Source organism: Acidaminococcus fermentans, assembly GCF_009696675.1.
Lineage (GTDB): Bacteria > Bacillota > Negativicutes > Acidaminococcales > Acidaminococcaceae > Acidaminococcus.
The window spans coordinates 1-50,645 of record NZ_VULN01000016.1; the positions used below are offsets into that span (position 1 = coordinate 1).

The 50,645-nt window shown below is 56.7% G+C and carries 41 protein-coding genes, 2 tRNA genes, 1 pseudogene and 2 riboswitches; of the genes and pseudogenes, 5 read left to right on the forward strand and 39 right to left on the reverse strand.

The features are described 5' to 3' along the window. Positions 1-102: 102 nt before the first annotated feature. The 5 genes from FX155_RS09975 to FX155_RS09995 form a co-directional block, all read right to left on the reverse strand. Positions 103-1,479: an MATE family efflux transporter gene (locus FX155_RS09975; RefSeq protein ID WP_154488574.1), complete on the reverse strand. Its 1,377-nt coding sequence runs from the start codon at positions 1,477-1,479 to the stop codon at positions 103-105. A 27-nt stretch (positions 1,480-1,506) separates the two neighbouring features. Next, positions 1,507-3,756 carry a DEAD/DEAH box helicase gene (locus FX155_RS09980; protein WP_022486952.1) on the reverse strand — a complete coding sequence of 750 codons (2,250 nt, stop codon included), beginning with the start codon at positions 3,754-3,756 and terminating at the stop codon, positions 1,507-1,509. Between the two features lie 12 nt (positions 3,757-3,768). Then, complete coding sequence (locus FX155_RS09985) at positions 3,769-5,088, reverse strand: ATP-binding protein (protein ID WP_154488575.1); 1,320 nt, start codon at positions 5,086-5,088, stop codon at positions 3,769-3,771. Further along, positions 5,085-6,677 (reverse strand): TerB N-terminal domain-containing protein, encoded by a 1,593-nt coding sequence (locus FX155_RS09990; protein ID WP_154488576.1) that lies wholly within the window; start codon positions 6,675-6,677, stop codon positions 5,085-5,087. The genes FX155_RS09985 and FX155_RS09990 overlap by 4 nt, the downstream gene beginning before the upstream one ends. Positions 6,678-6,804: 127 nt before the next feature. Further along, entirely contained in the window at positions 6,805-7,668 is an 864-nt protein-coding gene (locus FX155_RS09995; protein ID WP_022486956.1) for a pyridoxamine kinase, read from the reverse strand. Between the two features lie 199 nt (positions 7,669-7,867). Here FX155_RS09995 and FX155_RS10000 point away from each other — a divergent pair, with 199 nt between their 5' ends. Next, positions 7,868-9,061, forward strand: a complete 1,194-nt coding sequence (locus FX155_RS10000; RefSeq protein ID WP_154488577.1) for an anaerobic nitric oxide reductase flavorubredoxin — start codon at positions 7,868-7,870, stop codon at positions 9,059-9,061. Between the two features lie 279 nt (positions 9,062-9,340). On the opposite strand, the gene FX155_RS10005 is transcribed toward FX155_RS10000, so the two are convergent. The 19 genes and pseudogenes from FX155_RS10005 to FX155_RS10095 form a co-directional block, all read right to left on the reverse strand. Further along, a complete protein-coding gene (locus FX155_RS10005) occupies positions 9,341-9,994 on the reverse strand; it encodes a hypothetical protein (protein ID WP_154488578.1) in 654 nt (217 codons plus the stop codon). Between the two features lie 33 nt (positions 9,995-10,027). Then, positions 10,028-10,933: an RluA family pseudouridine synthase gene (locus tag FX155_RS10010; RefSeq protein WP_154488579.1), complete on the reverse strand. Its 906-nt coding sequence runs from the start codon at positions 10,931-10,933 to the stop codon at positions 10,028-10,030. 1 nt (position 10,934) lies between these two features. Next, complete coding sequence (locus tag FX155_RS10015) at positions 10,935-12,266, reverse strand: M20/M25/M40 family metallo-hydrolase (RefSeq protein ID WP_154488580.1); 1,332 nt, start codon at positions 12,264-12,266, stop codon at positions 10,935-10,937. Positions 12,267-12,287: 21 nt separating this feature from the next. Further along, entirely contained in the window at positions 12,288-13,109 is an 822-nt protein-coding gene (locus FX155_RS10020) for a MetQ/NlpA family ABC transporter substrate-binding protein (protein WP_154488581.1), read from the reverse strand. A gap of 88 nt (positions 13,110-13,197) precedes the next feature. After that, positions 13,198-13,297: riboswitch (SAM riboswitch) on the reverse strand. A gap of 331 nt (positions 13,298-13,628) precedes the next feature. Further along, entirely contained in the window at positions 13,629-15,908 is a 2,280-nt protein-coding gene (gene pflB, locus FX155_RS10025) for a formate C-acetyltransferase (RefSeq protein WP_154488582.1), read from the reverse strand. A 111-nt stretch (positions 15,909-16,019) separates the two neighbouring features. Next, entirely contained in the window at positions 16,020-16,751 is a 732-nt protein-coding gene (gene pflA / locus FX155_RS10030) for a pyruvate formate-lyase-activating protein (protein WP_154488583.1), read from the reverse strand. 255 nt (positions 16,752-17,006) lie between these two features. Further along, the gene (locus FX155_RS10035; RefSeq protein WP_154488584.1) at positions 17,007-17,699 is read right to left on the reverse strand and encodes a Crp/Fnr family transcriptional regulator; all 693 of its coding nucleotides are present in this window, start codon (positions 17,697-17,699) and stop codon (positions 17,007-17,009) included. Next, positions 17,696-19,084, reverse strand: a complete 1,389-nt coding sequence (locus tag FX155_RS11580) for a 3-hydroxyacyl-CoA dehydrogenase NAD-binding domain-containing protein (RefSeq protein WP_154488585.1) — start codon at positions 19,082-19,084, stop codon at positions 17,696-17,698. The genes FX155_RS10035 and FX155_RS11580 overlap by 4 nt, the downstream gene beginning before the upstream one ends. Before the next feature lie 249 nt (positions 19,085-19,333). After that, positions 19,334-20,260 carry an N-acetyl-gamma-glutamyl-phosphate reductase gene (gene argC, locus FX155_RS10045; protein ID WP_195839652.1) on the reverse strand — a complete coding sequence of 309 codons (927 nt, stop codon included), beginning with the start codon at positions 20,258-20,260 and terminating at the stop codon, positions 19,334-19,336. Positions 20,261-20,375: 115 nt separating this feature from the next. Further along, positions 20,376-20,579 carry a hypothetical protein gene (locus FX155_RS10050; RefSeq protein ID WP_154488586.1) on the reverse strand — a complete coding sequence of 68 codons (204 nt, stop codon included), beginning with the start codon at positions 20,577-20,579 and terminating at the stop codon, positions 20,376-20,378. Further along, positions 20,576-22,056 (reverse strand): annotated as a pseudogene (locus FX155_RS10055) (DNA methylase). The gene FX155_RS10050 and the pseudogene FX155_RS10055 overlap by 4 nt, the downstream one beginning before the upstream one ends. Positions 22,057-22,573: 517 nt before the next feature. Next, positions 22,574-22,963, reverse strand: coding sequence for an endonuclease domain-containing protein (locus FX155_RS10060; protein ID WP_326831137.1), 390 nt, complete (start codon positions 22,961-22,963; stop codon positions 22,574-22,576). A 436-nt stretch (positions 22,964-23,399) separates the two neighbouring features. After that, the gene (locus FX155_RS10065; RefSeq protein WP_154488587.1) at positions 23,400-23,831 is read right to left on the reverse strand and encodes an Asp23/Gls24 family envelope stress response protein; all 432 of its coding nucleotides are present in this window, start codon (positions 23,829-23,831) and stop codon (positions 23,400-23,402) included. A 16-nt stretch (positions 23,832-23,847) separates the two neighbouring features. After that, positions 23,848-24,669 (reverse strand): nitroreductase family protein, encoded by an 822-nt coding sequence (locus FX155_RS10070; protein ID WP_279128400.1) that lies wholly within the window; start codon positions 24,667-24,669, stop codon positions 23,848-23,850. Positions 24,670-24,762: 93 nt separating this feature from the next. Then, positions 24,763-24,837, reverse strand: a tRNA-Asn gene (locus FX155_RS10075). A 58-nt stretch (positions 24,838-24,895) separates the two neighbouring features. Next, entirely contained in the window at positions 24,896-25,687 is a 792-nt protein-coding gene (locus FX155_RS10080) for an amino acid ABC transporter permease (RefSeq protein ID WP_154488589.1), read from the reverse strand. 13 nt (positions 25,688-25,700) lie between these two features. Beyond that, positions 25,701-26,396: an amino acid ABC transporter permease gene (locus FX155_RS10085; RefSeq protein ID WP_022486639.1), complete on the reverse strand. Its 696-nt coding sequence runs from the start codon at positions 26,394-26,396 to the stop codon at positions 25,701-25,703. A gap of 84 nt (positions 26,397-26,480) precedes the next feature. Then, a complete protein-coding gene (locus FX155_RS10090) occupies positions 26,481-27,359 on the reverse strand; it encodes a transporter substrate-binding domain-containing protein (protein ID WP_154488590.1) in 879 nt (292 codons plus the stop codon). 56 nt (positions 27,360-27,415) lie between these two features. Then, positions 27,416-28,141, reverse strand: coding sequence for an amino acid ABC transporter ATP-binding protein (locus FX155_RS10095; RefSeq protein ID WP_154488606.1), 726 nt, complete (start codon positions 28,139-28,141; stop codon positions 27,416-27,418). 905 nt (positions 28,142-29,046) lie between these two features. Between FX155_RS10095 and panC the strand changes: the two genes are divergently transcribed. Together panC and FX155_RS10105 are read left to right on the forward strand one after the other, a co-directional pair. Next, positions 29,047-29,898: a pantoate--beta-alanine ligase gene (panC, locus tag FX155_RS10100; protein WP_154488591.1), complete on the forward strand. Its 852-nt coding sequence runs from the start codon at positions 29,047-29,049 to the stop codon at positions 29,896-29,898. Positions 29,899-29,902: 4 nt separating this feature from the next. Further along, on the forward strand, positions 29,903-30,877 hold the full coding sequence (locus FX155_RS10105) for a bile acid:sodium symporter family protein (RefSeq protein WP_154488592.1): 975 nt from the start codon (positions 29,903-29,905) through the stop codon (positions 30,875-30,877). 93 nt (positions 30,878-30,970) lie between these two features. Here the strand turns inward: FX155_RS10105 and FX155_RS10110 are convergent, their stop codons facing one another. The 11 genes from FX155_RS10110 to FX155_RS10155 all read right to left on the reverse strand — a co-directional run bounded on the left by FX155_RS10110 (position 30,971) and on the right by FX155_RS10155 (position 44,669). Then, a complete protein-coding gene (locus FX155_RS10110) occupies positions 30,971-32,215 on the reverse strand; it encodes an aromatic amino acid transport family protein (RefSeq protein WP_154488593.1) in 1,245 nt (414 codons plus the stop codon). 908 nt (positions 32,216-33,123) lie between these two features. Then, positions 33,124-34,560: a Na+/H+ antiporter NhaC gene (nhaC, locus tag FX155_RS10115; protein WP_154488594.1), complete on the reverse strand. Its 1,437-nt coding sequence runs from the start codon at positions 34,558-34,560 to the stop codon at positions 33,124-33,126. Position 34,561: 1 nt separating this feature from the next. Continuing rightward, a complete protein-coding gene (locus FX155_RS10120; protein WP_154488595.1) occupies positions 34,562-35,116 on the reverse strand; it encodes an L-2-amino-thiazoline-4-carboxylic acid hydrolase in 555 nt (184 codons plus the stop codon). A gap of 208 nt (positions 35,117-35,324) precedes the next feature. Then, positions 35,325-35,447: a hypothetical protein gene (locus FX155_RS11650; RefSeq protein ID WP_022486633.1), complete on the reverse strand. Its 123-nt coding sequence runs from the start codon at positions 35,445-35,447 to the stop codon at positions 35,325-35,327. A gap of 381 nt (positions 35,448-35,828) precedes the next feature. Next, on the reverse strand, positions 35,829-38,588 hold the full coding sequence (gene mgtA / locus FX155_RS10125) for a magnesium-translocating P-type ATPase (protein ID WP_154488596.1): 2,760 nt from the start codon (positions 38,586-38,588) through the stop codon (positions 35,829-35,831). A gap of 263 nt (positions 38,589-38,851) precedes the next feature. Then, positions 38,852-39,013, reverse strand: a riboswitch (M-box (ykoK) riboswitch). Between the two features lie 107 nt (positions 39,014-39,120). Beyond that, entirely contained in the window at positions 39,121-40,407 is a 1,287-nt protein-coding gene (locus FX155_RS10130) for a glycosyltransferase family 2 protein (protein WP_154488597.1), read from the reverse strand. 21 nt (positions 40,408-40,428) lie between these two features. After that, positions 40,429-41,118, reverse strand: coding sequence for a CDP-diacylglycerol--serine O-phosphatidyltransferase (gene pssA, locus FX155_RS10135; RefSeq protein ID WP_022487745.1), 690 nt, complete (start codon positions 41,116-41,118; stop codon positions 40,429-40,431). Further along, positions 41,115-41,762: a phosphatidylserine decarboxylase gene (locus FX155_RS10140; RefSeq protein WP_022487746.1), complete on the reverse strand. Its 648-nt coding sequence runs from the start codon at positions 41,760-41,762 to the stop codon at positions 41,115-41,117. The genes pssA and FX155_RS10140 overlap by 4 nt, the downstream gene beginning before the upstream one ends. Before the next feature lie 90 nt (positions 41,763-41,852). Beyond that, the gene (locus tag FX155_RS10145; RefSeq protein WP_154488599.1) at positions 41,853-42,596 is read right to left on the reverse strand and encodes a WecB/TagA/CpsF family glycosyltransferase; all 744 of its coding nucleotides are present in this window, start codon (positions 42,594-42,596) and stop codon (positions 41,853-41,855) included. Positions 42,597-42,825: 229 nt separating this feature from the next. Continuing rightward, on the reverse strand, positions 42,826-44,436 hold the full coding sequence (locus FX155_RS10150; RefSeq protein ID WP_154488600.1) for a peptide chain release factor 3: 1,611 nt from the start codon (positions 44,434-44,436) through the stop codon (positions 42,826-42,828). Between the two features lie 156 nt (positions 44,437-44,592). Beyond that, positions 44,593-44,669 (reverse strand) — tRNA-Pro (locus FX155_RS10155). A gap of 186 nt (positions 44,670-44,855) precedes the next feature. On the opposite strand from FX155_RS10155, the gene FX155_RS10160 reads away from it, so the two are divergent. Beyond that, a complete protein-coding gene (locus FX155_RS10160; RefSeq protein WP_154488601.1) occupies positions 44,856-45,731 on the forward strand; it encodes a DMT family transporter in 876 nt (291 codons plus the stop codon). Positions 45,732-46,133: 402 nt separating this feature from the next. Here FX155_RS10160 and FX155_RS10165 read toward each other — a convergent pair whose 3' ends face one another. The 4 genes from FX155_RS10165 to FX155_RS10180 form a co-directional block, all read right to left on the reverse strand. After that, positions 46,134-46,715, reverse strand: coding sequence for a flavodoxin family protein (locus FX155_RS10165; RefSeq protein ID WP_022487106.1), 582 nt, complete (start codon positions 46,713-46,715; stop codon positions 46,134-46,136). A 93-nt stretch (positions 46,716-46,808) separates the two neighbouring features. Next, a complete protein-coding gene (locus FX155_RS10170; RefSeq protein WP_022487107.1) occupies positions 46,809-46,979 on the reverse strand; it encodes a hypothetical protein in 171 nt (56 codons plus the stop codon). Then, entirely contained in the window at positions 46,936-48,096 is a 1,161-nt protein-coding gene (locus tag FX155_RS10175; protein ID WP_154488602.1) for a M20/M25/M40 family metallo-hydrolase, read from the reverse strand. Before FX155_RS10175 ends, FX155_RS10170 begins: the two co-directional genes overlap by 44 nt. 15 nt (positions 48,097-48,111) lie before the next feature. Then, entirely contained in the window at positions 48,112-49,281 is a 1,170-nt protein-coding gene (locus FX155_RS10180) for a hypothetical protein (RefSeq protein WP_154488603.1), read from the reverse strand. A 625-nt stretch (positions 49,282-49,906) separates the two neighbouring features. On the opposite strand from FX155_RS10180, the gene FX155_RS10185 reads away from it, so the two are divergent. After that, a complete protein-coding gene (locus FX155_RS10185; protein WP_195839653.1) occupies positions 49,907-50,146 on the forward strand; it encodes a hypothetical protein in 240 nt (79 codons plus the stop codon). Positions 50,147-50,645: the final 499 nt, after the last annotated feature.

Below are 50,645 nucleotides of genomic sequence, written 5' to 3' on the forward strand. Positions count from 1 at the left end.
TACATGTACGAAGCCAAGAACCGAGGACGGAACACCATTGTGCATGATAGGGTGGAATGAAAGGGGGGTGTGAAAAAAATTCACACCCCCGGTGTCTGCCTTTTATCTCCCCGCCAGGGCCGACTTTACAATGTACTTCCTGCACTGCCAGTACACCACAGCCAGCACCGCGGTGGCTATGATCCAGCTCACCGGATAGGCCTGGATCAGGGTCAGGTAGTCCGGATGGTTGGCAAATACCGTATAGATCCACACCAGCCGCACTCCGCAGATGCCCACCAGGGCCACAAGGGCCGGAGGCAGGGAATAGCCGTAGCCCCGGAGAGCTCCGGAGAGGATATCCATGGCCCCGTTAAGGTAAAGGGTATCCCCCACCCACCACAGCCGCAGCACCCCCAGCCGGATCACCTGGGGATCCGGGTTGAAGAAACCGATCACATGCTCTCCGAAGAACAGGATGGGTACCGTAATGCACAGAAGGAACAGCCCTTCCACCCAGAAGGCCGCCTTGGTGGTGGCAAAGCACCGGCTCAGCTTCCGTGCCCCGTAGTTCTGGCCTACAAAGGTGGTGGTGGCCTGGCTGAACCCGTTTACGAAGCAGTAGATGTTGAATTCGATGATTACGGAAGCGGCAGCCGCCGCCATGGCCGCGGTGCCCAGGCTGTTGATGGAAGACTGAATCACCACATTGCTCATGGCAAAGACCATGCCCTGGATCCCGGCAGGGAGCCCGATATGGAGGATTTTCCCCATTTCATGGCCGTTCAGCCGCATCTTGTGCCGCTGGAGCTGGATGGGCTGAGGGGTCCGGCACAGCAGCACGAACAGGATCCCGGAATTCACCGCAAAGGACAGTACCGTGGCGCTGACCACCCCGGTAATCCCCCAGTCGAACACGGTTACAGACAAAAGGTCCAGGGTGATGTTCAGGAGATTGGCCGCCACCAGGCTGTAGAGCGGGGTCTTCCCGTCTCCGCAGCTGCGGAAAATGGCCGCTTCGAAGTTGTACAAAGTCAAAAAAGGCATCCCCAAAAGGAAAATCCGCAGATAGGTGGCCGCCAGATCGTGGACCTCTTCCGGCACCGCCAGGATCTTCAGGGCCGGATGGGCGATCAGTTCCCCCACCGCCGTCAGCAGCACCCCCAGGCCCAGGGCCATGACAATGGCGGTCTGGACAGTCTCTTCCACTTTTTCCTGCTTCCCGGCTCCCAGATACTGGGCAATGGTTACATTGGCCCCCAGGGAGATCCCGATCAACAGGGTCACCAGGAGGCCGATCACCGGCATGTTGTTCCCTACGGCTGCCATGGCGTCCTTCCCTACAAAATGCCCCAGCAGGAACACATCTGCGCTGTTGAACAGCTGCTCAAAGAGCCCCATGAGCCCGATGGGCATGGCAAAATAGAACAGTTTGTCTGCAATGGAGCCATGGAGCATGTCCAGGCCCGGTTTATGGGCCGACTTCTTGGTTTCTGTCATGATTTCTTCCCTTTCCCCACAAATTCATCATTCTGTCATTCCATGCCCTGTGTGGCTCCACTCCCGGACCCGTTTCCGCACGTCTTCCAGGTTCAGGACCCCCAGGGCAAAGCCTTTTTTCACCAGTTCTTCCGGCAGATATTCATCATACTTGTCAAAAAGCGGCACCTCATGGGGGTAGACCAGTTCCAGGGGATCGATTTCCTTCTGGATTTCTTCCTCCACCACCTGGAAAAAAGTCTCCTCGTCCGCTTCCATGGTAAACTGCATAAAGAAGGGACGGAAGGGATCCAGCTTCTTCAGCCCCAGTTTTTGGGCGCATTTCAGGTTCAGGAACCGTTCCAGGGCCAAAAAGCCATAGCTCCCCAGCCAGGGCAGAAGGCACCACATCTTTCCTCCCAACTGGATCAGAGGCTTTTCCGCCGCGCCCGAGGCTTTGGCGGTGAACCGGGCCTGCTGGAGCCGGGCCACGGCGTTTTTCATCAGATAAGGATAGGACCGGTCCTCCCGGAGCACCTGGCGCATCCTCTCCAGCACTTTGGTATGGATATCCCCGGGACATTCTCCAAAATAAGCGGGCACTTTTCCCTTAACCAGTTCGCAGTAGATCACATGGCGTTTCCGGTCCACTTCCAATACCCGCCACACATGACCGGCCAGGGCAATCTTTTCTCCCGGAGGAGGGGGCGCCACCACGGTGCCCAGTTCCTGGGAATCGCACCGGACGGTGAACTCCTCGTTTTCCTGGAACACCCCGTAAAATTTGAAGGAGCTGATCACCCGTTCCCCGGCCAGGCCCACGATCAGGCCCCCCTGTTCGGTCCTTGCAATATGGTCTTCGGCGATCAGATACCGGAGGAGCACCTTGTAATCTTCCTGGGTGATCCGGTGGAAATAGCTGAGCCGGAGCACCCGGTCCGCCAGAGCCGCCGGAGACATTTCCCCATTGCTGGCCAGGACGCTCATGGTCTGGTGGTACAAAAGGCTGTAGGGCAGCCGGTCCAGCCGGGGCGGTTCCACCCATTTTTCCTCCAGGTACAGCTGGATCAGGGCGATTCCCTGAAGCAGCTTCCAGGGGATGGTGGCCGGCAGCATAGCCCGGATCTCCGGCTCGTCCTCCCGGATCACGAACCACATTTCCGGAGGCAGGTCCCTCCGGCCCGTCCGTCCCATCCGCTGGAGGAAGGAAGACACCGTCCAGGGCGCATCGATCTGAAAGGCCCGCTCCAGCCGGCCGATGTCGATGCCCAGTTCCAGGGTGGACGTGGTGACGGTGGTCAGGTTCCGGCTCTCGTCCTTCATCAGTTCTTCCGCTGTTTCCCGGTAGGAGGCGGACAGATTCCCGTGGTGGATCAAAAACCGGTCCGGCTCATGGTTCAGCTCGCAGTACTGCCGGAGGCTGGTGGTGACCCCTTCACATTCTTCCCGGGAATTCACGAACACCAGGCACTTTTTCCCCCGGGTGTGCTCGAAGATGTATCCCAGTCCCGGGTCCGCCTGGGCCGGAGCCTGGTCGGTCTTCACATCCAGTGCCGGCAGGGCCTGGAGGTCCGCCCGGTCCTCCCCGGCCTGGGCGTCTTTCACGTAAAAATGTTCCATGGACAGCCGCCATTTGGTCCCCGGGGCCTTCACCTGGGGGATCAGGGTCTTCCGGCCCGTGCCCAGGCTCAGGAATTCCCCCACCTTTTCCGGATCCCCCAGGGTGGCCGACAGCCCGATCCGCCGGGGATTCACCCCGGCCAGCCGGGACAGCCGCTGGATCAGGCACAGGGTCTGGCCTCCCCGGTCCCCCCGGAGCAGGGAATGGACTTCATCGATGACCACGAACCGCAGATCCCCGAACAGCCGGGGAATGGCCATGTGTTTGTGGAGCAGCAGGGCTTCCAGGGATTCCGGGGTAATCTGGAGGATCCCGGAAGGATGCTTCATCATTTTGGCCTTGTGGGACTGGGAAACGTCCCCATGCCAGTGCCACACCGGGATGCCCCCTTCTTCACAGAGAGGCTGGAGCCGGAGGAACTGGTCATTGATCAGGGCCTTGAGAGGACCGATGTAGATGCACCCCACGCTTTTGGGCGGATTCTGGGCAAACAGGGACAGGATGGGAAAGAAGGCCGCCTCGGTCTTCCCGGAGGCGGTGGAAGCAGTAAGCAGCAGGTTCTGGTCCGTGTTCAGCAGCACATCTCCGGCCGCCACCTGGATGGGCCGCAGTTCCGACCACCCCTGGCTGTAGATGAAATCCTGGACAAAAGGTGCATACCGGTCAAAGATATTCATGGCAATCCTTTCTTATACGGTGAACTCCGCAAATTCCGGAGCGGTTTCCTCCCCTTCCACGGCGTTCTGGGCATACTGGAAGCTGTCGGACTGGAGCAGGGCTTCCACCTTCAGTTCCGGATGCTGGTACAGGATGTCCAGCACCTCGATGAAGTCCCGGATTACTTCCCGGGGAGTGATGTGGGAATCCGCCCCGATCCGCTGGAATTCGATCCGGATGAAGGCCACCAGATCTTCCTGGGTCACTTTCGGGGCATAGCCGTAGAGCACCCCGTGGATCTCCGCCAGTTTTTCCACCAGCACCAGCATTTCGTCGCTGGTAAGAGGCTGGAGCCGGATCACCGGTGCCAGCAGGTCCTTGTGTTCTCCGGCAAAATGGCCTTCCGCCAGCCGGGACCGGAGGGCCTCATAGCTGTACACTCCCCGCCGGGGGTCTTCCATACACTGGGGAGTGCCTCCCATGATGATGCCCAGGTAGTGGGCCTTTCCCTGGAGGGTATCGTTGTACATGGTGAGAATCTTTTCGTAGTTGTACTGCCGGGTGATGGCATGGGGAATCTTGTAGATGTTCACCAGTTCGTCGATGCACACCAGGAGCCCGGCGTAACCGGCCTGCTTCAGGAACAGAGCGAAGATCTTCAGATATTCATACCAGTCTTCATCGGAGATGATGATGTTCACTCCCAGTTCCTGGCGGGCTTCGGTCCTGGTGTGGAATTCTCCCCGGAACCACTGGATCACCTTTGCCTTGGTGGCTTCGTCCCCTTGACGATAGGACCGGTAGTACAAAGTCAGCAGCCGGGCAAAATCGAACCCGTGGACCATTTCATTGAGGGCCTGGATCACCTGGCCGATTTTCTGTTCCACCAGGGTATTCAGCCGGCCGTCTGTAAGGGCCAGGCCCGTTTCCGTCACCACCTGCTGCTGGATCTGGTTGATCCACCGGTCCAGGATCAAAGGCAGGGCGCCTCCTTCGGGACGGGTCCTGGTGGCCATGTTCCGGACCAGTTCCCGGTAGGTGGCCAGTCCCTGTCCTTTGGTGCCCTGGAGCCGCCGTTCCGGGGACAGGTCGGCGTCCACCACCACGAAATCCTTTTCCATTACATAGTTCCGGAGGGTCTGGAGCAGGAAACTTTTCCCGCTGCCGTACCGGCCCACAATGAACCGGAAAGAAGCGCCCCCGTCGGCAATCACGTCCACATCGTGGAGCAGGGCGTCGATTTCGTTCTTCCGGCCTACGGTAATGTAAGGCAGCCCGATCCGGGGCACCACGCCCCCTTTCAGGGAGCTGATAAGGGTCCGGGCAATCCGTTTGGGTATCTTCAGCGTCATGGTTCTATCGTTCCTTTCAGGTCATCCGCATAATCTTCGATCACAGAAGGCGGGTCCCCGGCTTCCAGCACCGTATCCCCGAATTCTTCGTAACATTTTTCGTTGATGCTGTCTGTTAAAATAGAAGGCATCAGCCCCTTGGCCCCGGTCCAGGAGGTGTCTTCCCCATAGAGCAGGTCGTGGAGGTAGCGGTATTCCTCTTCTGTCAGATTCCAGGGCCGGGCCGGTTCGGCCGGTTCCGGGGATGCTTCTCCAGAGGCCGGAGAGATTTTGCCGGATTCCGGTCTTTGTCCTGCAGCTTCCTGACCGGAAACTGCCGGGGCCGGAGCCATTTCCGGAGGTTCCGGAGCCTTTTGTGCTGCCGGGGCTTCCGTTCTGTCCTCCAGGGAAGGCAGAGCTTCCTCCCGCCGTTCCTCTTCCGTCATCAGTCTGTCCCGGGTCACCGCCGCATCCTGGCGGATCTGGTCCAGCTGATCCAGATGGAACACCACTTTCCGTTTTTCCGCTTCCTTCTGTTCCTTCCGGTCCTCTTCCACCCCCTGGTGGACCAGTCGGGTGAGCCATTTGTAGGACAGGGGCTGCTGGAGGGGCTGAGGGAAGTCCAGTTCCTCCCGGAGGAGGCCGTCCAGGGTCTTCATCAGTTTTCCCAGCTTCCGGAGCTGTTTGGAGGTGTACACGTAATGGCGGAAGGTCCAGATGCCCTTTCGGTCATGGTAGATGCACAGGGGATTCACCACCACCGTGAAATCCCGTTTGTCCTCCTTCCGGAGGAATACGGCGTTGGCAAACAGCTCCAGCCATTCGTAGCCGGGCCCTCCCACATGTTCCTCCAAAAAAGATTTTTTCCGGTGGGTCTTCCAGTACCCCTGGATCATCCGGTAGATCCGGCCCAAAAGCCGCACGGTGTCTTCCGGTTTCTGTTTGTACAGTTTGGACCGACTCATATGGTAGGTGGAAAAAAGGTCCAGGGCGTCGAAGAGTTCCTGGTCCGTGGCATTTTCCCAGTCATCCAGCACCAGATAGGCTTCATCCTGCCGGTTCCGCTGGGTTTCCGGCAGCAGGGCGGAATTCAGCTGGTAATACAGCACGTAATCCCGGAGCCACTGGTGGAGATAGGGCAGGATCCGGTCGTCCAGGAGGCCGTAGGTTTCCCCGAAAGCCTTCAGCTTTTCATAGCCGTCCTCGGGATTTTCCACCCCGATCTGGTTCAGCAGTTCGTATATATAAAGGAAAGCATAGGTCAGAGAGGTCCGTTCCAGCTGCTGATGCCGGAGCCGGGTCCGCCAGCCGAAATACCCCCGGAGCTCTTTGTCCGTAAGCACCCGGTAGGTGGGATAGTAATGGAGCACCGGCAGGTCGTACACTGTGTCATCCTCGTAATCCGCCGCCAGTTTCCCCTGGCGGACGAACAGTTCCGGAGTGGTCTCATACCGGCTGGAGTCGTCCTTTTCCATGGCCCGGAGCTGCTGGAGCAAAGGGGGCAGCGGTTCGGGCGGGGTCCGGGGCTTGATGGGCTCTGAAGCATACATTTTCTGGAGCAGCCGGAAACTGGCCTCCTTCTCCTCCGGTGTCTTCTTCACAAATTCCATGCCCCTCCCCCTTTCTCCCAACTGGAAAGAATTTCAGCCAAAAGCAAACATTTTTTCACCAATCTTTATTATAAACCGAAAGAGGAGGCTGTTGCAAGAGCAACAGCCTCCTCTTTCCTTCACTCCCTTACGCCATGCAGGTGGTGCAGTTCTTGGACTGGGGGAACAGCAGCTTCCACAGGCATCCTTCCAGGACCACCCCTTCTTTGGGGTCGGTACCGGCTTTGAGAGTGGTGTCGATGACATAGCTGACAAAATCCGCCGCTTCCTGGACGCACCGGTTCAGATCTTTGCCATTGAGCACATAGCCCAAAAGGGTGCTGGTGAACACATCTCCTGTACCGCAGGTGGCAAAGGGCAGCTTCTTCACTTCATAGGCTTCCGGGAACAGCTGGTTGGGTTCACTGCTGACGATTTTCAGATGGTCCTTATCGCAGGGCACGCTGGTGATCACCACCTGTTTGGGTCCCAGGGCCAGCAGCTTGTCGCAGAGGGCTTCCAGCTCATCGTCAGTGGGGGCTGCGTCTTTCCAGGGCGTATCTGTCAAGAGGCAGGCTTCCGTATAGTTGGGGGTGATCAGAGTGGCATGGGCCACCAGTTTCTTCATGGCTTCCACCATGGAAGCATCGAACACCGGGTACAGCTTCCCGTCGTCCCCCATGGCCGGGTCCACCACGGCGATCCGGTCTTCCCCGGCAAAGTCCTCGATGGCAGCGATTACCTGTTCCACCTGGGCAGGCCCTGCCAAAAAGCCGCTGTAGACTGCATCAAAAGAGAGCCCCAGCTGCTTCCACTGGTCCCGGTACCCGGCCATCAGGTCCGTCAGATCCCGGGAAACGAATTTCCCGTAAGTCAGGTTGTTGCTGTACAGAGCCGTAGGAAACGGGCACACCTGGTGTCCCATGGCGGACAGTACAGGCATGGCCGCCGTCAGGGAACAGCGCCCAAAAGAACAAAGGTCATGGATGGCCAGAACACGTTTGATTTTCATGGAAATACCACCTTTCAATTGCAGAAAATTGGACACGGGCAAATGGACAAGTATTATCTGTATTGTACCCCATATGGGCCAGAGATACCAGAGGGGGTTGCTGCTCTCTTATTTGTTGTACTGACAACGGATTTTCCCGGTTATTCCATGTATACTTGAACCATGGAAAAACAGACTGCTGCCAAAGGAGATGTTTCATATGGGAAAGAAAATTACGGATAAAGTCACCTGGGTTGGGAAAATCGACTGGGAACTGACGGAGTTCCATGGCCATGAATATTCTACGGAAAAAGGCTCCTCCTACAATTCCTATCTGATCCGGGGAGATCAGAAGACGGTGCTGATGGACACGGTCTGGAAGCCTTTTGATGAAGAATTCGTGGCCAATCTGAAACAGGAAATCGACCTGAAGGCCATTGATTATATTGTGATGAACCACAACGAAAACGACCACAGCGGTGCCCTGCCGGCCCTGATGCGGGAGATTCCCCACACCCCCATCTACTGCACCCAGAAAGGGGAAGCCATTCTCCGGGGGCTGTACCACCAGGACTGGAATTTCGTCACCGTGAAGACCGGGGACACCCTGGACCTGGGGGGCTCTCAGCTGGTGTTCATCGAAGCTCCCATGCTCCACTGGCCGGACACCATGTTCACCTACATGACCGGGGAGAACATCCTGTTCAGCAACGACGGATTCGGCCAGCACTACGCCAGCGAAACCTTGTTCAATGATGCAGTGGACAAGGGGGAACTGTACCGGGAAGCCATGAAGTATTACGCCAACATCCTGAACCTGTACAGCCCCATGGTCACCCGGAAGATTGCCGAGATCCTCAAGATGGGCGTGCCGGTAAGCATGATCTGCCCCAGCCACGGGGTGATCTGGCGGGATGATCCCCTGCAGATCGTCAAGGCCTACCAGGAATGGGCCCAGAATTACCAGGAAAACCAGGTGACCCTGATTTACGACACCATGTGGAATTCCACCCGGCGGATGGCGGAATGCATCGCCGAAGGCCTGATGGAAGCGGACCCTACCCTGAAGGTGAAGATCTACAACTCTGCGGTGGATGACAAAAACGACATCGTGACGGAAGTGTTCAAATCCAAGGCCATCCTGGTAGGGTCCCCCACCATCAATTACGGGTTCCTGTATTCCATCGGGGGCATTATGGAAATGATCCGGGGCCTGAAGTTCAAGAACAAAAAGGCCGCTGCTTTCGGCAGCTACGGCTGGAGCGGAGAAGCGGTGAAACAGATCACGGAACTGCTGGGCGGTGCCGGGTTCCAGTTGGTCAACGAAGGGCTCCGGTGCCAGTGGGCCCCGGACCAGGCCAGCCAGGAGCTGTGCCGGAAGTACGGAAGAGAATTTGCGGAAGCGGTGAAATAAAATACGAAGGGGGTGTGAAAAAATTCACACCCCCGGTCACTGGTCTCTTGTCACTGGTCACTGGACGAAGGAAGGCAGCCGGTTCCGGAGCCGCGGCAGAAACCAGACCGCCATGGGTTTCCCGGAAGGGATTGGCTTTGGCCGGTCCATAGTTTTCAATTCTGTCAAGCCTCCTGCATATGTGCTGTACCTTTTTATTTATAGCAAAAAACCTGCCCTGTCAACACAGGTGCAGGTTTTGTCATGGTTTGTTCAAGAAGTTGACGCAAACGGCCGTTTCTATTTCAATTTTTTGGTACGCGTAGGATCGATGATGAACCCGCTGCCGCTGGGAGAAGGTCCCACGTAGCCCGGGACATTTTCAAAGAGGGTCTTCCCTGCACCCGCGGCACTTTTCCCCTGGCTGTTGAACAGCCCTTCCGTGATCCTTACCGTAGCTTTATTTTCCCCTGTAGATGCATCATAATACGTTTTGGTATTCTTTTGGTAATCTGCTGCCAGCTGACTGAAGGTCATCCCCTTGTTTGCCTCTGCGGAGTAATAGGAAAACACCGTTACCCCATCGGTTTGGACCCTGGCGAACCAGCCGTCCCCTTCTTTGGTCTGGATGTTCAGCTTCCGGGCCAGTTCCTGTCCGGCGGCACTGTCCGAAGCAATTACCAGGGTTTTGGAAGGTTTCCCCTGGAGCACATCCGCCAGCCCCTCATACCGTCCCTGCCGGAGCCGTTCGATGATATCTTTCGCCGTGGTGGCGGCCGGGAGTTTTTTCTTGGAAGCTTCCCCCAGGAGAGCGCTGGCGTTGTTGAAGACGGAATTGATGGAGCTGGGCAGACCTCCGTCGGCCGCATGGGAATAGACCATCCATCCCAAACCCACAATGATGGCAAGCATCAGGGCGTATTCGATGATGTCCTGTCCTTTCTGTCGTCTCATTGTTTCCATCTCCTTTACGGTCTTATTAATCAATTATAGCATATTTTGAGGGAGAAAAGCCGTACAAACCTGACTTCCTGTCAGCCCCTTCATGTCCTCCGGCACCGGGGCTTCCAGGAATATTTCCTTGCCGGTCCTGGGATGGCGGAACCGGACGGTCCAGGCGTGGAGGGCCTGGCGGGCAATCCTTGGGTCCCTTGTGCCGTACACCGGGTCCCCCACCAGAGGGTGCCCCTTGTGGGCGAAATGGACCCGGATCTGATGGGTCCTTCCGGTAAGGAGATGGATCTTCAGCACCGTATGGTCCCCTCCGCCAGCCAGGATCTCATAATCGGTCACTGCCGGCCGTCCGTCTTCCCGGACCATCCACCGGTCCACCCCTTCTGCCACCCGGCCGATGGGAAGATGGATCCGGCCCCGGGGTTCTGCCAGATCCCCTTCACACACCGCCAGGTATTCCCGGTAGATTTCCTGGTGGCTGCGGGTGAGGGCGTGTTTGGCAAAAGCGGATTTGGCCACCAGCAGAAGGCCCGTGGTGTCCCGGTCCAGCCGGTACAGGGGATGGATGCCGCATTTCTGCCCCGACTGGCGGAAATACCCTCCCACCGCCTGGACCAGGGTATCCCGGGCCCCGGACCAGGTGGGGTGGATCAGCATGCCGGCAGGCTTGTCCACCGCCAGCAGGTCCTCATCCTCGTACAAAATGGCAAGAGGCAGATGGACCGGGATCACCGCCGCCGTTTCTTCCCATTGGAAAACAAGCCGGTCCCCGGCCTCCAGCCTGTGAGAAGGACTGGAAACCGGGGATCCGTTCACGGTAATGGTGCCGTTCCATTTGATTTTCCGCCAGAGTTTTTCCGAAAGGTGCATGGGACCCCGGGCTGCCTGGCGGACGCAGCATCCGGCATGGTCCCGATCCACCTGGTACGTCAGTTCCATATCAGTAAGACCGTAAAAATTCCTTGAAAAAGTCCACACTGGCCTTCAGGGCATCAGCGGGGATCTTTTCGTTCACCTGGTGGGCGGCGCCCCAGCGGCTGTCCCGGAGATACCCGGAGAACAGCATCACATTGTCGGCGATCCGCTTGTAATAGTGGCTGTCGGTGCCTCCCAGCATCAGGAAGGGCACCACGTCCACTTTTTCCCCGTACTGGTCCTTCAGGACTTTTTCCGCCACCTGGATCCCGTAACTCTGGGGATCGGAAGCGGGCAGCGGGTCCTTGCCGGACACATGGCGGATTTCCACCCCTTCCGGCAGGAACTGGCGGAAGTAATTTTCGCAGGATTCCACCGTATCCCCCTGGAGCACCCGGACGCTCATCTGGGCCGCCGCCCGGCTGGGCAGCACATTGGGCTGCTTGCTGGCTTCGGCCATGGTGAAGGCGATGGTGGTGTGGAGCAGGGCATCCAGAGCCGGATCTTCCTGGGCCAACTGGCACAGTTCCTGCCAGTGGCCTTCCGGGTCTTCATAGATGGCCTGGCGGCCGGCATCCTGGAGTTTGGCGCTTTTCTGGAGATGGGCCAGGGTCAGGGGAGTGAACCGGTAAGGGAAAGGATGGGATTCGATGGCCACAATGGCTTTGGCCAGGGTCCCCAGGGCTGTCCCTTTCCCGGGACGGCTGGAATGGCCTCCGGGAGAGGTGGCGTAGATCTCGAAGTTCACCGGGGATTTTTCCGCCACTCCGATCTTGGCTTCCAGCTTGTCCCCCACCGGGAACAGGCCGCCCCCTTCGTCCACTACGGTGCCCAGCCGGACCCCCTTCTCTTCCAGGTGCCGGGTGAGCTTTTCCGCCCCGTCCACATCGTTTTCCAGGTACACTTCCTCACTGTAGCCCAGGGACAGGTACAGGTCGTAAGACGGCCGCCAGCCTTCTGCCAGCAGGGCTTCCACCGCTTCCATTTCCGCCAGCAGCTGGTGCTTGCAGTCGGTGGTACCCCGGCCGCAGATACAGCCGTCGATGATTTCGCCTCCAAAGGGATCGAATTTCCACTGGCCCCGGTCCCCTACTTCCACCACGTCCTGATGGGCCATGAGCAGAAGGGGCTTCTTTGCGCTGCCAGTGCCCTTCAGGTGGAACTGGAGGCCTGCCTGGCCCACTTCATCCAGCTCCATCAGGCGATAGATGTGGGGATAGAATTCCCGGAAGGCCTCATGGAGTTTTTCAAACTGGCTCCAGTCCACCTTGTCCACATTGGCGTTGGACACGGTGGCGCACTGGATGAACCGCTGGAGATGGGCGGCGTATTTCTGTTCTTCTTCCGTAAGCTTCATTGCCGTTCCCTTCTTTCCCAATTACCAGGCCGGTTCCAGGTTGCCTTTGCAGTTTTCCAGGATGTAGTCCTTCACCGGCTGGCTCTGGAAGATCTGGACGAATTTCTTGTAGGTGGGGTTGTCCTTGTCTTCTTCCCGGGCGGCAATGATGTTCACATAGGGGCTGGTATTGTCTTCCTTGGCAATGGCCAGGTCCGTGGACAGACCGGCGGAGTTGGCATACCCGGCGTTGATGATGGAAGCGGCGGTGTCATCCAGGCTCCGGGGCAGCTGGGCGGCTTCCAGTTCCACGATCTGCAGGTGTTTCGGGTTTTCGGTGATGTCATTGACGGTCAGTTCCGTAGCTTTCACATCCGGGTTCACTTTCAGGAGACCCAGTTTGCTCAGCATCAGGATGGCCCGTCCTCCGTTGGAAGGATCGTTGGGGATGGCGATCTTGTCCCCGTCCTTGATGTCCGCCACGTTTTTGATCTTGGTGGAATACAGCCGCAGGGGAGCCAGGTAGGTCTTGCCGATGCTCACCAGTTTGGTGCCGTTCTTTTTGTTGAAGGCCAGCAGGAAGGGTTCATGCTGGAAGGAGTTCAGGTCGATGTCCTTCTGGGCCAGAGCCTGGTCCGGAGTCACATAGTCGGAGAAGGTCTTGATTTCCACCTTCAGCCCCTGTTTTTCCGCTTCCTTCTTTACCACTTCCATGACCTGTTCGGAATACCCGGGGGTGATCCCTACAGTGATGGTCTTCTTTTCCGCCGGGGCGGCCGCCTTTTTGTCGCTGCCGCAGCCGCTGACCAGGCTGGCCAGGGCCAGGACGGATACGGCTGCTGCAATCCATTTCTTCAGTTTCATGAACATCTCTCCTTTTCGCCTTCCCGAAAGCCACACAAAGAAAAACACCACCTGCTGGGCAGATGGTGTTTTCGATGACTGAGCTCGCTTTTCATCTGCCAGGGGATCCCTGTTGGAATTGGCACCTTCCCTTCCGGGGGTTGCCGCAGCTTCATAGGGCCAAATCCCTCTGCTGCTCTCGATGAAGGTATGTGATTTTGATGGTTCTGATTCTACACTACTTCACTAGGAAAGTCAAGGGCTTTTTGTAACTTGATTAAGAACAGTTGCAGGTGACCGGCTCAAGTCTGGAGTCTGAAGTCTGAAGTCTGGAGCCGAATGTTAAATTTGCAGGCAAATTTTTTGAATGTGTAGAACCTTTGGACGAGTTGATCTCTCAGATTGATTGCGATTCTGGTTTTGCAGAATCAAAAGGATCCGTCCAGCCAGACGGATCCTGTCCAGAGGCTTCCGACTTCAGACTTCGGACTTCCGACTAAGGGGCTGTTGCTCATGCAACAGCCCCTTCTTACTAAAACATTACATCTTCTGATGAGCGCGGCGGGCGATTACGTCCAGCTGCTGTTCTCTGGTCAGGTCGATGAATTTCACCGCGTAGCCGGATACCCGGATGGTGAAGTTGGCATATTCCGGTTTTTCCGGATGTTCCATGCAGTCGATCAGCTTGTCCACGCCGAACACGTTCACGTTCAGGTGGTGGGCTCCCTGGTCGAAGTAGCCGTCCATCACCCGTACCAGGGTGGCTTTCTGTTCTTCTTCATTGTGGCCCAGGGTTTCCGGAGCGATGGTCTGGGTGTTGGAGATCCCGTCCAGAGCATATTCGTACGGCAGCTTGGCCACAGAGTTCAGGGAAGCCAGGAGGCCGTTCTGTTCTGCGCCGTAGGCCGGGTTGGCACCGGGAGCGAACGGGGTGTAGGCTTTCCGTCCGTCAGGCAGGGCACCGGTGGCGCCGCCGTACACCACGTTGGAAGTGATGGTCAGGATGGAAGTGGTGGCTTCGGAATTCCGGTAGGTGTGGTGTTTCCGCAGCTTGGTCATGAAGGTCTTCAGCAGCCATACAGCGATTTCATCCGCCCGGGGATCATCGTTGCCGTATTTGGGGAAGTCCCCTTCGATCTTGTAGTCCACCACCAGGCCGGATTCATCCCGGACCGTGGAAACTTTGGCGTATTTGATGGCGCACAGGGAATCCACCACATGGGAGAAGCCTGCGATGCCGGTGGCAAAGGTCCGGCGCACATCGGTGTCGATGAGGGCCATTTCTGCCGCTTCATAGTAGTATTTGTCATGCATGTACTGGATCAGGTTCAGGATGTTCACGTACAGCCCGGCCAGCCAGTCCATCATCAGGTCGAATTTGTGCATCACTTCGCCGTAGTCCAGCACGTCGGAGGTGATGGGTGCATATTCCGGCCCTACCTGCATGTGTTTGCCGTCTTTGGTCAGGAATTTTTCATCCTTGCCCCCGTTGATGGCGTACAGCAGGCATTTACCCAGGTTGGCCCGTGCCCCGAAGAACTGCATTTCCTTCCCGGTCTGGGTGGCGGATACGCAGCAGCAGATGCTGTAGTCATCGCCCCATACCGGCTTCATCACATCGTCGTTTTCGTACTGGATGGAAGAAGTGGTGATGGAAATGTGGGCGGCGTATTTCTTGAAGTTGTCCGGCAGTGCGGAAGAATACAGCACCGTCAGGTTGGGTTCAGGAGAAGGCCCCATGTTTTCCAGGGTGTGGAGGAACCGGTAGTCGTTCCGGGTGACCATGTGCCGGCCGTCCATGCCGATGCCGGCCATTTCCAGGGTAGCCCATACCGGGTCGCCGGAGAACAGCTGGTTGTAGGAGGGGATCCGGGCGAATTTCACCATGCGGAATTTCAGGGTCAGATGGTCAATCAGTTCCTGAGCCTGTTCTTCGGTGAGGGTCCCTTCGGCCAGGTCACGGCTGATGTAGATATCCAGGAAGGTGGAGATGCGGCCCACGCTCATGGCAGCCCCGTTCTGGGTCTTTACTGCAGCCAGGTAGCCGAAGTACAGCCACTGGACGGCTTCCTTGGCGTTCTTGGCAGGAGCGGAAATGTCATAGCCGTAGACTTTGGCCATTTCCTTCATCTGTTTCAGAGCCCGGATCTGTTCCGCCAGTTCTTCCCGCTGCCGGATGATGTCATCGGTCATAACCCCGCATCCGCAGTTGTTCAGGTCTTCGCTTTTCTTGTTGATCAGGAAGTCGATGCCGTAAAGAGCCACTCTCCGGTAGTCCCCTACGATCCGGCCCCGGCCGTAGGTATCAGGCAGACCGGTTACGATATGGCTGTGGCGGGCTTTCCGCATTTCAGCGGTGTAGGCATCGAATACAGCCTGGTTGTGGGTCTTGTGGTATTCGGTGAAGATCTTGTGGAACTTGGGGTTCACCTTGTACCCGTAGGTTTCCGCAGCTTCTTCCGCCATTTTGATGCCGCCGTAGGGCATGAAGGCCCGTTTCAGAGGCTTGTCGGTCTGGAGGCCCACCACCTGTTCCAGATCTTTCATGGATTCATCGATGTAGCCGGGGCCGTAAGCCGTCAGGCTGGAGACCACTTCCGTTTCGCAGTCCAATACGCCGCCTTTGGCCCGTTCTTCCTTCTGGAGTTCCTGGACTCTGCCCCACAGTTTGTTGGTGGCTTCCGTAGGCCCTGCCAGGAAGCTTTCGTCCCCGTCATAAGGGGTATAGTTGTTCTGGATGAAATCCCGGACATCCACATCGTCCGTCCATTTCACGCCTTTAAAACCTCTCCATGCAACATTCTGATTGATGCTGTTCATTACAGATCCTCCTTTTTGAGTTCCCGTTGGTTCGTTTTTCATGGCTTAATCATAGCCGTTTTTCCATTTTAAAACCTTGACTGGAGTCAAGTTTGCTTAGGCTAACTTATTTTATACTGCCCCCAGGATTTTCCGGGCCTTGTCCACCTCTTCCTGGGTGGGAGGCTTTACATCCTTCAGCTTGTTGGGGATCCCCAGCTGTTCCCATTTATACAGGCCCATGTTGTGGTAGGGCAGCACTTCCACCCGCTGGATGTTGGTAAGGGTGTCCAGGAATTCCCGGGTCCGCTGCAGAGACCCTGGATCGTCGGTCCACCCGGGCACCAGCACCTGCCGGACCCAGATGGGCTTTTTGATTTCCGACAGATACCGGAACAGGTCCAGGATGTTGTCATTGGGCTGGCCGGTGAGCTTTTTATGGGCTTCCGGGTCGATGTGCTTCACATCCAGCAGCAGGATGTCCGTTACCTCCATCAGCTCTTTGAACTGGCTGAAGAAAGGTTCCTTCCGGGTAAAGGGCTGGCCGGCAGTGTCGATGCAGGTGCCGATGCCCCGGGCTTTGGCCTTCCGGAACAGGTCCAGCAGGAAATCCATCTGGAGCAGAGGTTCCCCTCCGCTGACGGTGATGCCCCCTTCCGGACCCCAGTAGGGCCGGTAGCGTTCCGCCTGGTCCAGCAGTTCGTCAGCGGTTTTCAGCTGGCCCCCCTGGCCGCATTTCCAGGTGTCCACATTGTGGCAGTACAGGCAGCGCATGTTGCAGCCCTGGACAAAGATGATGAAACGGGTTCCGGGCCCGTCCACGGACCCGAAGGTTTCGATGGAATGGATACGTCCCTGGATCATAATACCTCCTGATAAAAAAAGACCCCATCAAAGGGGGCACAGTTCGTACGCCTCTTGATGGGTCTCATTGTATGTGTTTTTAAAAAAAGGTTCCTTGATTTGGGTCAAATTATGCAGAAGCCGGTACGTCCGATGTTCAGGCGGGCTGCCCGGCGTGCAGCCCCTACGGTTCCTATTTGAACATCCCGAAAAATTTGCCTGCAAATTTTATCCTTCGGCCATTGACCGTTGACAATTGACCATTGACCGCCTGTATCAATAATTCACCAGCTCCATCAGCCGGTCCGGATCCAGGACCTTGATGCTGCTCTGGCCGGTCTTTTTTACGTACCCTTCCCGTTCCAGTTCCTTCAGCTTCCGGCTGATGGTTTCCGGCCGGAGAGCCAGGCTGCCGGCCATTTCCTCCAGGCGCATGGTGATGGTGTCGCTGGTCTGCCGCCGGTACCGGTACAGCAGCAGCCCGGCCACCCGTTCCTTGGGGTCGGCGATGCTTTTCAAAAGGTTCCGCCGGTTGGCGTCGTGGAGCTTCTTGCTCAAAAGAGCGATGATCCGCATGGCCACTTCCGGTTCCTGGATGGCCTCCTCGAAATCCCTCCGGGCCAGTTTGCAGCATTCCACCCCCGTCATGGCAATGGCCGAGGCGGAATACCGGCTGTCCGGCACCAGTACCCCTTCCCAGATGGTATCATGCTCCACAAAGATTCCGGCGATCCGTTCCAGGCCGTCCTGGTCGTAGGTGCACAGTTTCACCCGGCCCTGGTGGATGATGTAGATGGCATCACAGGGCTCCCCTTCGTGGAACAGGTACTCCCCCTTGGCCAATTTCAGCCGTACCGACCGGCGGAGCAGGGTGGTCACCTTTTCCGGAGGCAGCCCCACCAGGAACTCCACACTCTTCAGGCATTCTCCCCGGCAGACCTTGCAGTGGGCGGGGACGGGGCCTGTCATGCCTTTCCTCCGTAAAGGGCGTCATACACCGCCTGGAGCTTTTTGTCCCGGGCGGCAGTGGCTTCCCGGGCCTTGTCCCCGGCATAGTCATAGAAGCCTTTCCCGGTCTTCACCCCGTAATCCCCGGCTTCCACCTTTTCCTTCAGCAGGGCGGGCACTTCATGGGAATCTTCCAGATCCGGCATCAGGTATTCGCTGATGTGGCAGAACACGTCCAGGCCTCCGAAATCCACGGTTTCCAGGGGCCCCAGGCAGGCCCACCTAAAGCCCAGGCCGTATTTCATCACCGCATCGGCCCCTTCCACGCTGACCACTCCGTCCCGGACCAGAGCCAGGGCTTCCCGGAGCACGGCCAGCTGGATCCGGTTGGCGGCAAACCCGGGTACATCCTTTTCCACCAGGGCCGGTTTCTTCCCGATGGCCAGGGACAGGTCATAGATGGTTTTGGCCACATCCGGCCGGGTCTCCTCATTTTTGATGATTTCGATAAGGGGGATCAGAGTGGGCGGATTGAACCAGTGCATCCCCAGGAACCGGCCCGGCCCGGTGACCGCTGCCGCCAGTTTGTTGATGGACAGGCCGGAAGTGTTGGTGGCAATGATGGTTTCCGGATCTGCCAGGGGGCTCATTTCCCGGTAAAAAGCCAGTTTGGCCTCCATGTCCTCCACAATGGATTCCACGATCAGGTCCCGGCCCCGGAAGGCGTCCATACTGGTGGTATAGGTGATCTTGTCCGCCGCACCCGCCGAGATCTTCGTCCTGGCCTTGTCCAAGGTGGGCTGCCGGTGGTTCCACAAGGTCACTTCATACCCGTTCCGGGCAAAAATATCCGCCATGGAATACCCCATGGTCCCTGCTCCTGCAATGGTGATTTTTTTGATGTCCATAGTCAGCAATCCCTCGATTCTGTGATAGTGAAGGAAATCATCCTGTTTTCCCAGTTCCCGGATCTGGGCAGGGGTGGCCAGCTGGAAGCTTTCCACTTCGTCTTCCTGGATCTTTACCTGGTCCCGGGTAAAATCTCCTCGAAATTCATAAATATCCACAAAATAATTGTTCTGTTCCTCCGGGCTGTCGCTGCGGTAGGTATGGATGCACCGGGCCTCTTCCGGGGCAAAATGGAGTCCGGTCTCTTCCCCCACTTCCCGGAGCACCGCCTGCCGGGAGGTTTCTCCCGCCCGTACTCCGCCTCCGGGGATTTCCCATTTCAGGGCAGCCCATTCCTTGTCCGCCTTCCGCTGGGTGATCAGGATTCTCCCCTGTGGGTCCCGGATCAGGGCCAGCACCGTCAGATGGTAGTCCCCCGGTTTCATATGCCAGTCGTTCCGGATCATTTTCCGGCCGGTGACCTGTTTGTTGCTGTCGTAGATATCCCAATATTCCATGGGTGTTCCTCCTTGTGTATGTTGGCGGGGCGCCGGGCCTGCGCCCCCTACGGCATCCCTGTGGATCTGTATTTTCCCTGTCTGCCCCACAGTTCCGTTTTGCTTCCGGTTCCGTAGGGGCGGCAGGCCCGGCCGCCCTCAAAATTTTCGTCCCCCTGCATGAAAAGAACCCGGCCCAAAGGACGGGTTCTCTCTTTCGGCTAGTGACTGATGACTCGTGACTGCCAGCTGGTGCTGCTCCGCAGCACCTTACAATTCCAATCCCGTTTCCGGATCCAGGCCCATGGCGATGTTCATGTTTTCGATGGCTGCACCGCTGGCCCCTTTCCCCAGGTTGTCGAACTGGGCGGACACGGTGAACCGGTCCTCGTTGCCGCACACATAGATCCGCAGGGAATCCTTCCCGGCCAGGGTGTTGGACCCCAGCATCTTGGGCAGTTCCTCGTTCTGGACCACTGTGATGAAGGGCTGATTCCTGTAGAAATCCGCATACATCTTCCGTACCGCTGCCAGGCTCAGGTCCTGGGGCATCTGGAACCCGGCGGTCACCAGCATGCCTGCATAATAGGGCGCCACAATGGGCAGGAAAATGGGAGACTGTTCCAGTCCGGCATATTTCAGGATTTCCGGCAGATGTTTGTGCTGCTGGTTCAGCCCGTAGATCCGGGGAGCATCCAGTTCCTTGTCATGGAGATTTTCGTAAGAAGCGATCATCTTCTTGCCCCCGCCGGAATACCCGGTCAGGGAAGTAAGGGTATAGAGCCCGTCCGGAGCAATGAACCCGGCCTTCACCAGGGGCGCCAGCACGGCAATGGAACCGGTGGCATGGCAGCCCGGGTTGGAGATCCGGCTGCTCTCCTGGATGGCATGGAGGTAGGAGGGGCCCAGTTCCGGGAACCCGTAGGCCCAGGCCGGGTCGCACCGGAAGGCCGTGGAGGTGTCGATGATCTTGGTGTCGCAGTCCTTGGCGGCTGCCGCCACTTCCCGGGACGCGGCATCGGGCAGGCACAGGAAGGCCACGTCCGCCTGGTCGATCTTTTCCAGCCGGGCATCCAGGTTCTTCCGCAGGTCCGAACTGATGGTGAGCAGTTCGATATCCGTCCGCTGCTTCAGCCGCTGGGCCAGCCGCAGGCCGGTCGTTCCTTCGCCGCCATCGATAAATACTTTAAACATCATGACCACCCCTCATTCACTGGTGCACTGGGCCCAGCCTTTATAGAATAGGAACATTATAACACAGATGGAGCCATAGGGACAGATTTTTTATTTGCATTTTATGCATAAAAATACATTATGGTTTTTCCGGGTCCCGGATCCGTTCCACCTGGGCCTCCACCGCCGCCTCATGGCGCCGGAGGGCCTTTTCCACCAGTTCCTCATAACCGTTCAAGGCCGCAAAAGGGGCAAACTGGGCCGCCCGCTTCTTCCGGTCCATCCGGGGATGGCCGGAGATCCTGGGCCGGGGCAGATCCAGCATATCTTCATACGGCTTCATGCCCGGTGTCCTCCCACCTGGCCGTTCCGCTCCCGGGTCATGGCCCCGGGCAGCAGGTTGCTCCCCCGGAGCAGGGCGTTCTTCCCGTACCGGTCCTGGATGGCCAGGATGGTTTCCTGGAGTTCCTCCTCCCGGCCCCGGGCGTACACCGGTGCCTCTTCCCGGGCAAACAGGTCCGTTTCGGCCCCCAGCAACCGCAGGCCTCCGGGGCCTTCACATGTTCCGCGGTAAGGGAGATCTTCCGGATCAGCAGCTGGGGATCGGCCACCTGGTGGAAAAGCCCCAGGGCCGCCTCCCTGATCACCTGTCCTGAAGCAGTGTACCCACCCGGCAGGTTCCGGGACCCGTGGCCGTGGACGGGCACCGGCCGGCCGAAATGGTCCGCTGCCACCTTTCCCCGGTAGGACCGGCGCCGCTCCGGGTCTTCCAGATTGCACCGGTCGTAACCCAGGGTCAGCACCAGCTGATCCGTCACCCGGTGCTTCTTCACCAGGTCCAGGGCCAAAAGGTCCGCCATCTCCCACAGCAGCAGCCGGGCCGTTTCCGCAGTGGCAGGCTGCTGGAGCACCTGGCCGGACCCCAGGCTGCTGCTCATGGGCTCATAGGCCCGGATATCCTTCAGGGTACAGGGTTCCCAGCCCCAGGCATGGTCGATGAGCAGTTCCGCATTCACCCCGAACAGATGGTACAACAGGTCCGGATCTTCCAGGGACATCCGGGCCACCGCCCCCATGGTGTACATGCCGTACCGCTGGAGTTTCCGGGTGATCCCCGGCCCGATCCGCCAGAAATCCGTGAGAGGGCAGTGGTCCCACAGCAGCTGCCGGTAGGTCTTTTCCGTCAGGGAAGCGATCCGCACCCCGTCCCGGTCCGGTTCCATGTGCTTGGCCACAATGTCCATGGCCACCTTGCACAGATACAGGTTGGTGCCGATGCCGGCAGTGGCGGTGATCCCTGTTTCCTTCAGCACCTGGCGGATCATCTCCCGGATCAGGCCGTAAGGAGTCCAGCCTCCTGATTTCAGATAAGGGGTCAGATCCAGGAGCACTTCGTCCACAGAATACACGTGGATGTCCTCCGGGGCCATGAACTGGAGGTACACCTGAAGCACCTGGGCACTTTTTTCCATGTACCGCTGCATGTGGGGCATGGCGGTGATGTAATCCACCTCCAGGGTCCGGTCCCGGCCCAGTTGGGAGGCCAAAAAGGATTTCCCTGAAAAAGGGCGGCCCCGGAGCCATCCCCGACGGAGAGTGTTCATTTCTTCCACCTGGCGGATCACTTCGAACAGCCGGGGACGGCCCGGGATCCCCCAGTGCTTCAAAGCCGGGGACACCGCCAGACAGATGGTCCGGTCCGACCGGCTCCGGTCCGCCACCACCAGACAGGCATCCAGAGGATCCAGTCCCCGCTCCACACACTCCACCGAGGCATAGAAAGATTTCAGATCAATGGCCCCATAGATTCGCTGTTCCATGACTCTCCCCGCTTTCGTTTGTTTTACTAAACATTTGTTTGCTATTATCATAGCACAAAAGAGGAAAAGAGGCAAGAGAAAGGGGCTGCTGCGGTGAGCAGCAGCCCTGTCAACGGCCAGCGGCCCAGTCCGCCCTGCAGGGGCGGGGGACCGTTGCGCCTGCGCAATGGTGGTGGGGGCATGAGGTCCTGAAAGGACCGAATACCTTGGCGGGGGTATAGTTCAACCGTCCTGGAATCCTGCAGCGAGACCTGCGGATATGAAGATCGTGCTCCTGTCGGACACCCCGCTGTTGTCCATCATTCCTGCAAAGTATCGGCTGCCGCCGATGCCCCCACCACCATCCTTGCGGATGGTCCCCCGCCCCTCCCAGGGCGGACTTTTGGCTGTGCAGCCTATTTTATTGTACTGCTGTTGTCCATCGTTCCTGCAAAGTATCGGCTATCGCCGATGCCCCCACCACCGTGCTCCGCACGGTCCCCCGCCCCTCCCAGGGCGGACTTTAGCCGGCAACGGCTCATATTGTTCCCAACTTCTTCATTCTTTCCCGGATTATCCGATCGATGTTCTCTGTCACTCCGGAAAAATTTCTCATCACATCCCGGTTGGAATACCGCAGGACCAAGAATCCCAGCCGTTCCAGGTGCCGGGTCCGTTCAGCATCGGCTTTTTTATTTTCCGTCTCATAATGCTGTCCACCGTCCAGTTCGATAATCACCTGAGCCCGTTCACAGCAGAAATCCACAATATACTTTCCGATGATGACCTGCCGTTTCACCCGTACAGGATATTTCCGGAAAAAGTCGAACCAAAGGTGCCGTTCCTCTTTTGTCATGTTTTTCCTCATCTTATGAGAAAAGTTTTTCAGGTAATCCGGGATTTCGTTCCTGCCAGCCAAAGTCAACACTCCTTGAAATTATACTGAATTATCTTATAATATTATATTTGCAGTTATAAAGCAAGGCCGGAGGCCAAGTCCGCCCTGCAGGGGCGGGGGACCGTTGCGCCTGCGCAATGGTGGTGGGGGCATGAGGTCCTGAAAGGACCGAATACCTTGGCGGGGGGATGGTTCAACCGTCCTGGAATCCTGCAGCGAGACCTGCGGATATGAAGATCGTGCTCCTGCCGGACACCCCGCTGTTGTCCATCGTTTCTGCAAAATATCGGCTATCGCCGATGCCCCCACCACCATCCTTGCGGATGGTCCCCCGCCCCTCCCAGGGCGGACTTTTTGCTGTGCAGCCTATTTTTATCGTACTGCCAAGATGAAAATAGCCCCGTCATCGGCAGTTGACCGTTGACGGCTGACAAAGGGGCTGTTGCTCAAGCAACAGCCCCTTCTCTCACTCCCCTGCCTCCGCAGGGCTTTCTTCTGTTTTCTCCGGTTTTTCGGGTTCCGGCACCTGTTCCGCCTCTTCCAGCTGGGCCACGATAATGTCCACCCGGTCCACCTGGAAATCGGTGATCCGCACCACTTCTCTCACCACGGCTTCCCGCAGCTGTTCGATGGTGTCGGGGATGGAGGTATCGCAGGCCACGGACACCTTCAGGGTGAAGGCCACATGGCCTTTTTTCACCGTGCCGTTTTCCGCCACTTCCGCGTCGGTCTTTTCCACCGCCACCGCCGGAGTGTTCTTGCCGGTGAGCCCTTTGGCAAAGGACATGAGTCCCCCGCCGGTGTGTTCCCACAGGTTCACCCGGTCCACCCGTTCTGCCGCCAGCCGGACCAGCTGGACGAACACTTCTTCACAAATAATGGTCTTGCCCTGGATCATGGTATCAGCTCCTTTATTACCGGAACTCCACCTTCAGATGCTGGCGGTTCACCAGCCGGTTGTACTTGTATTTGGGATACCCTACCAGCAGAGTTCCGACGATGACCTGTTTCTGGGGTACCTGGAGCAGTTCCCGCAGCGGGGCGTAATCTGCCCGGGCACAGGTTTCAATAAAGCCCATAATGGTGGTTCCCAGGCCCAGGGTGGGAGCATACAGTTCCACATAGGCCCAGGCCTGTTCACAGTTGCTCACGCCGGTCACGTTCAGCCGCCGTGCCAGTGCGAACACCAGCTGTTTGGCATTCCGGCCGATGATGTCGATGCCCCGGCCCCGGTACACTTCCAGTACCTTCCGGAAATACCGGCGGCGGGGAGAGTTGTTGTCGATTTCTTCCTGCATCCAGTCCGCCACACAGTCGCAGATCTTCCGGATCAGTTCCTGGTCGGACACCACAATGTAGTAAAGCCCCTGGGAATTGGCAGCAGTAGGTGCATACCGGGCAATGTCCAGCAGCTGTCTCATTTTGTCTTCACTGACCAGTTCCGGAGTGAAGTTCCGGATGCTCCGGCGCATCCGCAGGAAGTTGTAGGCCGTTTGGGAATCCAGCACCGGCATGGGGATGGGTTCGGTTTCGGCATAGGGACAGCGGGAATTATCAAGAGCACCGGTGGGACAGACGGATACACAGTGGCCGCAGGACATGCAGGACATATCATTGATGCACACCGGGCCGTTTTCACCCATTTCAATGATACAGCTGGGACAGACTTTGGAGCAGATCCCGCATCTAACACACTTATTCTGATCGACCGTTAAAATTCCAACCAAATGAAACACCTCATATTCTCTCTGACTGCAGTGCTGCCGGGGAAGCGGCGAACCCCTGTAAATTTAAAAAAAGCCGGACATCCGTCCGGCATGATTTGCAATTGGCTCCCCGAGTAAGACTCGAACTTACAACAACTCGATTAACAGTCGAGTGCTCTACCATTGAGCTATCGGGGAATCTCAACGAAGATTATTCTACACGAAAAGCCGATTCCTGTCAACAGTTTTTTAAGATTTATTTTGCCATTTCCACATTGGCCGGCACATCAGCCACCGGTTCTGACTCCCCCGCCTTTTCCAGGTTGGCCTGGATATGGCGGACAGCACAGGACAGGCTGTAGTTGATGACGAAATACACCAGGGCCGCAAACCCGAACAGCACGAACACGTCGGATACGTTGATGGTGCCGGTGCCGTTGTACATGGCGGCCCCTCCCAGCACCTTGTTCACCCGGGCCATCAGTTCGATGGTGGCCACGTTGGCCATAAAGGAGGTATCCTTGATGATGGTGATCACCTGGCTCATCAGGGTGGGGATGATCTTCCGGAAGGCCTGGGGCAGGATGATGTACCACATCACCTGGACGATGTTGAAGCCCTGGGCATAGCCCGCTTCGAACTGCCCCTTGGAAATGGCGTTCAGGCCGCCCCGGATGATTTCCGCAATGATGGCGGATTCAAAGATGGTCAGGGCAATGGTGCACTTGAACAGGAGCTTGGTTTCCACGGAACTGAGCCCCAGGATCCGCCGCACCCCGGGAGCGGGGAAGAATACGGTGCCGATGAAGATCCAGAACAGAAGCGGTGTGTTCCGGAACAGTTCGATGTAGGCAGTGGCAGCCCAGCGGAAGACTCTTTCCGCCGGACGGGTGCAGTAGTTCCGCACCAGGGCCAGGACGGAAGCCACCCCCAGGCTGGCGGTAATGGAAACCACCGCCAGGAGCAGAGTGAAGCAGGCTCCCTTCAGCATAAAGGACATAATGTCCGGATTTTTCAGGATGGCAAAGCTGCCGGCTAATGTACTCATACTCCATTCCTCCTCAGGCATTCATCATTTCGTCCTGGGCCTTCAGCTTGGCTTCCCAGCGGCCTGCCAGGGTGGACAGGGGGAAGCAGATGATGAAGAACAGGACCCCGCACACAATGTAGGCCGGTGCGTAGGAACCCCCGGTGTTGGCCCCGGTGACGAAGTTGTAGGTGGACGAAATCAGGTCCGCCCCGCCGATGATGTACAGCACTGCGGTGTTCTTGATCAGGTTCCCGATCTGGTTCACCGTAGGAGGCAGGATCACCTTCACCGTCTGGGGCAGGATGATGTAGGCCATTTTCTGGGTGTAATCGAACCCCTGGGCGTCCGCCGCCTCAAACTGGCCTCTGGGGATGGATTCGATCCCCGCCCGGATCACTTCTGCCATATAGGCGCCGTGATAGATGCCCAGGGCGATGATCCCGGCTGCCAGCACCCCGATCTTGTGTCCGGAGAAGGAGCAGGCATAATAGAGAAGACACAGCTGCAGGATGAGCGGTGTATTCTGGATGGCTTCCACGTAGATCCGGTTGATGGTTTTGGGAAGCCGTCTGGTGCTCACGCCCATGAGCCCCAGCAGGATGCCCAGTACGGTGGCGATTACAATGCCCCCCAGGGCACTTTCCACCGTCACCCCCAGTCCCTGGAGGAAGCTGGCCTTGTGGGTCAGGACCACTTCCCATGCTTTTTCTGAAAATAAACCGCCCATAATCATTGCCTCCTGTTGAAAGAGAAGGGCAATCCCGCGAAATTGGAGGATTGCCGCTTCCCACCTTGCATTTACTTTCTCACGTTATTTATCCAGGTTGTATTTGGCTTCCAGTTTCTTGATGGTGCCGTCTTTCAGCCAGCCCTGGACAGCTTCTTCACAGAACTTGCTCATGCCGGAGCCCTTCTTGGTGGCCAGGCCGTATTCCTGAGGCGCGAATTCTTCCTTGATGAAGGTCCTGTCGTCGGTGTGGTAGATGGCCAGGATGGATTTATCCACGCAGAAGGCGGATACTTCTCCGGAAGTCAGGGCCGTGGAAATGGCCGGATAATCGGCGTATTGTTTGAAGCTTACCCCCTTGTTCCAGGTGGCTGCATCGAAGCTCTTGGGATCGAAGCCGTCCCCGTCGATGACTTTGGCCTTGATCATGGCTTCCACCAGGGCTCTGGCGGAGGTGGATCCGGAGGATACCCCTACCACTTTCCCTTTCAGGTCAGCCAGGCTGTTGATGTTGCTGGCTTTTTCCACCAGCACCCCAACATGGTCTGTATAGTAGGGAGTGGTGAAATCCCAGCTCTTTTTCCGTTCCGGAGTGATGGTGAAGGTTGCGGCAACCATATCGATGTCTCCGGAATCCAGAAGAGCGGTACGGGTGGCTGCCGTTACCGGCGTGTATTCCACATCCACTCCCAGTTTCTTGGCCAGTTCTGCACTCAGGTCAACTTCCAGCCCGGTGAATTTCCCGGTGGCCGGATCCTGATACCCGAAGCCCTTGGTGACGTTCTTGACGCCTACCCGCAGGACCCCGCGTTTCTTGATGGCGGCGATGTCTTCCGCCACATTGGAGGATTTACCACTGTCAGCGCTTTTCTTCTCGTCCCCGCACCCTGCAAACAGCGATACGGCCATAAGTACGGTGACCCCTACTGCAAAGATCTTTCTCAGCTTGCCCAAACTTTTCATGATAAAACCTCCTTCAAATGCTTCCTTGCTGCTCTATGATTATCGCCGGGTGGTAATCAGCGGATAATCTTGCTTAAGAACTTCTTCACCCGTTCATTGGTGGGGTTCACGAAGAAGTGGTCCGGTGTGCCTTCGTCGATGATCCGGCCGTCTTCCATGAAAATGATCCGGTCGGCCACCTGCCGGGCAAAGCCCATTTCGTGGGTCACCACCACCATGGTGATGTTCCCTTCCTTGGCCAGCTTGATCATCACGTCCAGCACTTCCTGGATGGTTTCCGGATCCAGGGCCGAAGTGGGTTCATCGAACAGGATGATCTTGCTTTCGTCGCACAGGGCCCGGGCAATGGCGATCCGCTGCTGCTGCCCGCCGGATAAGGTGGTGGGATACACATTGGCTTTGTGCCGGAGCCCCACCACTTCCAGATAATGGTAAGCGGTTTTTTCCGCATCCTCTTTGCTCTTGTGCCGGAGCTTCATGGGGGCCAGGGTCAGATTCTGGAGTACCGTCATGTGCGGGTACAGGTTGAACTGCTGGAATACCATGGACATGTTGTCCCGGATGATCTGGGTCCGGTTCTTGTGGGTGAGTTCTGTACCATTGATGTACACATGCCCGTCGGTAGTTTCCTCCAGGAAGTTCATGCACCGAACTGTGGTGGATTTTCCTGAACCAGATGGCCCGATGATTACCAGTTTTTCCCCTTCTTTCACTTCCAGGTTGACGTCCTTCAATACATGGTTGGTGCCAAAGTATTTGTTGACGTGCTCGAGTTTGATCATCATAGCCATCCCTGCTTTCATTTTATTTTGCAATCGTTATAGCTTGTTTTTGAAATACTGTTCGTATTACTTCGAACAATTACGATTATACGCAAAATACGGTTTGTGTAAATCGGTTCACAAATAGTTCACAAATAATTATCTCGAAAACGAGAAAATTGTTACGATGTTTACTGAATTTGTAGGATTATTATGTATACAAAGGGAGTATGCTGCACGTTGCGTGCGGCACACTCCCTTGTCAGCAGTCAACGGTCAATGGTCAGCGGCCGATGGAAACCATCTGCTAAGAGCAGATGGTTCTGAAGGAAAACGCAGTCCCAAGGGCTGCTAACCCACCACCATTGCGCATGCGCAACGGTCCCCCGCCCTTGAAAAGGGCGGATAGAAACGCGGGGCGCAAGGCCCCTTGTTTGGGATGCATAGGTGCGGCTTTCTAATGTTATAAAAAGCAATGGGCACCAGCCCGAGCGTATATCCGCCCTTTGCAAGGGCGGGGGTATCCATGCGCAGCATGGGTGGTGGGTTAGCAGCGCCAGCTGCGTTTCCCTTCAAAGGAATCTGCAGCCGCAGATTCCTTCCTTCAGCCGTTGACAGCTGACTGTTGACGGGGCTGCTGCCTCAGCAGCCCCCTTTTCGTTAACTTTTTTCTTATTGTCTTGACAATTCTTTTATTTCGAGTATAATAGGTACCCGAATGATGGAGCTTCTGGCAGGAGATAAATTTAGGGTTCCATCCAATATATGGTTATCCGTTACTGGACCGCGCGCAGGCCATGATCCCTATGGTCAGGATCCATTCGGAACCGGAACCAAAAACATATCGAAAGACTGGGACGGCAAGGTGCCCCTCTCTCTTATGGGTACTGGATATTCCAGGACTTTCACCGAAAGGTGTTGTCATTATGCAACTGTTCCGTACCGTAAAAGATCTGAAGGACTTTGTCCGCACTGTGAAAAAAGAAGGCAAAACCATCGGTCTGGTGCCCACCATGGGTGCCCTCCACGAAGGCCATGCCTCCCTGATCAAAGCCGCTGCCAAAGAAAATGACGTGGTCATCGTCAGCGACTTTGTAAACCCCACCCAGTTCGGCCCCAACGAAGACTATGATGCCTATCCCCGGAAGCTGGCCGCAGACGAAAAAGTCGCGGAAGCCGCCGGTGCCACGGCCATCTTTGCTCCTTCGCCGGCTGAAATGTATCCCCACCAGGATATGACCTGGGTGGAAGTGACGGGCAATATCACCAAGGTTCTTTGCGGCCGCACACGCCCCATCCATTTCCGGGGTGTGGCAACGGTATGCACCAAGCTGTTTAATCTTTCTCAGGCCGACCGGGCCTATTTCGGGCTGAAAGACGCCCAGCAGACGGAAGTCCTCCGCCGGATGGTGGAAGACTTGTTTATGAATGTTGAACTTCGTATTATGCCTATTGTTCGGGAATCTGACGGACTGGCCAAAAGTTCCCGGAACGTGTACCTGTCTCCGGAAGAACGGAAGGCGGCGCTGGTCCTTTCCCGGAGCCTGAAACACGCCAAAGAGGCCTTTGCTGCCGGTGAGCGGGATCCCCGGAAGCTGGTGGATCAGGTAACTGCTGAAATCAAGGCCGAACCCATGAGCAACATCGACTATGTGGAACTCTACGGCATGCCCGGACTGACGGAAGTCTCCGGCCCCATTGCCAGCCGTGTGCTGCTGGCCGTGGCGGTGAAGTTCGGGACCACCCGGCTCATCGACAATGTAGTGCTGGAGGGCTGACCGGATGGTGGATGGAATCGTACGTTTCTGCACCCGGTACATGTCCGTGGGAGTGGTGCTCATCGGATTTTTGGGGATCCTGGAGCCAGGGCTCATGAAGCCTCTGGCCCCCCAGATTCCCACCTTTCTGGGCATCATCATGTTCGGCATGGGCATGAGCCTGACCCCGGATGACTTCCGCAACGTGTTCCGCCAGCCAAAAAACGTGGCCATCGGGACCCTGCTCCAATTCACCATTATGCCCGCCGTGGCTTTCGGGCTGATCCACCTGTTCCGCCTTCCTGAGGCCATCGCCATCGGGGTAGTGCTGGTGGGCTGCTGCCCGGGAGGCACCGCTTCCAATGTGATTTCCTACATTGCCCATGCAGATGTGGCCCTGTCGGTTTCCATGACCATGGTGAACACCCTGCTGGCCCCCTTTGTGACCCCCTTTCTGGTGTGGTTCATTGCAGGCACCTGGGTGGATATCAACTTTGTGTCCATGATGGTTTCCATTGTGAAAATGGTGCTGCTGCCCCTTGTCCTGGGCATCGGGATGAATTATTTCTTCCCCCGGCAGGTCAGCCGGATAATCCGGGTGATGCCCATGCTGTCTGCCCTGGTGGTGATCCTCACCGTAGGCTGCGTGGTGTCCATGTCCGGCCGGGCCATTGTGGACAACGGACTGGTGATCCTCTGTGTGGTAATGCTCCACAATCTGTGCGGCATGGTGCTGGGCGGATTCTTCGCCCGCCGGTTCGGGCTGGACAAAGCCCAGTGCCGGGCCATGACCATTGAAGTGGGCATGCAGAATTCCGGCCTGGCCTCCACCCTGGCTCTGATGTACTTTACCGCCGCCGGCGGCATCGCCGGTGCCATTTTCTCCGTATGGCACAACGTGTCCGGCTCCCTTTTCGCCTCCTACTGTGTAGGAAAAGACGAGGAAGGGCAGCAGGAAGACAGCGTGGGAGAACTGGTGGGAGAAAAAAACAGGAATTGAATGAAAAAAGGACTGTTGCGTAAGCAACAGTCCTTTTTTGGGTCGCGGCCCGCGAACGGGGGTGTGTGAATTTTTTTCACACACCCCCGTTTTTCACCACCCCTTGGGCAGCATCCCTGCCATGCTCAGCAGGGCGTAAACGCCGGAGGCCAGGAACACCACAAGGACCAGTTCCTGGATGGGTCGGGCGGCCAGCCAGCCGCACTGCCAGCAGGGTTCCTGGTCTCCTTTTTTCCGGGCGCTCCGGAGCATGAACACCGGCAGCACGGACATGATGATGCCCCCGAAGGTGCCGGCGCTGAAAATGGCGCTGACAAAGCCCACCAAACCGCTGCTGGCCAGGAAAATGGGCGGAATCACAATAAAGGCCAGACACAGGGCCCGGCTCCGGATATCCCGTTCCGACCGGAACCCCAGCCGCTCGATGCAGTTGGTAAGGAAGCTTTCAGCAATGGCCCAGAAGGAAGTAAGCATGGCACAGAAGGCAAAGAAATTCACCAACAAATAGAAAAGCGGATTCTCCAGGGCCCTGCCCCAGGAAAGAGACGCCACTTCCGTGATTTCCTTCCCTGGCAGCATCAAAAACACCGCCAGGGGCACCAGGGACAGGATCAGGAAAGAGATCCCCGTGCCTCCCAGGATGGCCGGCACCAGCTTTTCCGGACGGTCCCGGAAGCCCCGGGCCAGTTCCGGCACAATGTACTGGACCGCATAGCAGAATACGGCAATATTGAACACCGGGATACCCCAGGTCCAGTGGGCATAGAGGATTTCATCCAGAGGCACCCGGGCCCGGAGGAAGGACGCCCCCACCAGGAGAACCAGCATCAGGATCATCCCCAGCCCCAGGAACTTTTCCGCCGCCCCGGTAACTTTCAGGCCCAGCCAGACCACGGCAGTTGCCCCGATGGAAAACAGCAGGCTGGCTTCTTCCAGGGGCAGGCCCAGGAAGGTGCTGAAAATCTTTCCGCAGCCGGTGATATAGGCGATCAGGCTGCAGAAACTGGTAGCTCCCACAGAAAAGAAGATCAGCCAGGATCCGGCCTTCCCCACATATTTTTCCGCCAGTCCGGACAGCTGCAAAGGCCGCCGGGTGCGCAGGGCTGTTTCCGCCACATAGAGCATGGACGCCACCGAAAGGAACCCGGCTGCCAGAAGCCAGGTGAGCAGCACCGGCCACCCTGCCTTCCGGCTGGCATAGGCCAGGCCCAGCACCCCGGATCCGATGGTGGCCCCCACCACCAGCATCACCGCTTCTGTAAAAGTAAGCCGGCGGACTTCCAGGGTCCCGTTCTCCTCCTCTGCCGTCTCCAGATTCTCTGATTCCGTATACTCCATCTTGTTCTCTCTCCCCGTTATATTGTCAAGTCATCTGACCTGCATACCGGTTTATTGTAGCATAACAGGGAGCAGGGGAAAACTGGGTTAACGTAAAAAGTAAGTGTCAACAAGTTCTCGGTAAAACCTTCATCACAGCATAGTTATTCATTCATGGGCCGAAAGTACAGAGTGAAGAGTACAGAACCGTAGGGGCCGCACGCCGGGCGGCCCGCCATCTGTAACATACTCTGACCTTGACGCTGTAAGGACTACCCGAAGTGGAGTCCATCACGACCGACCAGAGGGCAAAAAGCCTCTATACTCTTCCACCCGCGAATGCTCTCCGCCGGGAGGGCAGACCCGTTCGTCCCTGGCGGGAGGCTCACAGCCTATCGCCTTGCCCTGACGGTCAAAGGCAGCGGCTACGGACCAGGAAGCCGGACTCTATCGCCCGCGTGCTCCACCCCAGGAGCGACGACACCCGATGTTGTCCCGCCGACTCCTCCTGGGCCTGCCCTCCCGGCTCCCAAAGAATCGGCGTATACTCGTACAAAGTACCAGCAAGGCCGGAGGCCAAGTCCTTATCACCAGTTCAGTGCTGCTGCCAATGGTTTTCCAGAAAGGGAGCGACAATGAATATCGTTGATAAGGTGACTGGCCCAGGATATTGTCTAAGGGATAGAATGCTTGTCTGCGGAAGACCTTCTCCTATCTATAGTATTGGTGTCGCGACTTATACTATAAGATGAAGGTCTTCCTTTTTGCAAGTTTATAAGGGATTATTCATTTTACCGAGAACTATTTTACACTAAGACATAAAATAGGGGCTGTTGCCTATGCAGCAGCCCCTTAGTCGCGAATCGTGAGTCGCGGGCTTGTTGGTGCAGAATGGATTCCTGCTATAAAACAGGCTCTCTCTGCATTTTCTATTTTTCCTTACCCTCCTTTGCCTTGATCAGAAAAATCCCGGTATACCCGTAGATCAGGGCAAAAATCATGCTGCCGTAGCACAGGACGGCGTAGGGCATGTACTGAACAGTAGGAACCCCCAGGGTAGTAGCCATATAGGTGCCGGCCACGGACCAGGGCACAATGGGCACGGCACAGGTCCCGGCGTCTTCCAAGGTACGGGAAAGAGTTTCAGGGGCCAGCTTGAATTTCTTATAGAGATTCTGGAACATTTCCCCAGGAATCAGGATGGCCAGATAGGAACTCCCCGTCACAATGCTCATGAATAAGGTGGATCCCACCGTGGCAGCGATCAGGTTCCCCACGGAATTGATGGACGACTTCACCCGTTCCAAGATCACTTCGATGCAGCCTGCCTTGCTGAAGATCCCGGCAAAGGCGAAGGCGCAGAACACCAGCAGTACGGTTCCCATCATGCCCATGAGGCCGCCCCGGTTCAACAGAGTGTTGATGACTTTCAGGGTCTTGACTCCCCCAGCTACTGCCGGCAGCATGGAAACATTGAACCCTTTGACGAAAGCGTTCAGGGCCACTTTCAAGGTGAATCCCTGGAAAATCATGCCCATGGCCAGGGCAATGACAGAAGACAGGAGCAGCATGGGGATAGTGGGCTTTTTGGTATAGGCTCCCCAGAACACCAGTACCGGTGGCAGCAGCAGGATGGGATTGAAATGGTACAGGGCTTCCAAGTTGGACAGCATGGCAGTCACCTGTTCCGGATTGGACAGCGCGCTCACATTGGTGTTGAGGCCCAGGATCGTATAGACCACGATGCATGCAATGGAAGCGGCCCCCGTGGTATACATCATGCTGCGGATATGTCTGTAAAGGGTGGTCCCTGCTGCAATAGGAGCCAGGATGGTGGTATCGGACAAGGGGGACAATTTATCCCCAAACACAGCACCGGACAAAACAGCTCCAGCCGTGATATCCAAGGGCAGTCCCAGGGCAATGGCGATTCCCATGATGGCTACCCCGGCAGTCCCTGCAGAACCAAAGGACGTCCCAGTGAAAGTAGAAATCACTGCACAGACAAAAAAGGCAGTCACATATAAATAATGAGGATTGATGATCTGGATTCCATAATAGATCAGCAAGGGTATGGTTCCGGAGACCATCCAGCTGGCGATCATGCCGCCTACACAGACCATCACGAACAGAGATCCCAAGCTGCTGTGGATCTTATCGGTAATACCGGCCAGCATGTCTTCCCAGCCGTAGCCCACCCGTTTGGCAATCAGGGAGGCTACGAAAGCAGCCACAATCAAGAGGGCCTGGATGGGCAGGCCGAATTTTCCATAGCCCAGCCCCAGAAGAATCAGCATCCCCAAAAGAGGGGTTATGGCCTCTCCGAACGTAGGCTTCCGGATCAGTTTATTCTTCGTTTCTGCCATCTTATTTCTCCTTCTTTCTGGTAATGGTCATGGCACAGCCCTTTCCTTCCCCATCAGCAATGGTAGTGGGGAAATCGATGTCCACATTGGGGAAAGCCGCACAAATGGCATAATCGCAGTGGCCCAGCATATCCCGGCAGAACATCTTGATTTCTTCCGGCGCAAGCCCCAGTTCCTGGAGGGCTTCCACATGAGGACAATGATGGAAAATCTTCACCGCTTTGTCATCGTCCAACTCGGTGATTTCCTGCTGGAATACCTGGAGTCCGCCCCGGGAAGTCTGTCCCAGCAGGGCTTCTTTGGGCCCCACATTTTCGGCTCCGTATTTTTTGGCAATCTGCAGCCCCTGGTAATACCCGAAATCCCAGCTACCTTCCCGAATCACCCGGTTGGCATCCACTTCCGGATACAGTTCTTTCAGCTTCCGCCAGATGAAATAGATCTGCCGTGTCCGGTCCTTGTAGGCACCCAGGACAGCTTCCCGGAATTCTTCTGGTGTAGCAGGTTCATTGATCTGGCTTTTCTCCATAAAATCTGCAATTTCTTTTTGACTCATACAAATCTCCCCCTTATAGTGAATGTATACTATTATACATTAAATTCACGCTTCCATGTAAAATATTTTAAAATTTGCTTTTTCTGTTAACCATTGTCTGTTTTATGATCCTATTTGTAGGTATTCAGCTTCCAACAAAAAACGCCATTGCAGAAGGAACGTTCCCGTTCTTTCCCAATGGCGTTTTTCATTTACCCATCGTCGTCGGTCATCCATTCTTCCGCATCTTCGGTTCCCGGGTCCAGCAGACTGCCTGCATCAGGCAGATCACTGCCGCCACGGCTCCCATTCCGATCCAGAATACCGGTTCCACGTTCATCAGATTCATCATGGCAATCGCTCCTTTCATAAGTCGTTTATCGTTGGTCGTTCATTGTTCGTCGTTTTGGAAGGAACCCGCTCTCAGCGGGTTCCCTGAAGGGAAACGCAGCTGGCGCTGCTAACCCACCACCATTGCGCAGGCGCAACGGTCCCCCGCCCTTGCAAAGGGCGGATAGTGGATACGCGGGCCTTACGCCCTTGTACCCACAAAAAACAATGGGCACCAGCCCGAGCGTATATCCGCCCTTTTCAAGGGCGGGGGACCAGCCGCAAGGCTGGTGGTGGGTTAGCTGCCGCAGGGCAGCGTTTTCCTTCCATCAGCCGATTACGGAATCCCAATGGATTCGCCGCTTCCACGCCGATCCTGCTCTTCCCTCTTCACTCTTCCCTGTCACAGCAAACTCCCGTAATGCCGGATGTAGGCCTTCTTGATGCTGGTGGTCAGCAGCATATATCCGGCCACCACCAGCGCCAGGAACCCGAAATACATCCCTGGCAGGGGCAGGAATCCCAGATCCCTTCCCAGGGCCCCGGTAAAGGGCAGCAGGGTGCACAGGGCAATGCCGCTGCCGGTCATGGCAGTCAGAAGCGCCGACGCATGGCTCTGAACAAAAGGCAGTTTGGGCGTCCGGAGCATGTGGATCACCAGCGTCTGGGTCCACATGGATTCCACGAACCACCCGGCCTGGAACAGGGCCTCATAAGCATCCCGCAGGTTCATGCCGGCAAAGACTCCCTGCCCCACCACTGCATCGGCAGCAATGTGGTTGTAGGTGACCCCGCCAGAAAGCATCTGAGGACAGATCACAAAATACAGCACCAGATAGGTGATCCAGTCGAACACCGAGCTGGTGGGCCCCAGCCACAGCATGAAGCTGCCGATGCTGGAAGCATCCCAGTTCCGGGGCACCTTCAGATAATCCTCGTCCACATTGTCCCAGGGAATGGCAATGCAGGAAATTTCGTACAGCAGGTTCAAGATCAGCAGCTGGAGACTGCTCATGGGCAAAAACGGCAGCAGAGCGCTGGCCGCCAGCACCGAGAACATGTTCCCGAAGTTGGAAGAGGCAGTCATCTTGATGTATTTGATCATGTTGGCGTAGGTTTTCCGGCCTTCCACGATTCCTTCTTCCAGTACCATCAGGCTCTTTTCCAGCAGGATGATATCCGCACTTTCCTTGGCGATATCCACGGCACTGTCCACGGAAATCCCGATATCCGCCATCTTGAGAGCCGGGGCATCGTTGATCCCGTCTCCCATGAACCCCACCGTATGGCCTTTGGCCTGGAGAGCGCCCACCACCCGGGCCTTCTGGTCCGGAGACAGCTTGGCGAACACTGTGGTCCCTTCCACTTCTGCTGCCAACTGTCCGTCATCCATTTTTTCCAGGTCGCTGCCCAAAAGGATGTGTTCCACCGGCAGCCCCACCTGACGGCAGATGCACCGGGTGGTCTTTTCGTTGTCCCCGGTAAGCACCTTGGTAGTGACCCCATGGTCCTTTAGGGCCTGGATGGCCTGGCCGGCGCTTTCCTTGGGCGGATCCAGGAAGGCCAGGTACCCCATGAGCACCATGTCCCGTTCATCCTTGGACCCGAAAGCCCCTACCGGAGAAGGATTGATTTTCCGGGCCAGGGCGATCACCCGCATCCCCTCTTCATTCAGCCGGTCCGCTACCTGGCGGATTTTCCTCCGCAGGGCATCGGTGAGTTCCACCGTCCCTTCCGGCTGTTCCACCTGGCTGCAGATGGCCAGCATTTCTTCCACCGCCCCTTTGGTGATCATCTGGGTCCGTTTTTTGGGATCGATGACCACAACGGACAGTCTCCGCCGGGCAAAGTCAAAAGGCACCTCGTCCACCTTCCGGTAATTCTCCGACAGATCCACCAGCTTGGGGTCTGCCTTTTCCTCTTCTTCCGTTTTTTCAATAATGGCCCGATCCATAAAATTCTTGTACCCGGTCTGGAAATAGCTGTTCAGGTAAGCATACCGGAGCACCCGCTGACTGGACTGACCGTTGGGATCCAGATGGTATTCCAGAGCCACCTTGTCCTGGGTCAGGGTACCGGTCTTGTCCGTACACAGCACATCCATGGCCCCAAAGCTCTGGATGGAGTTCAGGCTCTTCACCACCGTCTTTTTTTCCGACATGGAAACGGCCCCTTTGGCCAGGCAGGTGGTAACGATCATGGGGAGCATTTCCGGCGTCAGCCCCACCGCCACAGAAATGGCGAACAGGAAGGCGGACACCCAGTCCCCTTTGGTAAATCCGTTGATGAAAAATACCAGGGGCACCATAGCCATCATGAACCGGATCAGTACCCAGGATACCGAGTTCACTCCTTTGGTGAAGTTGGTTTCCGGAGCCTCCTGGGCCATGGAGCTGGCCATGCTGCCGAACAGGGTGTGGTCCCCGATGCCCAGCACCAGACCGGTGGCGGAACCGGAAATCACATTGGTGCCCATAAAAGCCAGGTTGGACAGTTCCGTCACCGCTTTGTCCCCGCTGGCATCCACTTTATAAGGGACCTTCTCCTGAGGGGCGCTTTCCCCAGTCAGGGAAGCCTGGCTCACAAACAGGTCCTTGGCATCCAGGATCCGCAGATCCGCCGGTACCATATCACCAGTGGACAGCCACACCAGGTCTCCCACCGTCACGTCCTGGAGGGGAATTTCCTTCTTTTTGCCCCCGTCCCGGATCACCGTGCAGGTGGTGGTGATCAGTTCCAAAAGTTTCGCTGCCGCATCCCCGCTGCGGGTTTCCTGGACGAACCGGAGTACCCCGGAGATCAGCAGCAAAGTCAGGATGATGCATACCGTCACCGGGTTGAAATCATCCATGTTCCCGGAGCGCAGGGGCAGGATGATATCCGTTACCGTGGACACCCCCGCCAGCACAAACAGGATCACCGTAAAGGGATTCACAAAAGCTTCCACCAGACGGGCGGCCACGCTCTTCTTCTTTTCCCGGGTCACCTTGTTGGCTCCGTATCTGTCCCGGGAAGCCTCTGCCTGTTCTTCCGTCAGGCCGGAAGCCCCGGTACCGTACCGGGCCATCACATCGTTGGTTTCCAGGGCAGCTGCCTCCAGGAGCTTTGCCTGGGCTTCATGGGCCGCCAGCTGGAATTTTTTGTCCATATTTTCTTTTTTCATGTTCTCCTCCTAAAGAAATCCGGGGACCGTTTCCCCTCTTTAAGAGGCCGTCAGCTCAGAAACGCGCAGCAAAACCGGACCGGCACTGCCAGTCTGTGAAAATTCCGCTGCCCAAACCGTGAGGATGACTGCCTCCACCAGCACCGTCCATGCTTTGCCACCACCTTTCCAGGACTCAGATTCACATAACAGAAAAGCCGTCCGGGGGAAACCCGAACGGCACAAATGCAAAACACACTTCAGTGGAAACAGCTGCCAGCCGCTTTCACCGCCACCGTACGAGCTTCAACTCTACAGGGCGGTGTAACTGCATTATGCGGCGCCTTCTTGTTTGACGCAGCCTGTTCAGACCTACGCGGGATGTCTCCATCCTGTTGCGGCAGCAGTCCGTATCCCTGTAGGAGCCTTGCCTACCGGAACTATTCTGTTGATACCCATACTATAGCAATATGCAGGGATTTTGTCAAGGATGAAACAGAAAAAGGGCTGTTGCATGAGCAACAGCCCCCAATCGCAGGCTGCTTTGCAGCCCTTATCTTTTCTCTTTCGGCAGTACGATCTGCTTCGGTCCGGTTTCCGCACTTTCCGGCACCAGCACATCGTTGAAGCTGATGCTCCGGGTGTGGATGGTGTGGCTCCACACGTGTTCGTGCCGGTGCAGGAAGCCCAAAATGGTGATGGGCACCCAGCTGTAGAGCAGCAGCGGATAGAACAGGGTGTAGAACCAGGACTTGGGGGCCGCGTTGATCTTGAACAGGATAATGGCCGGGATCACGTACTGGGCCACCCCGATCACCTGCCACACATGGTAAGGCAGCAGGGCATAGAGCACATTGGTGTAAAAAGGCACAAAGTTGTAGATGGTGCTGCAGAGCACGAAGAAGGTGGAGATCAGCATGAAATAGGGCTGGAACACATCGATGACCCCATCCAGGATCACAATGTCCCGCTTCCGGATCCCTTCCTTCAGCAGCTTCCCCATGTACCGGCCTGCCACATCGAACTGGCCCTGGGCCCACCGCTTCCGCTGGTTCCAGGAAGCCTTGAAGGTCTGGGGCTTTTCGTCGTAGATGATGGCATCCTGGCACCAGGTGGTGGGGATCCCTTCCAGCAGGCACTTCATGGTGAATTCCATGTCTTCCGTCAGGCAGGTGGCTTTCCACCCGTACTTTTTCAGCACTTCCGTGGCAATCACCATGCCGGTGCCCCCGAACACGCTGGAGAGCCCGATGGTATACTTGGCCAGGTGCCATACATGGTTCACGATCCAGAAGTTGATGGCGAAGGTGCCGCTGACCCAGCTGTCGTTGGGGTTCTTCACGTCCAGATACCCCTGGATCAGCCGTTCCCCTTTGCAGAACCGGTTGTTCATTTCCTTCAGGAAGTCCGGGTGCACCAGGTTGTCCGCGTCGAAAATGGCCACCGCATCATACTGTCTGTCCAGGGCAAACAGCTGCCGGAACATCCATTCCAGGGCGAACCCCTTCCCCACTTCCTCCTGATTGAACCGTTCGTACACAATGGCCCCGGCTTTCCGGGCCACATCCGCCGTATGGTCCTTACAGTTGTCGGCGATGACGAAAATGTCATACAGTTCGTCGGGATACCGGAGCATATGGAGGTTCTCCACCAGCTCCCCGATGACTTTTTCTTCGTTGTGGGCGGCCACGATCACGGCAAAGGTAGTCTTGGGCGTCAGGATCTTCTTTTCTTTTTTCCGGGGCAAAATGCCAAAAAGGGAAATCACAAAATAATAGATGGTGAAAAAGACGATCAGCACTTGGAGGGGAACCATGATGATGTCAAAATACGTGCTCATAAAACCTCTTGTTTCCTCCTCTTACTTAAAGACGGCCTGTTTCCCCGTCACTTTCACATACACAGCATTGAGCACCCCGCACAGGGTATAGGTGAACATGATCACAAAAGGCCAGGCCTTCAGATCGCTGTACAATACCAGAGCCCCCAGGATGAAAGAAATGATCACCGGCACCCGGAACAGGGGATTCCCATGGCCCTTGAAATCCGGATACTTTACATCACTGTACATCAGGCAGGCCACAGCCACCGTCAGGAGGGAGGTGAGCACCGGGCCGATCTGCATGCCTCCCAGCACGAAGGTGACGATGACGCAGGCTCCCGCCGGCGCCGGCATCCCCTGGAAGTATCCGTGGATATCGCTGACATTCACGTTGAACCGGGCCAGCCGCATGGCCGCCCCGAAGGCAAAAAGACCGGAGATGATCATCCCCGCCACTCCCAGTTCATGGAGGGAATAGGTATAGATCAGCACCGAAGGTGCCATGCCGAAGGAACACACGTCACAGAGAGAATCCATCTCCACCCCGAAAGGTCCGCTGACCCCCAGAGCCCGGGCGGCACGGCCGTCACAGGAATCGGCCAGGATGGCCAGGATAATGAAGATGGCTGCCAGGGAAAAATCCTTTTCCATGGACAGATAAATGGAAATCAGTCCCAGCATCTGGCTCAGTCCGCTGATGCTGTTGGGGACCATGCGTTTGTAGTTCATTCTGCTTTCTGCCTCCCGATGATACTGATACCGCCCTGCACCTTGTCCCCTTTCCGGACCAGGATCTCCACAGAGCGGGGAACCACCAGTTCCGTACAGGAACCGAACTTGATCATGCCGTAGCAGTCACCCTGTTTCAGCCGGCTGCCCAGGCTGGTCCAGGAAACGATCCGCCGGGCCAGGATCCCGGCAATCTGGATCACCAGGATCCGGTTGGTGCCGTTGTCCAGGCCGATGGCCATCCGTTCGTTCACAATGGGTGCCGAATCCTTGAAAGCCGGTTCGTACCCCCCACAGGTGTAGCGCATGTACTTCACCAGCCCCGTCATGGGAGCCCGGTTGGTATGCACATTGAACACGGACAGGAAAATGGTCACTTTCTTGGCCGGTTCGTTGAGATATTCTTTATCGAAAAACTCCTCTACCCCCATCACCGTACCGTCCGCCGGAGAATACAGGATATCAGGATCCTGCTTCACATCCAGCACCCGGTTCCGGAAGAAGTAGCCAAAATAAATCATCAGGACCGCCGGGGGTACTGCAAAAACCGGACCGGCCACATAACCGGCCAGGATGGTCACGGCCAGCATGGTCCCGATAAAGGGATAGCCTTCCTTTACTATATGGTATTTGTATTTGGTCACATCTTCACCTCCACCCATCGTTTTATTATACCTTATCTCAGTTTCTTTGTCCAAATCTGTACGGCAAAAAACGGTGGAGTCCAGACCCTGTTATTTCCGGCCGTGTTTGGCTTCCAGTACCTTCACCACGAATTTCGGCAGGGCCATCATCCGTCCCAGGCGGCTGGGCTGCTTGTACAGCCGGAACAGCCACTCCAGGGAAGCTTCCTGCATCCATTTGGGCGCCCGTTCCATTTTCCCGGCCAGCACGTCGAAGCTGCCTCCCAGGCCCACCCGCAGGGCAGGCTTCAGGGCATCCCGGTGTTCTTCCAGCCAGAATTCCTGCTTGGGAGCCCCCAGGGCCGCGAACAGCACCTGGGCTCCGCTTGCGTTGATCTGCCGGATGATGTCCGGTTCATCGGCTTTGGTGAAGTAGCCGTTCCGGGTGCCCACGATCTGCACCCCCGGGGCGATTTCCGCCGCCTTGGCGGCCGCTGCTTCCGCAATTCCCGGAGCCGCCCCGAACAGGAAGAATTTCGTGCCTCTTCGGGCCCCGTCCTTCAAAAGCTCCAGGAACAGGTCGAAACCGGCCACCCGTTCCGGCACCTGGTTCCCCAGGGTCCGTCCGGCCCACACGGTGCCGGCCCCGTCCGCCAGGATCAGGTCCGTTTTGTCCAGCAGGGCCTTGTAGGCCGGCATCTGCTGGGCCATCATGATGATTTCCGCATTGGCGGTGACCACCTGGGTAGGCAGATCCCGGTCCACCCGTTCCATAAGCCACGCCACTGCTTCCGCCATGGAAAAAGGAGTCACCGGCACTCCCAGGATATCCACAGCAGGTTTCTTGTTGTCCATAAGTCCACCTCACTATATCCGCCCTTTTCAAGGGCGAAGGGCCAGCCGTTACTTTCACTCTTCTATATCCGCCCTTTTCAAGGGCGGGGACCAGCCGTTACTTTCACTCTTCTATATCCGCCCTTTTCAAGGGCGGGGGACCAGCCGCCAGGCTGGTGGTGGGTTAGCAGCCCCCGGCTGCGTTTCCCTTCACGGGAACCTGCTTCAGGCAGGTTCCTTCCTTTTCTCCTTAAATCGCCCGTGCCTCGCTGGGGACCTGGGTGAAGTTGATCCCCGGATTCCGTTCCAGGATCCAGTTCAGGTTCCATTCATTGGATACCAGCACCACCGGCCGTCCCAGCTTGTCGTACACCAGCATCCCGTTGTCCAGGCCCTTGATGTTCCGGATCAGTTCCGGATCATCCGCATAGACCCACCGGGCCACGGAATAAGGCAGCTGTTCCAGCAGCAGCTTGGCATTGTATTCGTTCAGCAGCCGGTATTCCAGTACTTCCAGCTGCAGCACGCCCACCACGCCGACCACGAAACTTTCCATCCCGATGTCCTTCTGCTTGAACACCTGGATGGCCCCTTCCTGGGCCAGCTGGACAATGCCCTTTTCAAACTGCTTCCGTTTCATGGAATCCTTGGGCTGGACCTTGGCGAAGATTTCCGGCGGGAAAATGGGGAAATCCTCGAACTGCACCGGGTGCTTCTCATTGCACAGGGTATCTCCGATGGTGAAGATCCCCGGGTCGAACACCCCGATGATATCCCCCGGGTAGGCCTTTTCCACAGTGGTCCGTTCCTGGGCCATGAACTGCTGGGGCTGGGCCAGTTTCACCGGTTTCTGTCCCTGGACATGCCATACGGTCATGCCCTTTTCGAACACCCCGGAGCAGATCCGCATAAAGGAAATCCGGTCCCGGTGGGCCGGGTTCATGTTGGCCTGGATCTTGAAGATGAAAGCGGTGAAGTCCTCGTCGGTGGGATTCACCACGCCCCCGTCCTTCAGTTTCCGGGGCTGGGGTTCCGGAGACAGTTCCAGGAATTTTTCCAGGAAGCTCCGTACCCCGAAGTTGGTCATGGCGGACCCGAAGAACATGGGCGTCAGTTCCCCGGCATCCACTTTGGCCAGATCGAATTCATCCCCGGCCATATCCAGCAGTTCGATATCATCCATCAGATTCTGGAGATTGGCTTCCCCGATGGCTTCCTTGATGGCAGGATCATCCAGGCTGCCGGTGGTGCTCTTCAGGATCTTGGATCCGTGGCTGCTGTCGTTGTCGAACAGTTCCACCTGCTTCTTCAGCCGGTCGTATACCCCGATGTAATGGCCGTCGGTGCCGATGGGCCAGTTGATGGGATAGGCGTTGATGTGGAGCACCTTTTCGATTTCGTCCATCAGGTCCATGGGGGCCCGGCCGTACCGGTCCAGTTTGTTCACAAAGGTGAAGATGGGCAGCTTCCGCCGGTGGCACACCCAGAACAGCTTCTTGGTCTGGGGTTCCACCCCTTTGGCTGCGTCGATGAGCATCACCGCGCTGTCGGCGGCGATCAGGGTCCGGTAGGTGTCTTCCGAAAAGTCCTGGTGCCCGGGGGTATCCAGGATATTCACCCGGTACCCGTCATAATCGAACTGGAGTACCGAAGAGGTTACGGAAATCCCTCTCTGCTTTTCGATTTCCATCCAGTCGGACACCGCATGCTTGTTGGCCTTCCGGGATTTGACGGAACCGGCCAGATGGATGGCCCCTCCGTACAGCAGCAGTTTTTCCGTCAGTGTGGTCTTCCCGGCATCCGGGTGGGAAATAATGGCAAAGGTTCTTCGTTTGGCAATCTTCTCCTGCAGCTCAGACATGCAAGGTATTCCTCCAATCCTCAATTACAGATGGTCCAGATTCTTCCATTGTACATTATACCATGGGCAGCCGGGACCGGTCACGGACCGTCCCGGTTCTTTTGCATATGAAAAAACGCCACAAAGCTGACCTTTGTGGCGTTCCGTTCAATTAAATGGTCGGAGCGGCGAGATTCGAACTCACGACCTCTTCCACCCCAAGGAAGCGCGCTACCAAACTGCGCTACGCCCCGAACACAAGAATGATTATACGGCATAGAAGGGAAATCGTCAAGCACTTTTTGCAACTTTTTTTATATTTTTTCTGATTCCCGTTTTTTGGGAAAAATACTGAATTTTTTGAGACAGCCGGACGGTTCTCCTGTATAATAGGAAACAGCCAGTCAATCAACCTAAACAACCTTAAAGGAGTCATCACCTTGCAGAATACAGAAACCCGGGGCCGTCTCCTGGCCCTGTTCACCGTCATCATCTGGGGCACCACTTTCGTATCCACCAAAGTCCTGCTTACCGGCTTCACTCCCCTGGAGATTTTGTTCTTCCGGTTTGTGCTGGGGCTGGTGTTCCTTTTTGTGCTGTGTCCCCACAAGCTGCCCAAACGGACCTTCGACCAGGAAAAGACCCTGGCCGCCGCCGGGCTCTGCGGCATCTGCCTCTATTATTTGCTGGAAAACATCGCCCTTACCTATACCATGGCCTCCAATGTGGGGGTGATCATCTGCGTGGCCCCTTTTTTCACCGCCCTGGTGAACCACCTGTTCATGAAGCAGCGGGAGCCCATCCGCCGGAACTTCTTCATCGGATTCCTGGTGTCCATGGCCGGGATCTGCCTGATCAGTTTCAACGGCACCAGCCTCCATTTCAGCCCGGTGGGAGATCTCCTGTCGGTTTTGGCAGCAGTGGTCTGGTCCTTTTACTCCAATCTGGTGAAAAAAATCAGCAGCTGGGGATGGAACACCATCCTGACCACCCGGCGGGTGTTCGCCTATGGGATCCTGTTCATGATCCCCGCCCTGGGGGTTCTTCCCTTCCGGCTGGACCTGGAACGCCTTTGCAATCCGGTGTGGCTGGGGAACCTGCTGTTTCTGGGACTGGGAGCCTCCGCCATCTGCTTCGTTACCTGGAACGGAGCAGTGAAGCTTTTGGGAGCCGTAAAGACCAGCGTATTCATCTACCTGGCCCCGGTAGTCACCGTAATCCTCTCCGCTCTGATTCTCCACGAAACCATCACCCCTCTGGCAGTGGCAGGGACCCTGCTGACCCTGAGCGGGCTGGTTTTTTCCAGTAAAAGATAGGGGCTGCCGAAGCAGCCCCTGTCAGCAGTCAGCGGTCAACGGTCAGCCACCGAAAGAAAAAATTGCAGGCAATTTTTTTGAAGGAAAACGCCGCTGCCGCGGCTAACCCACCACCCATGCTGCGCATGGATACCCCCGCCCTTGTAAAGGGCGGATAGTGATACCGGGCACAGCCCGGGTATCACAAGGCAATAGGACACCAACCCGTCTCTCTATATCCGCCCTTTTCAAGGGCGGGGGACCAGCCGCCAGGCTGGTGGTGGGTTAGCAGCCAAAGGCTGCGTCTCTTGTCAAAGAAACCCGCCAACCGCGGGTTTCTTCCTTCGGCCATTGACAATTGACCATTGACCGCTGACAAAAAATGAGGCCACTGTACAGAACGTACAGTGGCCTCATTTTTTCTTACCTGATAAAATTCGTCATCACTTTCGCCGGTTTGGCCGGTTCTTCCACTCCTGCTTTTTTCCCTGCTTCCAGGCACTTCAGCAGCCAGGCCATGTTCTTGCCCAGGGTTTCCATGATCTGGACCCCTTCTTTGTCCTGAAGCACTTCTTCCGGCGTGTTCCCGTGGACCATGTTCCAGTAGTTGGAAGACACCACCGGCATTTCGTTGTACATCAGGTACTTGTTCAGCACATCCAGGGTGGTGCTGGTGCCGGCTCTCCGGGCAGAGGCAATGGCCGCAGCCGGTTTGTGCCGCAGGTCAGCTCCGGCCACCCCGGCAAACCGGTCCAGGAACACCTGGATTTCCCCGGTGGGAGAAGCATAGTACACAGGGGAACCGAATACGAAGCCATCTGCCTCTTTGGCCTTGGCCGCGGCTTCCTTCACCAGGTCGTCCAGTTTCCCGTTCACTGCATTCAGACCCACATAGATGATTTCCGTATCGATCCCGGCCTTTTCCAGTTCCTTGGCAACAAGAGAAAGGGCCGTGTAGGTGCAGCCCTTTTCCCGACGGCTGCCATTAAAGAGCAAAACTTTCATTTCATACGTCTCCTTTGAAATGTAATATTTTATGATACATTCGTATTATACCACGACCGGTCAACATCCCGGGGTGAGACATCAGACCCGGCCCTACTGCTTCCTTACCACACAGCTCAGGGCGATGAGCCCGGCTCCCAGGAAAAATTCCTGCTGCACCAGGGCGATGCAGCCGAACCCCAGGATCACATTGGCAATGACTCTCCTGTCCATGGCCGCCTCACAGGCGCCGCACTGCCGCCGCTGCCAGAAGGCACCGTTCATACAGGGATTCCACCTGGGCATATTCCTGATCTGTATGGGACCCGGCGCCCCGCACCCCCATGCCGCAAAGGGTGGGGATTCCCAGGCCCACGGTGATTCCCGCATCGGACAGGCCGCCCACCTGGATGCCCCGGGGTTTCCCCAGGCCCAGGGCCTCTCCGGTCTTTGCCACATGGTCGTACAGCTTCAGGACCCCGTCAGTGGTCTCCATGCAGGCCATTACCCGGCTGGTGTCCAGTTCCGCACTGGTCCCTTCCACCGTGCACTCCTCCGTCACCTGCCGGAGCAGAGCAAAGATTTCGTCCCCGATGGCCTGGTTCCGGTACCGGATGCCGATGCGGATTTTGCAGTAGTCCGGGATGGTGTTTTCCCCGATGCCTCCTTCCACAGCTCCGCAGTTGATCAGTTTCCCCCGGGGAATGTCATTGGCAGCCTCCAGTTTCACAATCTTGTGAGCCGCTTCCAGCACAGCCGACCGTCCCTTTTCCGGGGCACTGCCTGAATGAGCCGCCACCCCGTGGACCGTAATGGATACAGGCCCGCCCCCGTACCGGCCGATCACCAGGCTGTCCTCCACCGGCCCCGGTTCAAAATTCAGGGCAGCCGCCGCTCCAGCCGCTTCCCGGGCAATCAGAGTCTTGGCATTGGAGAACATGTGAAGGGTCTCTTCGTCCGGGATCCCCAGGAACCGGATGGGTCTTTTGTTCCAGCCAATGGACTGGAGAGCCTTCAGGGCATAAAGGCCGATCACCAGCCCCGCCTTCATATCCAGCACCCCGGGTCCGTGGGCATTGCCCTCTTCATCCACCCGGAAGGGATTTTTTGCCGCTGCTCCGGCCGGGAACACCGTATCCATATGGCCCATGAACACCACCGGCGGTTCCGGGGAACCCGGATTCCAGTCCCCTACGATCAGGTCCCCGGCCTGTTCCACCTTCACCCGGCGCACAAAGGCCCCTGCCTGTTCCAGTTCCCCCTGGAGGATATCCCCCACCTGGTTCACCCCGTCCAGCTGTTTGGGGCCGCTTTCCGTGTTGACGAATTTCGCCCACAGGTTCAGCATCTCCAGCCGCTTTCCCTCAATATATTCCTTCAATTGCAGATCCAGTCCATCCATATCCCTACACTCCTTCTACAGAATATTCACCACAAAGCCTGCCAGCACCACGGAAGTGATGGTCACCGTCACGAATCCAGCCACCAGCATCTTGGGCAGCAGGAAGTTCAGGAGAGCCTTCCGCTGTTCTTCCGTTTCCCCCATGGCCGTGGACACTTCCTGGGAAATCAGCATGGTGGTGGGGAACCCGAAGGTGCAGGTGATCCCCAGGGACACCGCCAGGGTAAAGGGCATCCGGAACAGACGGCTGCACAGAGCCGCCGCCACACACAGACCGGCCACCCCCAGCACCGCCGACCACAAAAGAGGAGGCAGCACCGACAGCACCTGCTGGGGCGTGGTGGCCCCCAGGTTGGAAAAGATCACGATGGTCACAAAAAAGATGATCAGGCCGCTGGACTGGGTCTTGCCCAGGATTCCCTTGTCCAGGAACCCCAGGGCAAAGAACACCGTTCCCAGGATCAGGCACATGACCAGATAATGGACATGGCCCCCGGTGAGCTTCGCTGCATAGAAGGACAGGGTGGCCACCAGACCCAGTTTGGCCAGGTACACCGAAGGCTTGTCCAGCACCGAAGGCAGGGCCAGAGGCTTCTTTTGGGCCGCCTGGGCTGCTGCTTCCGCCTCCTCACAGTGCCGGCGGACGAAAGCCTCATCTTCCCGCAGCTGCCGGGCCAGGCGCCGGAGGGCCACTGAAGCAATGGGGATCCCGAAGAACTTTTGGGTCACCAGGAGCACCAGACAGAAGGTCCCCACATAGGCCAACCCCTTCTCCTTGGCCGCTGCCAGCATAATCAGGGTGGCCGCATTGCCTCCGGCAAAAATGGGAGAACCGGCAATGGCGATCTTGGGATCCATCACAAACCCGCCCAAAAGGATAATGGCCGCTACTGCAAACACCACACAGAGCACGGAAGTGACCACCACCTTCCATTCCTGCTTCAGTTCCGCAAAGTCGATGGTGGTCCCCATGGAGACGATCAGCATCCCCACCACCCCCATGCCGATGCCAGAAACCTGGGCATCCTTGATGATGGTCTGGGGCAGGATCCCCGACCAGAACCCCGCCAGCAGGATCACCGAAATCCCCAGCACCGTGGAAAGGATCGCCCGGGTTTTCATGGCGATCAGTTCACTGACCGCATAAATGCAAAAAAGCACCGTCAAAGAAACAATACTGCCCATAATCCCCCTCATTTCTCATACCATAAATAAAACTTTATTGCGGTAAATTGTAAGCATGTGGCTATTATAACGCATTTTTGTACTTTGGAAAAGGCCGCCGGACAATTCGGCGGCCTTTTGGGTTCATCGTTGGTCGTTCGTCGTGAGTCGTTTCGGATGCCAGATGCTCACGCATCTGCCTTTGAACATGAAAAACCGGCGGCCGGGATGGGCTTCCCTGCAGGCAGCCCCTACACGTTGGGGTCAGAGATGGAACAGAAAATCAGAGAAACGGGGTCTTCAAAAAATCCGTTCCTGTGACCGTTGTATCCAACATCCGACCCCAACGCCGTAGGGGCGAGCCGCAGGCACGCCCATCCCGGCCTGCGCTTTTTATACGTTCCCAGGAACCCACCCGGCGGGTTCCCTCCTGCCGCTAGAGACTAGTGACTAGTGACTGTCAGCTCATGACCATCTGCCCCCGGCAGATGGTCTCTGTCTGCGTGAGACAGAAAAACGGCTCTGCCGCTTTTCATTTCTCGTCCATCCCCATCAAATATGATAAAATTAACAATATAGAAATCATATTCTTTAGCTAAAATACCACATCCCCATGACCGTTGAAATGAAAAAGGAGGCGGAAACCATGTGCGGTATCGGACACGCCATTGCAAGAAAGAACCTGGAAAAGGGTATGGAACAAGGTATGGAACAAGGCCTGGCAAAAGGTCTTGAAAAAGGCCGTTTCGAAGGCCGTCAGGAAGAACGGGAATCCAACATTATTGCCATGCTGAAAGAAAAGATCCCCATGGAGACCATTTCCCGGATCACCCATTACTCTCTGGACCAGATCCAAAAACTTGGAAAATTGCATGGATTGCTGTAGGTTGGAAAACGCCCCGGGCGTTTTCCTTCCCAATGATAAGGCCGCCGAAAAATCCGGCGGTCTTTTGGTGTATCGTTGGTCGTTTCGGATGCCAGATGCTCACGCATCTGCCTTTGAACATGAAACCCGGCGGCCGGGATGGGCTTCCCTGCGGGCAGCCCCTACCACGTTGGGATCGGAGATGCAACAGAAAATCAGAGAAACGGGGTTGTCAAAAAATCCGTTCCTCTGACCGTTGTTACCAACATCCGACCCCAACGGCGTAGGGGCGAGCCGCAGGCACGCCCATCCCGGCCTGCGCTTTTTATACGTTCCCAGGAACCCACCCGGCGGGTTCCCTCCTGCCGCTAGAGACTAGTGACTAGTGACTGTCGAAAGGTGTATCATATATTTAGACAGTATGAAGCGAGACTTTCTTGGAGAAAGGAGCGTCTTTTATGAAGAGTCTAAAAATGTACACCAGGGATTTCAAAATCCAGGTATGCAAGCTTGTTTTGGA

Excerpts from the sequence above, each read along its gene's own strand:
- FX155_RS10095 (WP_154488606.1), bottom strand. The coding sequence starts at position 28,141 with ATGATCAAACTCGAGCACGTCAACAAATACTTTGGCACCAACCATGTA.
- FX155_RS10170 (WP_022487107.1), bottom strand. The coding sequence starts at position 46,979 with ATGAACGGTGCCTTCTGGCAGCGGCGGCAGTGCGGCGCCTGTGAGGCG.
- pflA (WP_154488583.1), bottom strand. The coding sequence starts at position 16,751 with ATGATCCAGGGACGTATCCATTCCATCGAAACCTTCGGGTCCGTGGAC.
- FX155_RS10035 (WP_154488584.1), bottom strand. The coding sequence starts at position 17,699 with ATGACAGGCCCCGTCCCCGCCCACTGCAAGGTCTGCCGGGGAGAATGC.
- FX155_RS10105 (WP_154488592.1), top strand. The coding sequence starts at position 29,903 with ATGGTGGATGGAATCGTACGTTTCTGCACCCGGTACATGTCCGTGGGA.
- FX155_RS09980 (WP_022486952.1), bottom strand. The coding sequence starts at position 3,756 with ATGAATATCTTTGACCGGTATGCACCTTTTGTCCAGGATTTCATCTAC.
- FX155_RS10150 (WP_154488600.1), bottom strand. The coding sequence starts at position 44,436 with ATGTCTGAGCTGCAGGAGAAGATTGCCAAACGAAGAACCTTTGCCATT.
- FX155_RS10050 (WP_154488586.1), bottom strand. The coding sequence starts at position 20,579 with ATGAAGCCGTATGAAGATATGCTGGATCTGCCCCGGCCCAGGATCTCC.
- FX155_RS09990 (WP_154488576.1), bottom strand. The coding sequence starts at position 6,677 with ATGGAATTTGTGAAGAAGACACCGGAGGAGAAGGAGGCCAGTTTCCGG.
- pssA (WP_022487745.1), bottom strand. The coding sequence starts at position 41,118 with ATGAACTACAAACGCATGGTCCCCAACAGCATCAGCGGACTGAGCCAG.
- FX155_RS10090 (WP_154488590.1), bottom strand. The coding sequence starts at position 27,359 with ATGAAAAGTTTGGGCAAGCTGAGAAAGATCTTTGCAGTAGGGGTCACC.
- FX155_RS10015 (WP_154488580.1), bottom strand. The coding sequence starts at position 12,266 with ATGAAGCTTACGGAAGAAGAACAGAAATACGCCGCCCATCTCCAGCGG.
- FX155_RS09985 (WP_154488575.1), bottom strand. The coding sequence starts at position 5,088 with ATGACGCTGAAGATACCCAAACGGATTGCCCGGACCCTTATCAGCTCC.
- FX155_RS09975 (WP_154488574.1), bottom strand. The coding sequence starts at position 1,479 with ATGACAGAAACCAAGAAGTCGGCCCATAAACCGGGCCTGGACATGCTC.
- FX155_RS09995 (WP_022486956.1), bottom strand. The coding sequence starts at position 7,668 with ATGAAAATCAAACGTGTTCTGGCCATCCATGACCTTTGTTCTTTTGGG.
- pflB (WP_154488582.1), bottom strand. The coding sequence starts at position 15,908 with ATGAACAGCATCAATCAGAATGTTGCATGGAGAGGTTTTAAAGGCGTG.
- FX155_RS10065 (WP_154488587.1), bottom strand. The coding sequence starts at position 23,831 with ATGATCCAGGGCAAGACCATTATTTGTGAAGAAGTGTTCGTCCAGCTG.
- FX155_RS10110 (WP_154488593.1), bottom strand. The coding sequence starts at position 32,215 with ATGGAGTATACGGAATCAGAGAATCTGGAGACGGCAGAGGAGGAGAAC.
- FX155_RS10120 (WP_154488595.1), bottom strand. The coding sequence starts at position 35,116 with ATGAGTCAAAAAGAAATTGCAGATTTTATGGAGAAAAGCCAGATCAAT.
- FX155_RS10130 (WP_154488597.1), bottom strand. The coding sequence starts at position 40,407 with ATGAGCACGTATTTTGACATCATCATGGTTCCCCTCCAAGTGCTGATC.
- FX155_RS10165 (WP_022487106.1), bottom strand. The coding sequence starts at position 46,715 with ATGAAAGTTTTGCTCTTTAATGGCAGCCGTCGGGAAAAGGGCTGCACC.
- FX155_RS10000 (WP_154488577.1), top strand. The coding sequence starts at position 7,868 with ATGGGAAAGAAAATTACGGATAAAGTCACCTGGGTTGGGAAAATCGAC.
- FX155_RS10010 (WP_154488579.1), bottom strand. The coding sequence starts at position 10,933 with ATGGAACTGACGTACCAGGTGGATCGGGACCATGCCGGATGCTGCGTC.
- FX155_RS10085 (WP_022486639.1), bottom strand. The coding sequence starts at position 26,396 with ATGGGCGGTTTATTTTCAGAAAAAGCATGGGAAGTGGTCCTGACCCAC.
- FX155_RS10180 (WP_154488603.1), bottom strand. The coding sequence starts at position 49,281 with ATGGGCAGTATTGTTTCTTTGACGGTGCTTTTTTGCATTTATGCGGTC.
- FX155_RS10175 (WP_154488602.1), bottom strand. The coding sequence starts at position 48,096 with ATGGATGGACTGGATCTGCAATTGAAGGAATATATTGAGGGAAAGCGG.
- nhaC (WP_154488594.1), bottom strand. The coding sequence starts at position 34,560 with ATGGCAGAAACGAAGAATAAACTGATCCGGAAGCCTACGTTCGGAGAG.
- FX155_RS10145 (WP_154488599.1), bottom strand. The coding sequence starts at position 42,596 with ATGGACAACAAGAAACCTGCTGTGGATATCCTGGGAGTGCCGGTGACT.
- FX155_RS10020 (WP_154488581.1), bottom strand. The coding sequence starts at position 13,109 with ATGAAACTGAAGAAATGGATTGCAGCAGCCGTATCCGTCCTGGCCCTG.
- FX155_RS10185 (WP_195839653.1), top strand. The coding sequence starts at position 49,907 with ATGTGCGGTATCGGACACGCCATTGCAAGAAAGAACCTGGAAAAGGGT.
- panC (WP_154488591.1), top strand. The coding sequence starts at position 29,047 with ATGCAACTGTTCCGTACCGTAAAAGATCTGAAGGACTTTGTCCGCACT.
- FX155_RS11650 (WP_022486633.1), bottom strand. The coding sequence starts at position 35,447 with ATGATGAATCTGATGAACGTGGAACCGGTATTCTGGATCGGAATGGGA.
- argC (WP_195839652.1), bottom strand. The coding sequence starts at position 20,260 with ATGATGTTTAAAGTATTTATCGATGGCGGCGAAGGAACGACCGGCCTG.
- FX155_RS11580 (WP_154488585.1), bottom strand. The coding sequence starts at position 19,084 with ATGGAATATTGGGATATCTACGACAGCAACAAACAGGTCACCGGCCGG.
- mgtA (WP_154488596.1), bottom strand. The coding sequence starts at position 38,588 with ATGAAAAAAGAAAATATGGACAAAAAATTCCAGCTGGCGGCCCATGAA.
- FX155_RS10005 (WP_154488578.1), bottom strand. The coding sequence starts at position 9,994 with ATGAGACGACAGAAAGGACAGGACATCATCGAATACGCCCTGATGCTT.
- FX155_RS10080 (WP_154488589.1), bottom strand. The coding sequence starts at position 25,687 with ATGAGTACATTAGCCGGCAGCTTTGCCATCCTGAAAAATCCGGACATT.